Origin of the sequence: Serratia marcescens (genome assembly GCF_001902635.1) — a bacterium.
Lineage (GTDB): Bacteria > Pseudomonadota > Gammaproteobacteria > Enterobacterales > Enterobacteriaceae > Serratia > Serratia marcescens_F.
In genome coordinates this window covers 1-56,195 of the sequence record NZ_MJAO01000025.1, presented here as the reverse complement: position 1 = coordinate 56,195, position 56,195 = coordinate 1, and the positions used below count along the sequence as shown (strand labels likewise).

The 56,195-nt window shown below is 57.3% G+C and carries 56 protein-coding genes (1 of these 56 running past the window's edge); 22 read left to right on the top strand and 34 right to left on the bottom strand.

Annotated elements, in window-relative coordinates:
• From nudF to BHU62_RS20600, 6 genes are all read left to right on the top strand, one after another.
• A protein-coding gene (gene nudF / locus BHU62_RS20620; protein ID WP_073534119.1) for an ADP-ribose diphosphatase crosses the window boundary here: on the top strand, positions 1-398 show its 3' portion. It extends 235 nt beyond the left edge of the window; the window shows 398 of its 633 coding nt (coding positions 236-633); its start codon lies off the left edge, out of view; its stop codon occupies positions 396-398.
• The gene (locus BHU62_RS24740) at positions 398-823 is read left to right on the top strand and encodes a DUF1249 family protein (RefSeq protein WP_088776076.1); all 426 of its coding nucleotides are present in this window, start codon (positions 398-400) and stop codon (positions 821-823) included. The genes nudF and BHU62_RS24740 overlap by 1 nt, the downstream gene beginning before the upstream one ends.
• A gap of 27 nt (positions 824-850) precedes the next feature.
• Positions 851-1,678 (top strand): 3',5'-cyclic-AMP phosphodiesterase, encoded by an 828-nt coding sequence (cpdA, locus tag BHU62_RS24735; RefSeq protein WP_088776075.1) that lies wholly within the window; start codon positions 851-853, stop codon positions 1,676-1,678.
• Positions 1,678-2,262: an esterase YqiA gene (gene yqiA, locus BHU62_RS20610; protein ID WP_073534117.1), complete on the top strand. Its 585-nt coding sequence runs from the start codon at positions 1,678-1,680 to the stop codon at positions 2,260-2,262. The genes cpdA and yqiA overlap by 1 nt, the downstream gene beginning before the upstream one ends.
• 46 nt (positions 2,263-2,308) lie before the next feature.
• Positions 2,309-4,204 (top strand): DNA topoisomerase IV subunit B, encoded by a 1,896-nt coding sequence (gene parE / locus BHU62_RS20605; protein ID WP_073534115.1) that lies wholly within the window; start codon positions 2,309-2,311, stop codon positions 4,202-4,204.
• Between the two features lie 80 nt (positions 4,205-4,284).
• Entirely contained in the window at positions 4,285-5,199 is a 915-nt protein-coding gene (locus tag BHU62_RS20600) for a LysR substrate-binding domain-containing protein (RefSeq protein WP_073534113.1), read from the top strand.
• Positions 5,200-5,204: 5 nt separating this feature from the next.
• Here the strand turns inward: BHU62_RS20600 and BHU62_RS20595 are convergent, their stop codons facing one another.
• Together BHU62_RS20595 and BHU62_RS20590 are read right to left on the bottom strand one after the other, a co-directional pair.
• Positions 5,205-5,513 carry a putative quinol monooxygenase gene (locus BHU62_RS20595; RefSeq protein ID WP_073534137.1) on the bottom strand — a complete coding sequence of 103 codons (309 nt, stop codon included), beginning with the start codon at positions 5,511-5,513 and terminating at the stop codon, positions 5,205-5,207.
• A 33-nt stretch (positions 5,514-5,546) separates the two neighbouring features.
• Entirely contained in the window at positions 5,547-6,128 is a 582-nt protein-coding gene (locus tag BHU62_RS20590; RefSeq protein ID WP_073534111.1) for an NAD(P)H-dependent oxidoreductase, read from the bottom strand.
• 316 nt (positions 6,129-6,444) lie between these two features.
• Between BHU62_RS20590 and parC the strand changes: the two genes are divergently transcribed.
• The 4 genes from parC (at position 6,445) to BHU62_RS20570 (ending at position 12,819) form a co-directional block, all read left to right on the top strand.
• Complete coding sequence (gene parC / locus BHU62_RS20585) at positions 6,445-8,718, top strand: DNA topoisomerase IV subunit A (protein ID WP_073534109.1); 2,274 nt, start codon at positions 6,445-6,447, stop codon at positions 8,716-8,718.
• Positions 8,719-8,964: 246 nt separating this feature from the next.
• A complete protein-coding gene (locus BHU62_RS20580) occupies positions 8,965-9,699 on the top strand; it encodes a 1-acylglycerol-3-phosphate O-acyltransferase (RefSeq protein WP_073534106.1) in 735 nt (244 codons plus the stop codon).
• A gap of 132 nt (positions 9,700-9,831) precedes the next feature.
• The gene (gene ftsP / locus BHU62_RS20575; protein ID WP_073534104.1) at positions 9,832-11,247 is read left to right on the top strand and encodes a cell division protein FtsP; all 1,416 of its coding nucleotides are present in this window, start codon (positions 9,832-9,834) and stop codon (positions 11,245-11,247) included.
• Between the two features lie 213 nt (positions 11,248-11,460).
• A complete protein-coding gene (locus BHU62_RS20570) occupies positions 11,461-12,819 on the top strand; it encodes an SGNH/GDSL hydrolase family protein (protein WP_073534098.1) in 1,359 nt (452 codons plus the stop codon).
• Positions 12,820-13,128: 309 nt separating this feature from the next.
• Here the strand turns inward: BHU62_RS20570 and BHU62_RS20565 are convergent, their stop codons facing one another.
• A complete protein-coding gene (locus tag BHU62_RS20565) occupies positions 13,129-14,004 on the bottom strand; it encodes a LysR family transcriptional regulator (RefSeq protein WP_073534097.1) in 876 nt (291 codons plus the stop codon).
• A gap of 387 nt (positions 14,005-14,391) precedes the next feature.
• Between BHU62_RS20565 and BHU62_RS20560 the strand changes: the two genes are divergently transcribed.
• Positions 14,392-14,700, top strand: a complete 309-nt coding sequence (locus BHU62_RS20560; RefSeq protein WP_073534096.1) for a hypothetical protein — start codon at positions 14,392-14,394, stop codon at positions 14,698-14,700.
• A gap of 48 nt (positions 14,701-14,748) precedes the next feature.
• Here BHU62_RS20560 and BHU62_RS20555 read toward each other — a convergent pair whose 3' ends face one another.
• From BHU62_RS20555 to BHU62_RS25080, 4 genes are read right to left on the bottom strand one after another with little or no spacing between them, the layout of a single operon-like run.
• Positions 14,749-15,552, bottom strand: coding sequence for a hypothetical protein (locus tag BHU62_RS20555; protein ID WP_073534095.1), 804 nt, complete (start codon positions 15,550-15,552; stop codon positions 14,749-14,751).
• 52 nt (positions 15,553-15,604) lie between these two features.
• Positions 15,605-16,681: an HBL/NHE enterotoxin family protein gene (locus tag BHU62_RS20550; protein ID WP_073534094.1), complete on the bottom strand. Its 1,077-nt coding sequence runs from the start codon at positions 16,679-16,681 to the stop codon at positions 15,605-15,607.
• 30 nt (positions 16,682-16,711) lie between these two features.
• Positions 16,712-17,809 carry a hypothetical protein gene (locus BHU62_RS20545; RefSeq protein WP_073534092.1) on the bottom strand — a complete coding sequence of 366 codons (1,098 nt, stop codon included), beginning with the start codon at positions 17,807-17,809 and terminating at the stop codon, positions 16,712-16,714.
• Positions 17,806-18,042 (bottom strand): hypothetical protein, encoded by a 237-nt coding sequence (locus tag BHU62_RS25080; protein ID WP_139282309.1) that lies wholly within the window; start codon positions 18,040-18,042, stop codon positions 17,806-17,808. Before BHU62_RS25080 ends, BHU62_RS20545 begins: the two co-directional genes overlap by 4 nt.
• Positions 18,043-18,168: 126 nt before the next feature.
• Here BHU62_RS25080 and BHU62_RS20540 point away from each other — a divergent pair, with 126 nt between their 5' ends.
• Positions 18,169-18,654 (top strand): lysozyme, encoded by a 486-nt coding sequence (locus tag BHU62_RS20540; RefSeq protein WP_073534090.1) that lies wholly within the window; start codon positions 18,169-18,171, stop codon positions 18,652-18,654.
• Between the two features lie 28 nt (positions 18,655-18,682).
• On the opposite strand, the gene BHU62_RS20535 is transcribed toward BHU62_RS20540, so the two are convergent.
• Positions 18,683-19,603 carry a LysR family transcriptional regulator gene (locus BHU62_RS20535; RefSeq protein ID WP_073534088.1) on the bottom strand — a complete coding sequence of 307 codons (921 nt, stop codon included), beginning with the start codon at positions 19,601-19,603 and terminating at the stop codon, positions 18,683-18,685.
• Between the two features lie 136 nt (positions 19,604-19,739).
• Between BHU62_RS20535 and xapA the strand changes: the two genes are divergently transcribed.
• Positions 19,740-20,561 carry a xanthosine phosphorylase gene (gene xapA, locus BHU62_RS20530; protein ID WP_073534086.1) on the top strand — a complete coding sequence of 274 codons (822 nt, stop codon included), beginning with the start codon at positions 19,740-19,742 and terminating at the stop codon, positions 20,559-20,561.
• An 81-nt stretch (positions 20,562-20,642) separates the two neighbouring features.
• Positions 20,643-21,893 (top strand): nucleoside permease, encoded by a 1,251-nt coding sequence (locus tag BHU62_RS20525; RefSeq protein WP_073534084.1) that lies wholly within the window; start codon positions 20,643-20,645, stop codon positions 21,891-21,893.
• 34 nt (positions 21,894-21,927) lie between these two features.
• Here the strand turns inward: BHU62_RS20525 and BHU62_RS20520 are convergent, their stop codons facing one another.
• The 3 genes from BHU62_RS20520 to BHU62_RS20510 all read right to left on the bottom strand — a co-directional run bounded on the left by BHU62_RS20520 (position 21,928) and on the right by BHU62_RS20510 (position 24,675).
• The gene (locus BHU62_RS20520; RefSeq protein ID WP_073534082.1) at positions 21,928-22,860 is read right to left on the bottom strand and encodes a PfkB family carbohydrate kinase; all 933 of its coding nucleotides are present in this window, start codon (positions 22,858-22,860) and stop codon (positions 21,928-21,930) included.
• Positions 22,857-24,254 (bottom strand): purine-cytosine permease family protein, encoded by a 1,398-nt coding sequence (locus BHU62_RS20515; RefSeq protein WP_073534080.1) that lies wholly within the window; start codon positions 24,252-24,254, stop codon positions 22,857-22,859. The genes BHU62_RS20520 and BHU62_RS20515 overlap by 4 nt, the downstream gene beginning before the upstream one ends.
• A 133-nt stretch (positions 24,255-24,387) precedes the next feature.
• Positions 24,388-24,675 (bottom strand): hypothetical protein, encoded by a 288-nt coding sequence (locus BHU62_RS20510; protein ID WP_073534079.1) that lies wholly within the window; start codon positions 24,673-24,675, stop codon positions 24,388-24,390.
• Positions 24,676-25,098: 423 nt separating this feature from the next.
• Here BHU62_RS20510 and BHU62_RS20505 point away from each other — a divergent pair, with 423 nt between their 5' ends.
• Positions 25,099-25,833: a GntR family transcriptional regulator gene (locus BHU62_RS20505; RefSeq protein ID WP_073534078.1), complete on the top strand. Its 735-nt coding sequence runs from the start codon at positions 25,099-25,101 to the stop codon at positions 25,831-25,833.
• An 80-nt stretch (positions 25,834-25,913) separates the two neighbouring features.
• Positions 25,914-28,082: a YgiQ family radical SAM protein gene (locus BHU62_RS20500; protein ID WP_073534077.1), complete on the top strand. Its 2,169-nt coding sequence runs from the start codon at positions 25,914-25,916 to the stop codon at positions 28,080-28,082.
• Between the two features lie 63 nt (positions 28,083-28,145).
• Here the strand turns inward: BHU62_RS20500 and BHU62_RS20495 are convergent, their stop codons facing one another.
• The 3 genes from BHU62_RS20495 to yqhD form a co-directional block, all read right to left on the bottom strand.
• Positions 28,146-28,751: a transglycosylase SLT domain-containing protein gene (locus BHU62_RS20495; RefSeq protein WP_073534074.1), complete on the bottom strand. Its 606-nt coding sequence runs from the start codon at positions 28,749-28,751 to the stop codon at positions 28,146-28,148.
• Between the two features lie 143 nt (positions 28,752-28,894).
• The gene (gene dkgA, locus BHU62_RS20490; RefSeq protein ID WP_073534071.1) at positions 28,895-29,719 is read right to left on the bottom strand and encodes a 2,5-didehydrogluconate reductase DkgA; all 825 of its coding nucleotides are present in this window, start codon (positions 29,717-29,719) and stop codon (positions 28,895-28,897) included.
• Between the two features lie 267 nt (positions 29,720-29,986).
• Complete coding sequence (gene yqhD, locus BHU62_RS20485) at positions 29,987-31,150, bottom strand: alcohol dehydrogenase (RefSeq protein ID WP_073534068.1); 1,164 nt, start codon at positions 31,148-31,150, stop codon at positions 29,987-29,989.
• A gap of 226 nt (positions 31,151-31,376) precedes the next feature.
• On the opposite strand from yqhD, the gene BHU62_RS20480 reads away from it, so the two are divergent.
• Positions 31,377-32,264 (top strand): AraC family transcriptional regulator, encoded by an 888-nt coding sequence (locus tag BHU62_RS20480; RefSeq protein WP_236720693.1) that lies wholly within the window; start codon positions 31,377-31,379, stop codon positions 32,262-32,264.
• Between the two features lie 19 nt (positions 32,265-32,283).
• On the opposite strand, the gene BHU62_RS20475 is transcribed toward BHU62_RS20480, so the two are convergent.
• On the bottom strand, positions 32,284-33,312 hold the full coding sequence (locus BHU62_RS20475; RefSeq protein ID WP_073534064.1) for a zinc-dependent alcohol dehydrogenase family protein: 1,029 nt from the start codon (positions 33,310-33,312) through the stop codon (positions 32,284-32,286).
• A 107-nt stretch (positions 33,313-33,419) separates the two neighbouring features.
• Between BHU62_RS20475 and BHU62_RS20470 the strand changes: the two genes are divergently transcribed.
• A complete protein-coding gene (locus tag BHU62_RS20470) occupies positions 33,420-34,340 on the top strand; it encodes a LysR family transcriptional regulator (protein ID WP_073534063.1) in 921 nt (306 codons plus the stop codon).
• Between the two features lie 10 nt (positions 34,341-34,350).
• Here BHU62_RS20470 and BHU62_RS20465 read toward each other — a convergent pair whose 3' ends face one another.
• Positions 34,351-35,013 (bottom strand): DedA family protein, encoded by a 663-nt coding sequence (locus BHU62_RS20465; RefSeq protein WP_073534062.1) that lies wholly within the window; start codon positions 35,011-35,013, stop codon positions 34,351-34,353.
• Positions 35,014-35,158: 145 nt separating this feature from the next.
• On the bottom strand, positions 35,159-36,355 hold the full coding sequence (metC, locus tag BHU62_RS20460) for a cystathionine beta-lyase (RefSeq protein ID WP_073534061.1): 1,197 nt from the start codon (positions 36,353-36,355) through the stop codon (positions 35,159-35,161).
• A gap of 430 nt (positions 36,356-36,785) precedes the next feature.
• On the opposite strand from metC, the gene exbB reads away from it, so the two are divergent.
• Both exbB and exbD read left to right on the top strand, forming a co-directional pair.
• The gene (gene exbB / locus BHU62_RS20455; RefSeq protein ID WP_073534060.1) at positions 36,786-37,763 is read left to right on the top strand and encodes a tol-pal system-associated acyl-CoA thioesterase; all 978 of its coding nucleotides are present in this window, start codon (positions 36,786-36,788) and stop codon (positions 37,761-37,763) included.
• A gap of 3 nt (positions 37,764-37,766) precedes the next feature.
• Entirely contained in the window at positions 37,767-38,189 is a 423-nt protein-coding gene (exbD, locus tag BHU62_RS20450) for a TonB system transport protein ExbD (RefSeq protein ID WP_073534059.1), read from the top strand.
• A 75-nt stretch (positions 38,190-38,264) separates the two neighbouring features.
• Here the strand turns inward: exbD and BHU62_RS20445 are convergent, their stop codons facing one another.
• The 10 genes from BHU62_RS20445 to BHU62_RS20400 all read right to left on the bottom strand — a co-directional run bounded on the left by BHU62_RS20445 (position 38,265) and on the right by BHU62_RS20400 (position 51,003).
• Positions 38,265-40,409, bottom strand: a complete 2,145-nt coding sequence (locus BHU62_RS20445) for a phosphocholine-specific phospholipase C (RefSeq protein WP_073534058.1) — start codon at positions 40,407-40,409, stop codon at positions 38,265-38,267.
• Between the two features lie 124 nt (positions 40,410-40,533).
• Positions 40,534-41,373 carry an NADPH-dependent 7-cyano-7-deazaguanine reductase QueF gene (queF, locus tag BHU62_RS20440; RefSeq protein WP_073534057.1) on the bottom strand — a complete coding sequence of 280 codons (840 nt, stop codon included), beginning with the start codon at positions 41,371-41,373 and terminating at the stop codon, positions 40,534-40,536.
• Positions 41,351-42,247 (bottom strand): queuosine precursor transporter, encoded by an 897-nt coding sequence (locus tag BHU62_RS20435; RefSeq protein ID WP_073534054.1) that lies wholly within the window; start codon positions 42,245-42,247, stop codon positions 41,351-41,353. Before BHU62_RS20435 ends, queF begins: the two co-directional genes overlap by 23 nt.
• Entirely contained in the window at positions 42,248-42,862 is a 615-nt protein-coding gene (locus BHU62_RS20430) for a helix-turn-helix domain-containing protein (RefSeq protein WP_073534050.1), read from the bottom strand.
• 539 nt (positions 42,863-43,401) lie between these two features.
• Entirely contained in the window at positions 43,402-44,703 is a 1,302-nt protein-coding gene (locus BHU62_RS20425; protein WP_073534136.1) for a cytosine permease, read from the bottom strand.
• A gap of 20 nt (positions 44,704-44,723) precedes the next feature.
• On the bottom strand, positions 44,724-45,413 hold the full coding sequence (locus tag BHU62_RS20420) for a helix-turn-helix transcriptional regulator (protein WP_073534047.1): 690 nt from the start codon (positions 45,411-45,413) through the stop codon (positions 44,724-44,726).
• Positions 45,414-45,440: 27 nt separating this feature from the next.
• Positions 45,441-45,851 (bottom strand): GNAT family N-acetyltransferase, encoded by a 411-nt coding sequence (locus tag BHU62_RS20415; protein ID WP_073534045.1) that lies wholly within the window; start codon positions 45,849-45,851, stop codon positions 45,441-45,443.
• 1,316 nt (positions 45,852-47,167) lie between these two features.
• The gene (locus BHU62_RS20410; protein ID WP_073534042.1) at positions 47,168-48,046 is read right to left on the bottom strand and encodes an ATP-grasp fold amidoligase family protein; all 879 of its coding nucleotides are present in this window, start codon (positions 48,044-48,046) and stop codon (positions 47,168-47,170) included.
• A 50-nt stretch (positions 48,047-48,096) separates the two neighbouring features.
• Positions 48,097-49,392, bottom strand: coding sequence for a lysine N(6)-hydroxylase/L-ornithine N(5)-oxygenase family protein (locus tag BHU62_RS20405; protein ID WP_073534039.1), 1,296 nt, complete (start codon positions 49,390-49,392; stop codon positions 48,097-48,099).
• A gap of 921 nt (positions 49,393-50,313) precedes the next feature.
• Positions 50,314-51,003, bottom strand: a complete 690-nt coding sequence (locus BHU62_RS20400) for an NmrA family NAD(P)-binding protein (RefSeq protein WP_078062090.1) — start codon at positions 51,001-51,003, stop codon at positions 50,314-50,316.
• 20 nt (positions 51,004-51,023) lie between these two features.
• On the opposite strand from BHU62_RS20400, the gene BHU62_RS20395 reads away from it, so the two are divergent.
• Both BHU62_RS20395 and sugE read left to right on the top strand, forming a co-directional pair.
• Positions 51,024-51,737: a pirin family protein gene (locus tag BHU62_RS20395; protein WP_073534032.1), complete on the top strand. Its 714-nt coding sequence runs from the start codon at positions 51,024-51,026 to the stop codon at positions 51,735-51,737.
• 338 nt (positions 51,738-52,075) lie between these two features.
• Positions 52,076-52,393 (top strand): quaternary ammonium compound efflux SMR transporter SugE, encoded by a 318-nt coding sequence (gene sugE, locus BHU62_RS20390; RefSeq protein WP_073534030.1) that lies wholly within the window; start codon positions 52,076-52,078, stop codon positions 52,391-52,393.
• Positions 52,394-52,441: 48 nt separating this feature from the next.
• Here the strand turns inward: sugE and BHU62_RS25070 are convergent, their stop codons facing one another.
• The 7 genes from BHU62_RS25070 to BHU62_RS20360 all read right to left on the bottom strand — a co-directional run.
• Entirely contained in the window at positions 52,442-53,107 is a 666-nt protein-coding gene (locus BHU62_RS25070) for a hypothetical protein (RefSeq protein WP_139282308.1), read from the bottom strand.
• A gap of 11 nt (positions 53,108-53,118) precedes the next feature.
• On the bottom strand, positions 53,119-53,964 hold the full coding sequence (locus BHU62_RS20385; protein WP_073534028.1) for a DUF4942 domain-containing protein: 846 nt from the start codon (positions 53,962-53,964) through the stop codon (positions 53,119-53,121).
• A gap of 126 nt (positions 53,965-54,090) precedes the next feature.
• On the bottom strand, positions 54,091-54,582 hold the full coding sequence (locus tag BHU62_RS20380) for a DUF5983 family protein (protein WP_073534024.1): 492 nt from the start codon (positions 54,580-54,582) through the stop codon (positions 54,091-54,093).
• Positions 54,579-54,956, bottom strand: a complete 378-nt coding sequence (locus BHU62_RS20375; RefSeq protein ID WP_073534020.1) for a TA system toxin CbtA family protein — start codon at positions 54,954-54,956, stop codon at positions 54,579-54,581. Before BHU62_RS20375 ends, BHU62_RS20380 begins: the two co-directional genes overlap by 4 nt.
• A 51-nt stretch (positions 54,957-55,007) precedes the next feature.
• Positions 55,008-55,364: a type IV toxin-antitoxin system YeeU family antitoxin gene (locus BHU62_RS20370; protein WP_073534017.1), complete on the bottom strand. Its 357-nt coding sequence runs from the start codon at positions 55,362-55,364 to the stop codon at positions 55,008-55,010.
• 51 nt (positions 55,365-55,415) lie between these two features.
• The gene (locus BHU62_RS20365) at positions 55,416-56,060 is read right to left on the bottom strand and encodes an antitoxin of toxin-antitoxin stability system (protein ID WP_073534015.1); all 645 of its coding nucleotides are present in this window, start codon (positions 56,058-56,060) and stop codon (positions 55,416-55,418) included.
• A 14-nt stretch (positions 56,061-56,074) separates the two neighbouring features.
• A partial coding sequence (locus BHU62_RS20360) for a DUF987 family protein (protein WP_139282307.1) occupies positions 56,075-56,195 on the bottom strand: 121 nt, incomplete at its 5' end.

Genomic DNA, 56,195 nt, shown 5'->3' with positions numbered 1-56,195 from the left:
GCATCGCCGCGGTCGATACCAGTGATTCGCCCTGGTTGCTGGAAATGGTGGCGGGTATGATCGAAACCGGCGAGAGCGTCGAAGACGTGTGCCGCCGCGAAGCGCAGGAAGAGGCCGGCGTGGTGGTCGGACGCTGCAAACCGGTGCTGAGCTATCTGGCCAGCCCCGGCGGCACCAGCGAACGTTTGTCGATCATGGTCGGCGAGGTGGATGCCGGCACCGCCGAAGGCATCCACGGCCTGGCGGAAGAACATGAAGATATTCGCGTCCATGTGGTCAGCCGCGAACAGGCTTACCGCTGGGTCGAGGAGGGCGCGATCGATAACGCCGCATCAGTGATTGCATTGCAGTGGCTGGCGTTGCACCATGAATCGTTGAGAAAAGAGTGGGCCAACTAATGAAACAGCGCTATACCCCTGATTTCCCCGAAATGATGAGATTGTGCGAAACCAACTTCGCGCAATTGCGCCGCTTGTTGCCGCGCAACGACGAAGTGGGCGAAACGGTGACTTATCAGGTGAACGGCGCCGGCTATCGTTTGATCATCGTTGAGTCCACGCGTTACACGTCGCTGGTGGAGATCGAACAGATCTCTCCGGCGGTCAGCTACTGGAGCCTGCCCGCGATGACGGTGCGGTTGTACCATGACGCCATGGTTGCGGAAGTGTGTTCCAGTCAGCAGATCTACCGCTTTAAAGCGCGTTATGATTATCCTAATAAAAAGTTGCATCAACGCGACGAAAAGCATCAAATTAACCAGTTTCTTGCTGATTGGCTGCGCTACTGTTTGGCGCATGGAGCGATGGCGGTTCCGGTTTGTTAGACAGACTGAAATAACAAAGGACACCATTTGGAAAGCCTGTTTAAACTGCCCGTGGCGAGTGGGGCCGCGGTCAGGATTCTACAAATAACAGATACCCACCTTTTTGCCGGCGAACAGGAGACGTTGCTCGGCATCAATACCTATCGCAGCTATCACGCGGTGCTGGACGCCATCCAGGCGCAGCGCCGCGATGTCGATCTGATCGTCGCCACGGGAGATTTGGCGCAGGATCATTCGCAGGAGGCGTACCGCCACTTTGCCGCCGGCATCGCGCAATTGCCGGCCCCCTGCGTGTGGCTGCCGGGCAACCACGATTTTCAACCGGCGATGGTCGACGCGTTGGCCGCCGCCGGCATCGCCCCTTCCAAGCAGGTGCTGCTGGGTGAAAACTGGCAGGTACTGATGTTGGACAGCCAGGTGTTTGGCGTGCCGCACGGCGAGCTGAGCGAATACCAGCTCGAGTGGATGGAGCGCTGCCTGCAGGCCCACCCCGAGCGCTATACGCTGTTGCTGCTGCACCATCATCCGTTGCCTTCCGGCTGTACCTGGCTCGATCAGCACAGCCTGCGCAATCCGCATATGCTGGGCGCGATCCTGCTGCGTTATCCGAAGGTGAACACCGTGGTGTGCGGGCATATTCACCAGGATCTGGATCTGGAATGGCAGGGCCGACGCCTGTTGGCGACGCCGTCCACCTGCGTGCAATTCAAGCCGCACTGCACCAACTTCACCATCGACGACGTCTCCCCCGGCTGGCGCTATCTCGATCTGCTGCCGGACGGCCGCGTCGAGACACAGGTGTTCCGCCTGGAGAACGACGATTTCCGCCCCGATATGGACTCGGATGGATACTGATGCCTTCAACACTGCTCTACCTGCACGGTTTCAACAGTTCGCCGCAGTCGGCCAAGGCGGTGGCTTTCAAGGCCTGGCTGGCTGAACACTACCCCGATATCGAGATGCTGGTGCCGCAGCTGCCGGCGTTTCCGGCGGAGGCCGCCGAGATGTTGGAGACTCTGGTACTGGAACGGGCCGGGCAAACGCTCGGGCTGGTGGGCTCTTCGCTGGGCGGCTATTATGCCACCTGGCTGTCGCAATGTTTTTCGCTGCCGGCGGTGGTGGTCAACCCGGCGGTCAAGCCGTTTGAACTGCTGATCGACTATCTCGGCGCCAACGAGAACCCCTACACCGGCCAGCAATATGTGTTAGAGTCACGTCACGTTTACGATCTGAAAGTGATGCAGATCGAGCCTTTGGAGTCGCCGGATTTAATCTGGCTGCTGCAGCAAACGGGCGATGAAATTCTCGATTACGGCCAGGCGGTGGCGTATTACTCCGCATGTCGGCAAACGGTGGAGTCGGGTGGAAACCACGCCTTCGTCGGTTTCGAGCACTACTTCCCCCAGATTGTGGATTTTTTAGGGCTAAACGCGGTCTGACGGACCGTTCCGGCACCTTCCTTTAACCACGAAAAAATAATCAACGATGACTCAATCCAGCTATAACGCTGATGCCATTGAAGTACTCAGCGGTCTAGAACCAGTGCGCCGTCGTCCCGGCATGTATACCGACACGACGCGCCCAAACCACCTCGGCCAAGAGGTGATCGATAACAGCGTCGACGAAGCGTTGGCCGGCCACGCCAAGCGCATCGACGTGATTCTGCACGCCGATCAGTCGCTGGAAGTGATCGACGACGGCCGCGGCATGCCGGTGGACATCCACCCTGAAGAGGGCGTGCCGGCGGTTGAGCTGATCCTGTGCCGGCTGCACGCCGGCGGCAAATTCTCGAATAAAAACTACCAGTTCTCCGGCGGCCTGCACGGCGTGGGGATCTCGGTGGTCAACGCCCTGTCGAAGCGGGTGGAAGTCAACGTGCGCCGCGACGGCAACGTCTACGGCATCGCCTTCGAAAACGGCGACAAGGTGCAGGATCTGACGGTGATCGGCACCTGCGGCAAGCGCAACACCGGCACCAGCGTGCACTTCTGGCCCGACGAACAGTTCTTCGACAGCCCGCGCTTCTCGGTATCGCGCCTGACGCACCTGCTGAAAGCCAAAGCGGTGCTGTGCCCCGGCGTCGAGATCTACTTCATCGACAAGGTGAACAACACCGAACAGCGCTGGTGCTACCAGGACGGCCTGACCGACTACCTGATGGAAGCGGTCAACGGCCTGATCACCCTGCCGGAAGCGCCGTTCGTCGGCAATTTCGCCGGTGACACCGAAGCGGTGGACTGGGCGCTGCTGTGGCTGCCGGAAGGCGGCGAGCTGCTGACCGAAAGCTACGTCAACCTGATCCCGACCATGCAGGGCGGCACCCACGTCAACGGCCTGCGTCAGGGGCTGCTGGACGCGATGCGCGAGTTCTGCGAATTCCGCAATATCTTGCCGCGCGGCGTGAAGCTGTCGGCGGAAGACATCTGGGACCGCTGCGCCTATGTGTTGTCGGTGAAAATGCAGGATCCGCAGTTCGCCGGGCAGACCAAAGAACGTCTTTCCTCGCGTCAGTGCGCGGCCTTCGTTTCCGGCGTGGTGAAAGACGCCTTCAGCCTGTGGCTGAACCAGAACGTTCAGGCAGCGGAACAGCTGGCCGAGCTGGCGATTTCCAGCGCCCAGCGCCGGCTGCGCGCCGCCAAGAAAGTGGTGCGCAAGAAGCTGACCAGCGGGCCGGCGCTGCCGGGCAAGCTGGCGGATTGCACTTCACAGGATCTGGCCATGACCGAACTGTTCCTGGTGGAAGGGGACTCGGCGGGCGGATCGGCCAAGCAGGCGCGCGATCGTGAATATCAGGCGATCATGCCGCTGAAGGGCAAAATCCTGAACACCTGGGAAGTGTCCTCGGACGAAGTGCTGGCCTCGCAGGAAGTGCACGACATTTCCGTGGCGATCGGCATCGATCCGGACAGCGAAGATCTCAGCCAGCTGCGCTACGGCAAAATCTGCATCCTGGCGGATGCGGACTCCGACGGCCTGCACATTGCCACGCTGCTGTGTGCGCTGTTCGTGCGCCACTTCCGCTCTCTGGTGAAAGGCGGCCACGTCTATGTGGCGATGCCGCCGCTGTATCGCATCGATCTCGGTAAAGAAGTGTTCTACGCGCTGGATGAAGAAGAGAAAGCCGGCGTGCTGGAACAGCTGAAGCGCAAGAAGGGCAAGCCGAACGTACAGCGCTTTAAAGGCCTGGGCGAGATGAACCCGCTGCAGCTGCGCGAGACCACCCTCGATCCGAACACCCGCCGTCTGGTGCAACTGACGGTGGCGGAGGATGACGTCGATCAGACGCTGGCAGTGATGGATATGCTGTTGGCTAAAAAGCGTTCGGAAGATCGCCGCAACTGGTTGCAAGACAAGGGCGACATGGCCGAATTGGCGGTCTGAGCCTGTCCCCGGCCCGGTGAAACGCCGGGCCTGCTTTCCCGCAGGGCGTTATGCGGCGCCCATAACCTGGGGCGAACCGTGTGAAGATCACCCTCGAAGAGCTGCTGGCGTTCACTGCGGTGGTCGACAGCGGCTCGGTCACCGCCGCCGCCGATCGACTCGGGCAAACCCCTTCCGGCATCAGCCGCGCACTCAGCCGTCTGGAAAAGAAACTCGATGCCGCGCTATTGCGCCGCACTACGCGTCGCCTGAGCCTGACCGAAGAAGGGCAGAGCTTCCTTGCGCCAGCGCGCGACATACTGCGTTCAGTGGATCAGGCCGAAGAGCTGATGGCGTTGCGGCGGCAACTGCCCGCCGGTCGGCTGCGGGTCAACGCCGCCGCCCCTTTTATGGCGCACGTGCTGGTGCCGATGGTGGCGGAGTTCCGCCGCCGTTATCCGCAGATTGAGCTGGAGCTGGACACCGACGATCGCAATATCGACCTGCTGGAGAAGCGCGCCGATATCGCGTTCCGCATCGGCGCGTTGCGTGATTCTACGCTCCATGCGCGCCTGTTGGGCAACAGCCGGTTGCGTATCCTCGCCAGCCCGGACTACCTGCAACGGCACGGAGAGCCGCACAGCGTGGAAGATCTGCACCGCCATTGCCTGTTGGGATTCACCTACCCGGAATCGTTGAACCAGTGGCCGCTGCGCCATCGGCAGGCGCGGCATTTTGCTATCGAACCGACGATCTCGGCCTCCAGCGGGGAGACGCTGCGTGAGTTGGCGCTGCGCGGTGCGGGCATTGTCCAGCTGGCGGACTTCATGACCCGACGCGATCGGGAGGCAGGCAGACTGGTACCGCTGCTGGTGCGGGAAACGGTGGACGTGCGTCAGCCGATCAACGCGGTGTATTACCACAATGCCCAGCTGGCGGCACGTCTCAGCTGTTTTCTCGACTACGTCAGCGCCCGCCTTGAGGGAGAACCGCCAGAGGCCGCAGAGGGCCTCTGAAGGGATTACAGCGCGTTTTCCAGCATGTAGATCTCGGTGCCCAACACATCGTCCTTGATGGTCTCGCGGTGCTTGAGCATATGGTCGATCTGCAGGTGTTTTTCCAGATGTGCCTGGCTTTGCCATTTTTCTAGCATGAACACCGAATCCGGCGACAGTTTCTGCCAGGGCGCCTGCGTGTGGCTGTCTACCATCGGCGTGTATTCGCCGCAGCCTTCTTCCGCCAGCACCAGCGGCACCAGTTTCTCAATGGCTTGTAACACGGTGGCGCGGTGGCCGGGTTTGACTTTGATTTCTGCGATTACGGTGATCATCATTACCTCGTTGGTTAAGCCGTTCGCTGCCAGTTAAGCAAAAATTTCCGCCAGATGCGCGCGATAGCGTGTGATGTCGCTCGCGATATTCGGTTGTTTTATCACGTCATTACAGATAAAGGTCGGCAAGGCTTCCATCCCCAGGAACTGGTTGGCCTTGTGGAAGTGCAGGTAGACGCCGTCGACGCCGACGCCGTGGAAGAACTGGTTCGGATCGGTGAAGGCCTCGAGCGGGGCGTTCCAGGTCAGGCTCAGCAGGTATTTTTTTCCCTGAATCAGGCCGCCGGAGCCGTACTGCTTGCCGGCGTCGTTGCGGGTGCGGCCATCGTTGGCGTACAGGCTGCCGTGACCGGCAGTGAACACTTCGTCGATGTATTTTTTCAGGATCCACGGCTCGCCCATCCACCAACCCGGCATCTGATAGATGACGGCGTCGGCCCACAGGTATTTCTGCACCTCGGCTTCAATGTCATAGCCGTCGTCGACCACCGTGACCTGCACCTCGTGTTGCCGATCGCGCAGGAAGCTTTCCGCCACGTCGCTCAGGGTTTGGTTGAGTTCGCCGTTGGAATGGCCGAATTGTTTTTTAGCGTTGATAATCAGGATATTGCTCATCTTCTGCGACTCCCGTCAGAGTTAAAATAGAGGCCGCTTTTCGCCGCGGGGCGAGGTAAACAGCTTGCTGACCGCGAGTGTAATCGCTGGCTGGGTAAGTAAAAACGTGATGCAGGGCACAACAGTGTTGATTTGAAATCAACAATCAGGGAGGAATCTTGCCTAAACCGCCCGGCGGTAGCGGCTTCGGCCGGCAATCCTCGCGCCAACTGTGACAGCTACCCCGCAGATGGGTTACTATCGCGGGCAGAATCGACAAGCGATGCCTGATTGTCGTCCAGGGATTGCCAAGCCACGGTCTGAGGATAATTGAGTAATGAGTGATCTGACTCATGACGGTGTAGAGCGTTTACCGCTGCACACATTCACTGAAAACGCCTATCTGAACTATTCCATGTACGTCATCATGGATCGGGCGTTGCCGTACATTGGCGACGGTTTGAAGCCGGTACAACGCCGCATCATCTACGCCATGTCTGAGCTGGGGCTGACCAACAGCGCCAAATTCAAGAAATCCGCCCGTACCGTGGGCGACGTGTTGGGTAAATACCACCCGCACGGCGACAGCGCGTGCTATGAAGCCATGGTGCTGATGGCGCAGCCGTTCTCGTATCGCTATCCGCTGGTGGACGGCCAGGGGAACTGGGGTGCGCCGGACGATCCCAAGTCGTTTGCGGCGATGCGTTATACCGAGTCGCGCCTGTCCAAATACGCCGAAGTGCTGCTGGCCGAACTGGGCCAGGGCACCGTCGACTGGATCCCGAACTTTGACGGCACGCTGCAAGAGCCGAAGATGTTGCCGGCGCGCCTGCCGAACATCCTGCTGAACGGCACCACCGGCATTGCCGTCGGTATGGCGACCGACATTCCGCCGCACAACGTGCGTGAGGTCGCCGCCGCTGCGGTGGCGTTGATCGACAAACCGGGTGCCTCGCTCGACGATCTGCTCGAATTCGTACAAGGGCCGGATTTCCCGACCGAAGCCGAGATCATCACCCCACGCGATGAAATCCGCAAAATTTACCAAAGCGGCCGCGGCTCGGTGCGCATGCGCGCCGTGTGGAAAAAAGAAGACGGCAGCGCGGTGATCACCGCTTTGCCGCATCAGGTGTCCGGTGCCAAGGTGCTGGAGCAGATCGCCAGCCAGATGCGCGCCAAGAAGCTGCCGATGGTCGAAGATCTGCGCGATGAGTCCGACCACGAAAACCCGACGCGCCTGGTGATCGTGCCGCGCTCCAACCGTATCGATCTGGATCAGGTGATGAACCACCTGTTTGCCACCACCGATCTGGAACGCAGCTACCGCATCAACATGAACATGATCGGTCTGGATAACCGCCCGCAGGTGAAAGGGTTGGTGGAGATCCTCACCGAATGGCTGGCCTACCGTCGCGACACGGTGCGCCGCCGCCTGAACTACCGCCTTGAGAAGGTGCTGAAGCGCCTGCATATCCTCGAAGGCTTGCTGGTGGCGTTCCTCAATATCGACGAGGTGATCCACATCATCCGCAGCGAGGATGAGCCTAAGCCGGTGCTGATGCAGCGTTTCGGCATCTCCGACACCCAGGCGGAAGCGATCCTCGAGCTGAAACTGCGCCACCTGGCCAAGCTGGAAGAGGTCAAGATCCGCGGTGAGCAGGACGAATTGGCGAAAGAGCGCGATCAGCTGCAGGCGCTGCTGGCGTCCGAACGCAAGCTGAATACGCTGCTGAAGAAAGAGATCCAGGCCGATGCGCAAGCCTACGGCGACGATCGCCGTTCACCGCTGACCGAGCGTGCGGAAGCCAAAGCGATGAGCGAGCACGACTTCGTGCCGTCCGAGCCGGTGACCATCGTGCTGTCGGAAATGGGCTGGGTGCGCAGCGCCAAAGGCCACGACATCGATCCGGCCGGTTTGAGCTACAAGGCCGGCGACAGCTTCCGCGGTGCGGCGCGCGGCAAGAGCAACCAGCCGGTGGTGTTCATCGACTCCACCGGGCGCAGCTATGCGCTCGATCCGCTGACGTTGCCTTCGGCGCGCGGGCAGGGCGAGCCGCTGACCGGCAAGCTGACGCCGCCGCCGGGTGCCACCATTGAGCAGGTGCTGATGGCGGCGGACGATCAGAAGCTGCTGATGGCTTCCGACGCCGGTTACGGCTTCGTCTGCACCTTCAACGATTTGGTGGCGCGCAACCGCGCCGGCAAGGTGATGATCACGCTGCCGGACAACGCCAGAGCGCTGCCGCCGATGGAAATTCACGGCGCGGACGACATGCTGCTGTCGATCACCGCCGCCGGGCGCATGCTGATGTTCCCGGTCGCCGATCTGCCGCAGCTGTCGAAAGGCAAGGGCAACAAGATTGTCTCCATTCCGGCGGCGCAGGCCGCAGCCGGTGAAGACAAACTGGCCTGGCTGTTCGTGTTGCCGCCGCAGGCGTCCGTCACGCTGCACGTCGGTAAACGCAAGTTGACGCTGCGGCCGGAAGATCTGCAGAAATTCCGCGCGGAGCGCGGCCGCAAAGGCACCCAGCTGCCGCGCGGCCTGCAGCGCATCGATCGCGTTGAAGTGGATGCGCCGGTGCGGGTGACGGGCGGCGACAGCGAAGAGTAAGCGTTGACGTCGGCGTTAACGGGCGGTCGCAGCGTGCTGCGGCCGCCTTATTTATTTTTGCTGGCGTTTATTTTCCAAATAGTTAACATTTCTGCGCATAAAATTATTGTGCGTATTGCCGGCTGGCGGGAAAATAGCGAGAAATGCAGGCGACATTGGCGTGCTTCTCGCCCTGTCGGCAAATAATGAGTAAAGGAATCTGCGCAGCGAAGTAAACTGCGTTGGCAGTGTGCTAATGAGGTTGTTATGTTATTGATTTTGCGTGCCGTTCTCGCCACTCTTTTCTGTATTCTGGTGTGTATTTTCGGTTCTGTTTATTGCTTGTTCAGCCCGCGTAACCCCCGCCATGTGGCGACCTTCGGTCATCTTTTCGGCCGCTTGTCGACGCTGTTCGGTATTAAAGTTGAAACCCGCGTGCCGGCCGATGCGGCCAACAACGGCAACTGCATCTATATCGCCAACCACCAAAATAACTACGACATGGTGACGGCCGCCAATATTGTGCAGCCGCGTACCGTGACCGTCGGTAAAAAAAGTCTGGTGTGGATCCCGTTTTTCGGCCCGCTGTATTGGCTGACCGGCAATCTGCTGATAGATCGTGAGAATCGCGCCAAGGCGCACGGCACCATTGCCCAGGTGGCAGAGCAGTTCAAGAAGAAAGACATTTCGATCTGGATGTTCCCGGAAGGGACCCGCAGCCGCGGTCGCGGGCTGATGCCGTTTAAAACCGGCGCGTTCCACGCGGCCGTCGCCGCCGGCGTGCCGGTTGTGCCGATCTGCGTATCGACCACCAGCGGTAATATAAATCTTAATCGCTGGAATAACGGTCATGTGATCGTCGAGATGTTGGCGCCGGTGGATACCAGCAAATACGGCAGAGAAAACGTGCGTGAACTGGCGGCCCACTGCCGCGAGCTGATGGAGGCGAAGATCGCCCAATTGGACGCTGAAGTCGCCCAGCGCAACGCCGCTGAAAAATAATAGTCTACCGGCTTCAAAGAATACGTTTTTAATTGGCGTTCAGCGCCGTTAACGCCTGAGCGCCTGCTAATCTTGATTGGCGGGCGTTTGGGTCTTGCACACGGTTTAGTTATTGCTTTTCATGGAGAAAATATGTCACTCAGTCGACGTCAGTTTTTACAGGCATCGGGCCTGGCGCTGTGCGCGGGCGCCGTGCCGCTGAGGGCTGAGGCGAGCGGAACGCAGACCCCGTTACCCATTCCCCCGCTGTTGGAATCTCGCCGCGGTCAGCCGCTATTCTTGACCTTGCAGCGCGCCCACTGGGCGTTTATGGATAACCGCAAAGCGGCGGTATGGGGCATCAACGGCATGTATTTGGGGCCGACGGTGCGGGTTTACAGCGGTGACGACGTCAAACTGATCTACAGCAACCGCCTGCAGGAGCCGGTGGCGATGACCGTCAGCGGTCTGCAGGTGCCGGGTACGCTGATGGGCGGTGCGCCGCGCATGATGTCGCCCAACGTCGACTGGTCGCCGGTGTTGCCCATTCGTCAGGCCGCAGCCACCTGCTGGTACCACGCCAACACGCCGAACCGCATGGCGCCGCATGTCTATAACGGGTTGACCGGGTTGTGGCTGGTGGAGGACGCCGTCAGCAAAGCGCTGCCGCTGCCCAATCACTACGGCGTCGACGATTTCCCGCTGATCATTCAAGACAAACGCTTCGACAACTTCGGCACGCCGCAATACGATGCGCCGTCACAGGGCGGTTTCGTCGGCGATACGCTGTTGGTCAACGGCGTGCAAAATCCTTATGTCGAGGTGTCACGCGGTTGGGTGCGTTTGCGTCTGCTCAACGCTTCCAACTCGCGCCGTTATACCATGCAGCTCAGCGATGGGCGGCCGTTTAATGTGATCGCCAGCGATCAGGGCTTCCTGCCGGCGCCGGTGGCGGTGCAGCAGCTGTCGCTGGCGCCGGGCGAACGCCGGGAAGTGCTGATCGACATGTCGAAAGGCGATGAGGTTAGCATCACCGCCGGTGAGGCGGCGGGCATTATGGATCGCCTGCGCGGCCTGTTTGAGCCGTCGAGCATCCTGGTGTCCACCCAGGTGTTGACGCTGCGCCCGACCGGCCTGTTGCCGCTGGTGACCGATAATCTGCCGATGCGCCTGCTGGCGGATCAGCTGTTGGACGGCAGCGCCAGCCGCACCCGCGATTTCCGTTTGGGCGAAGGCGGCGTCGGCATTAACGGCGCGATTTGGGACATGAACCGCATCGACGTGCAGACGCAGCAAGGCACCTGGGAACGCTGGAACATTCATGCGGATACGCCGCAGTCGTTCCATATTCAGGGCGTGCAGTTCCTGATCAAACGCGTTAACGGCGCGCAGCCGATGGCGGAAGATCGCGGCTGGAAAGATACCGTCTGGGTCGACGGCGACGTCGAGCTGCTGGTGTATTTCAACCAACCCACCTCCGAACACTTCCCGTTCCTCTACTACAGCCAGACGTTGGAAATGGCGGATCGCGGCACCGCCGGCCAGTTTATGGTGCAGCCGACACAGTAACTCAAGGCCGTCTGTAACTTAATTGCCCCCGGTGATCGCCATGTACTCACCGGGGGCATTATTTTTTCTTTGCGTATAACGACCGGCGATTGCCTATTGCCAGACGGTTTAAAGGCGTTTTCTTATATTCTCGCTTTTCCTTTTTAATTCCCCCTGTTATTAAAATGACAGCTTGCCAAATAGCCCTGCCTTGCGTCTTAAAAGGAACTTTTTATGACATTTCACGGATGTCATATTTTTATCGCACTATTCGGTGCGGTAAACGAGAAAACCTTTATGAAGAAATTACTATGTGCGATTTTTTTATTATCAACGGCCGCCTTTGCCAAGGGCGATTTGTCCCCATTACCCAATGGCGGGGCCAATAACTCTCTTTCTCCCAAGGGGCCGGAAGTTATAGAAAGAGGGTCGCCTTTCTTATTAGGAAAGGCCAATAATACCTATACTTACCTGCGTTGTTATTATCGTATTAACCCCGCTAGCACGACCCCACAGGCGGATTATCTCTGGGCGAGGGCGATGAACTCAACGGCATATTATCGTCTGGAGGGATATTGGTGGTCATCGCTTGCAGTATCCTGGAAGAACATGTTCTATAGCGATACGCCGCTCACCGCGTTGCAGCAAGTGTGCGACAATACCTTGAACCGGGCGGGCATTCAGCAGCCGTTGGCGATGATTGCAGCGGCTAACAATAAGTTGTCTTTTAACTATACCGTTTGGAATAACGACTTACCGGCCCAAAGCACCGCTATCAATAAAATTATCGCTTTTGGCGATAGCTTAAGTGACACGAATAATGTTTTCAATGCTTCCTTATGGCGTTTCCCCAACCCGAAAAGCTGGTTCTTGGGGCGATTCAGCAATGGGCCTACGTGGGTGGAATACCTGGCGAAACAAAGCAGGTTGCCGGTTTATAATTGGGCCGTGGGCGGAGCGGCGTCAAATCAGCAAAAGCGGGTGATCCCCGGCATACTTGAGCAGGTGGATTCATGGTTGATTTATATGAAGGAAGCCAAAAACTATCGGCCGGAAAACTCATTGTTTACCGTCTGGATCGGGGCCAACGATCTGGTGACCTACAATCAAGGCGTGGACGGGCTTATAGTAAACCAAGGCAAGGCGCTAAATCGATTGGTCGGCGCCGGTGCGAAAAAGATATTGGTGCTTAATCTGCCTGATATCACGCGAGCCCCTGAGTTTGCTTATCGCCAGGATGGCGCAGAAATCAAAAGACAGATAGATGATTATAACAGGCGCATCAAGCAGGTTGTGGACGATATCAACAACCGTTATCCATCACCGCCGGTGATGCTGTTTGACCTGGAGGCACTGTTTACGGACATGTTGGACCATCCAGAACGTTATCAGGTTGGTGATGTGAAAACGTCGTGCCTCGACATTCAGGCGCCTTCGTCACTGAATTATATCAATGCGATCCCGGTGCGCGCAGTTTGTACCGATGCGGATAGCTATGTGTTTTGGGATCTTTTGCACCCGACGACGCATACACACCGGCTGTTAGCCGAACATATCTTCAACTATTTACAACAACAGCAGGTTTGGCCGTAACGTTCTCGGCTGCTGCTAAAAAGGCCCGCAAAGCGTCATTGGAAAGTTAAACGAGAGTTTCCGGCCTGAATTCCGTCTATTGCGGGGTTCAGGCCTTTTCGCGATCTCTGGCTATCTTACGATGTCCGTTATCCGGCATTCTCTGCCGTACCGGGGAGCTAATCGTTTGCTATTCAGCAGGGCAGGTGTGAGGGGGTTAACAACCGATGAGCATCATGACGAAAAGACTGGTGTTGTGCGCAGGCAAAGTACCTGAAAGTAATCTAAAAGCCAAATAAAGTTAAATCAGGGAGATATTAATTTACTTATTTATACGTGCATAGCGGTGGTGTGGCTCCACTGCTGTGAGCCCATTTTTGCCATATGCGCCATTACTTGTTGGCTGTCATTTAATTGCGCCACATTGCTGTAGATGTGGTGGGTTAAATATGCGCTGGGCAGACATAGGCTGTTGCATTCATATTCGTCAAAATTGATGATGGTTCGCATAGACTCAAGAATAAACGCAACGGCTTTACCTTGTCGGATCAGATTAAGCCGCAGTTGAAGATTGTCGATATTCATCACTTCACGGGAAAATCCCTGCTGTTGCAATTGCGCATGATAATGTTTGAATATCGGTGTCTCGGAGACATAGTTGCTTTGTACCCAAGGCAGTGCGCGGTAGTGTTCGGGAGCTTGGCTGACCTGATGGAGCAGCAGCAGCTGTTCTTCGGCGCATAAATGTTGGGTGAAGGGAGACAGAGAAAGGGGCTCTATGCTGAAGAGCAAATCAAGCCGACTGAGTTCGCTACGGCTTATGCCATCCGTCGGCATCAGGCGCACCAGGTTGATGGTCATTGCGGGGTTTTTCATCAACAGATAATCAATCACCGTGTTGACGTGGGTGGGAACGGGGCCGTAAATGCCCACTTGAATATGGTTCTTCTCCTTATGGCTTTCTTTGATGCGGTTGAGCTCTTCATAATGGACGATGACATTGCTATATAAATGTTGCCCTTCTTTCGTCAGGGAAAGCCCTTGATTGGTTCGCTCGAAAAGAGTGATGTTAAGATTCTCCTCCATTTCTTTAATTCTTTTGCTTAATGGCGAGGGCGTAATACACAACCGGTCAGCAGCTTTGGTAATAGATCCCTCTTGCGCTACGGCGATAAAATAATTCACGCGTTTTGACATAAATTCCATATGTGTTCCTTTTAATACGCAGTGTACAATAATGGTCGATTTTTAGAGTGAGATGTTCTGGGTGGTGTTCATTGTCTTCAGGCCAATTTACAATGAATTACACTTCTTGCCACCTTCTTCCTGACGGGGAATATCACTATGCGTGATGACGATCTCCTTTTTTTAACAGTGGGGTTCCTGTGCGGAAGAATATATCGCAATAATTAAATCAAGACGCCGATAATGTCTCTCTTAGCCTATTGTACTAGAACAAGAATTGATGTTCTTAATTGCGGGTTGGATGTTGAACTTCTGTTAAACATCCGACGATGAAATAGGGCGAAGAGTAAATGTCATCCCGGCCTGGCCTTTGCCGGTAGCGTGCTGGCCGTGAGGCGCCCGTTGTGGATGACGGTGCCGAAGGCACCCGAACGCGGTTCTTGTGATGTTGCGCATTTCCTCAGAAATAATGCGGCCGGGTTTCATCGCCTTGTCGAGCAAGATCGCAGAAGCGAAAGAGCAGGCTCCTTTTTCCATGATATTCCTTATCAGTGTGTGTTGGTGAAACTGAACGGGCCGAAGCATTTTGGAATGCTGACTTCAGGGTGTATAGGGTTGAATGGAGCAGCATTCGTGATTAAAAAGGACATCGGCATGCGTGTTCTGCTGATGGGGAGCGACGCAGAAAAGGACATGGCGGTGCGGCTTCGCCGGTAAGCCTGCCGGCAAGCTAGGAAAGCGGAGCTTCACCGCATGTCCATTCGGTTAAGAAACGTCCGTCAACAAGGTGCCGACGCTCATTTTGGCGGCGGTAAGGAACAACTTCGCGAGCTGCTGTGCTTCGGCGCTGGAAAGGTTCTTCTCTGCATTACCGATGTCATTGCTCACAAATTCAATGGCATTGCCTATCTTCAAAATTTGATTGCTCAGTTCGAGCAGATCTTGTGAAAACGTCGCGGTTTGCGTGGCGAAACTCTGCTGTTGTCGAATGTTCGAGCGTTGCTCGGAGATTTGCCGTTCGAAACTGCGGACTTTATCTTGCGCCTGGCTGAGCAACACCGCCATGGCGATGAGGCCCGGTATGCCGAAGATACCCAGCGCAATAAAGTAGAGTTTTTTCTCGTTCAGTTCATCAAGCTGCTGCTGGCTGCCTTGTAAATTCGATTGCAGCCCGGCAATGGTGGCCTGCAGATCGACAATGATGCGCTGCAAAGCGAGATTATTTTCAATGACGGCGGCATCTGTGCTTTGCGTTCGGGTTTTCACCTTGGCGACCTGGTCCATCACGCCGGCGATCTCTTCTTTACTCTGACGAATGAACACACTCAATTCTGTCATCGACAGCGTTTCCAGCATCGCCAGCTTTTCGTCCAATTGGGCCGCCAGTTTCACACCCCAGGCGGTGACATCGCGTTGCATGTGCTTAAGGTCCGGCAATAGCGCATTGACAGCGCCCTGGATATTGCGTTGAAGCGCGACGGCATTCGCTGGCAGCCCAGGGAATTTTTGAATGGCCTCGCCGGTGCGGGATAAATTGTCGATGACTTGCGTCAGCATTCCACTGTTCATAGGGGATCTCCTAAAAGGGGCAAGGATTGACTTGCCCCTGTGATATGAGCCGTTAAGCCGCCAGGCGCTTAACGAAATCGGCAATAGATTGGTTCGCAGGCACTTCCCGTACGACCACGCCGGCCATCTGCTGCTTGATGATTTTCGTTCCGTCCAACACTTTGGTTACCGACGTCTGCGAGGCGGTCAGGAACAGTTGACGCAGGAAGCTGTCATCGATGATCCCCTTGCGCAGGTTCGCGTTGAGGGTTTCCAGCTCAGAGGTGAGAGAGTCCCAGGCGTTGTTCATCTGCGTAGCCGCGGTCACTGCGCTTTGCGCCTGAGTCTGCAGGCCCCGGTAGCCGGAACCGATTTGGCTTGCGACCAACACTTCACTGTTGAGCTGGCTGCGGTCACGGTAAAGTTTCTCTCGTGCACTCAACGATTTATCCAGCACGATCGCGCCGCCGATCACCCCGCCAGCGCCCGCGGTCATCATAGCGATCCCCCCCATGACGACCGGCGTTGAGGTGCCTGCGGTCACCAATCCGGCCACGGCGCCGATGGCGGTTACGATGGCGCCCCCAATAACCAACAGCCCGCCAACGACGATACCGGCAATGGCGCCGTCAATGGCGGCGTTAATGCCGTCGATATCCCGATTGAGCTGTTCCAATACGCCATTGTTACCATTGACCACGTTATTCAGATTCACCACGATCAGCTGATAATTGTTTGAATCGATGATCAGTTTGTCATTCAGTGAACCGATCGTCCGGCGCGTGTTCGCCGAGACTTCCTGATACTCTTTGGCCTTATCGCTGACCATGCCCAGAGCGCTCAGCCATTGCTCTTTGGTCGCGCCGGATGGCATAACGGTGGAAATCAGATTCTGCGTTTCAAAATAATCCTGAATATTGGTAACGTTTCGAATGATTAACGGCTGAATGTCCTTGAGATAATGTTCGGCATGCTGCCTTGCCGCTCCCAGGCCGGTATTGATTTGGCGCTCGCTTTCCCGCAGGTTAGGAAAACGTCCGAAATCAACCGGTATTTGCTGGCGAACGCTGTTGCAATAGGTTTGGATATGCAGTGCCTGCGAAGACTGGGCGTTCATGCCGTCGTTCATGTAGAGCGTTGGGATTGTCATAATGCTTGTCCTTATTAATGTGTAAGAGGATTAAACTTCCGGCAGGATGTTGTTTCCTGCATAGTTAGCTTTGGCGTTATCAATAGACTTTGAAAACAGCTGCCATTTTTCCGCATTGAGCGAAATGATTTGTTTGGCTTGTTTAATTTCCGCTGCGCTGCCGGCTTGGTTAATGATGGGCGCAGCCGTCAGATAGGCTTCCGCCACCTTGCCCCATTCTGTCGGCAGTAACGCCATGCGCTGCTCGGTGAGAACATAGGTGTCGACAAATAATTGGGCCTGGGCTTGCACGGACTTGGCGACGGAGAGCAGCGCATTGGCGGTTGCCAAAGCCCGATAGGCCACGGCCAATTTGGCGTAGTTTGCCTTCAGTTCATTAACGGCCTGTTGTGCACCGGAAGCGCCCGCCGAGATCGCCTGAATGCCGGAGATCATATAGCTGGCCTGGTCGCTAAGCGGCTTCGGAGGCGCGGTTGGCGCTTCTTTCGGTTTTTTATCCGTCGGGCCGAGCGGCACGGCGGCGACGATGGATTGTCCAAGCTGCACAACCCCTTCACCCGCTTTGAAACCCGCATCTGCGATGCTTTGGATATTTTTGGCGATCGCTTCGTTGAGCTCAGCGATGGTTTGCGCCTGTTGTTTCGCCTCGGCGTTCAGCCCTTGTTCGATGGCGTCAATGACGTTAAGGAAATTGCCCATCAAAGGCTCCAGCATTTCGCGTTTCGCCTGCAACTGCGTGTGGACGGCTTGTGCTGCGGCCTGGTAGTGTTGCGCGACATCGGAAAGCGCAGCCACCATTTCTGCGCCTTTCTGCGACACCTGAGGATCCTCGGTGGAATACAGCGCATTGACGGCGTTGACCAGGGCGGCGAAATTTGACGCTTTGGTATATAACCCGATCAATTCTGCGACCGTATTTTGTTTGAATACTTGCGCCTGCTGCCGCAGTTGATTTTGGTACGCCTTGATTTTAACGGTCAGGCCAGGGTCCATACTTTGTGACGTTAATAATTGCTGGCTGAGCAACAAATTACTATAGCTTTGATTAAGCAATGCCTGTGATGAAATGGAAATATGCATTGCCATTAGTGTTTGCGGGCTTAAATCAATACTCGTCAAGTTATTCATAATATCCCTTTTGTTTGTGATTGCTTAAATAATACTGCGGTCGTTAATGTGATACGTCCTCCATGCGGCTTTCCTTTCGGTGAAATAAACTTATCGCAGTTTTTCGATAATTGAATACCGTCAAAATCAACACCGAACTGTTCAAAATGGAAAACGGCTTTTTTGATGGGGGCGAACGATAGTTTATTTATGACGCGTTGTGTTACGGCTAAACAGACCGTTTTGGTTTTCATCCCTGTCCTTTTTGATGATTAATATGATGCGTTGTGGGGATTACATTGTTGAAACGGCGGCAGGGGAATAGCGCCCTGACGATGTCTTGAGGGAAAAGATTAATTGCATGAGCAAGGGGAGGGGATATGCGGCAGATTCTGTCGGCGCGTGGATTGTCATTAATTAAAAGTTATGAGGGCCTGCGGCTTTCGTCCTATCGCGACAGCGGTGGTATTTGGACGATCGGCTATGGGCACACCGGGGAAGTCAGGGCGGGGCAAACCATCAGCGAGCTTACCGCGCTGACATTGTTGCAGGCCGATGTGATGGAGTGTGAAGCGTTGCTGTATAAGATTGTCGAGGTCCCCCTGAATCAGGGGCAATTCGATGCCTTGGTCTCTTTTCTGTTCAATGTTGGCCCCGGTAGGGCCGGGGTGAAAAGCGGGTTGCGCTACCTGAAATCCGGATCGCCTTCAACGCTATTGCGGCTGCTGAACGCCGGGCGGTATCAAGAGGCGGCCGAACAATTTCCTCTATGGGCCTATGCCGGCGGTCAACGTTTACCGGGATTGCTGCGGCGCCGCAGAGAAGAGCAACGCCTGTTCCTGTCGGAAATGCGGCGGGTAGCCTAGCCGCATGGATTAGCCTCTACAGGATCGTTCACCTCCGGTCTTTGGGGGGCAGCATCGCCAGAAAAGCCTGCACCACCGGCGTGACGCTGTCGGTGCGGTAAACCGCATACAGATCCGCCGGCGGCGCCTGCTGCAGCGAACAAAACCGCACGCCGGGCCACGGAATGCGGCCGTAGCTGTCCGGCAGCAGCGTAATGCCGCAGCCTTCCGCCACCAGTGCCAGCAGGGTCTGCGGTTCGTTGACCTGATAGGCGACGTCCGGCAAGAACCCCTGCTGCAGACACAGATTGTGCAGATAGAGCCCCAGGCTGGCTTCATGCGGCGGCAGCACGATGAAGCTGTCGTTCTGCAGCGCCGCCAGCGGAATGCTTTCCTGCTGCGCCAGCGGATGATCGAGCGGCAGCACCACGGCGATGCTCTCGCGCGCCAACAGCTGGCAGGTCAGCCCCGGCAGCGTCTGCTGTTGCGCCTCTCGCCAGACTCCGATGTCGATATGCCGCTTTTGCAGCGCGGTGATTTGTTGGCTGGGCGTCAGCTCGTTCAACGACCAGGTGACGCCGGCGGCCTGCCCGCTGAACCGGCGCAGCGCCGCAATCAAGCCGCCCCAAGCCGAGGTGCCGACCATACCGACCACCATGTGGCCGCCTTCGCCGCGCCCCATTTGTTGCACCTGATGCAGCGCGCTGTCGGCCTGATCCAGCAGCCGCTCGACGTTGCGCAGCAGCGTGCGGCCGGCCGGCGTCAGCGTCATGGCGCGGGTAGTCCGCTTGAACAGCACCACCCCGAGCTGGCTCTCCAGCTCCTTGATGTGCTTGCTGAGCGGCGGCTGTGACATATTCAGCCGCCGCGCCGCCTGAGTGAAGTTCATCTCTTCCGCCACCACGCGGAAATAGTGCAGCAGGCGGAAGTTAATCCGGCCGGGATCGGGCAGGGCATGGGGCTGGTTCATCCGGGATGTCGCCTCCTGTGACGCAGCTCAACTTATAGGTAAATGGAATAAATCGGCCGCCAAGAATGTATTGGTCTCGGCCGCGCTTCGCTCTCTACTATGGGGATTATTTTCCCCCGCTGAAAGAGAGAATACGATGTTTAATCAAGAAGATGCTTTTTTCTGCGCCGATGTTGTCCGCGCACGCCTGCCGGGTTTCCAGCCGAAAGCGGCCTTGATTCTCGGCTCCGGGCTCGGCGCCCTGGCGGAGGTGATGACCGAAACCGTCACCATCGACTACGCGGAGCTGCCGGGCTTTCCGGTGAGCGGCGTCGCCGGCCACGCCGGGCAACTGGTCGCCGGTAAGCTGGAAGGCGTACCGGTATTGTGCATGAAAGGGCGCGGTCATTTCTATGAAGGGCGCGGCATGCAGGTGATGACCACCGCGGTGCGCACCTTCAAACTGCTGGGCTGCGAATTCCTGCTGGCGACCAACGCCGCCGGTTCGCTGCGCCGCTCGGTGGCGCCGGGCAGCCTGGTGGCCATTACCGATCACATCAACTTCATGCCGGAATCGCCGCTGGTTGGAGCCAACGACGATCGCTTCGGGCCGCGCTTCTTCAGCCTGGCGAACGCCTACGATCGCGATCTGCGCGCCCAGCTGGCGGCGGTGGCCGAAAGCGCGGGCATCCCGCTGGCGGAAGGGGTGTTCGCCGCCTACACCGGGCCGAATTTCGAAACGCCGGCGGAGATCCGCATGATGCAGACCCTGGGCTGCGACGTGGTAGGGATGTCGATCGTGCCGGAAGTCCTGACGGCGCGTCACTGCGGCCTCAAGGTGTTGGTGGTGTCCGCGATGACCAACTACGCCGAAGGGCTGTCGGATACGCCACTCTCTCACGAGCAAACGCTCAGCTGCGCGGCGCTGGCGGCGGACGATTTCATGCGCCTGATCCGCGAGCTGTTCAAAACGCTGTAATACCGCAGGCAAACCGGCGGCGGGCTGCAGGGGGCCCGCCGCACCAATCATCGTTGAAAGCATAATAACAAGGTGATGGCGATGGCGATAAAAACACGATTGAAGATAATGATTTTCCTGCAGTTCTTTATCTGGGGCGCCTGGCTGGTCACGCTGGGCTCCTACATGATCAACACGCTGCATTTCAGCGGCATGCAGGTGGGGATGGTTTACAGCGCCAAGGGCATCGCGGCGCTGATCATGCCGGGGCTGGCGGGCATCATCGCCGATCGGTGGATGAAGGCTAACTACCTGTATGCGCTTTGCCACCTGCTCGGGGCGCTGGCGTTGTACTGTGCGGCGCAGGTTGAGCAACCGATGCTGATGTTTTGGGTGATGTTGTTCAACGCCATGGTCTATATGCCGACCATCGCGCTCTCCAACGCCATTTCCTATTTCTGCCTGGAGAAGCATGGCTTTGACACGGTGAAGGACTTTCCGCCGGTGCGGGTGTACGGCACGGTGGGGTTTATTCTGGCGATGTGGCTGGTCGGCTTCAGTAAAATCGAACTCAGCAATCTGCAGCTGTATCTGGCTTCCGCGGCGTCGCTGCTGCTGTCTGCTTATTCGCTGACGCTGCCGCGCTGCCCGACTAACCGCGCGGCCGAGTCGAAGAGCTGGGTGAGCGTGCTGGGGCTGGATGCGCTGGTGCTGTTCCGCCAGCGGCGCATGGCGCTGTTTTTCCTGTTCGCCATGTTGCTCGGCGCGGCGCTGCAGGTGACCAATACCTTCGGCAACCCGTTCCTGCACGATCTGTCACTCAATCCGCTGTATCAGGACAGTCTTAGCGTCAGGTATCCGGCGGTGCTGCTGTCGCTGTCGCAGATCTCCGAAGTGTTCTTTATCCTCACTATTCCCTTCTTCCTGCGCCGTTACGGTATCAAACAGGTGATGCTGATCAGCATGGCGGCCTGGACGCTGCGTTTCCTGTTCCTGGCTTACGGCACGCCGGTCGGCTTTGGCTTCGTTCTGCTGCTGCTGTCGATGATCGTGTACGGCTGCGCGTTCGACTTCTTCAATATCTCCGGCGCCATCTTCGTCGAGAAAGAGGCCGATCACCGCATCCGCGCCAGCGCGCAGGGGCTGTTCATGACCATGGTCAACGGTTTGGGTGCCTATCTGGGGGCGCTCGCCAGCGGCGAGGTGGTGGACTTCTTCAGCCATGACGGCGTGAAAGATTGGCAGAGCATCTGGCTGGTGTTTGCGTTGTATACGCTGGTGCTGGGCATCGTGTTCGCGTTGAGCTTCAACTATCGTCACCAGCCGCAGGAGAGCGCGGCGGCAGCGCAGTAAGGCAGAGGGCGCAGCCTGGCTGCGCCCTGAAACGTCAGGCTTGCGGGAAGCGCTGTTGCAGCTGCTGCCAGTCCGGCGGATTGGCGGCGCCGAGGCTGGCTACCACACAGGCAGCGACCCGGTTGGCCAGATCGACCGCCTGTGGCAGCGGCCAGCCGGCGGACAGCCCCGCCAGCAAACCGGCGCAGTGGGCATCGCCTGCGCCGATGGTATCGACGACGTCTACCGGATAGGCGGGAACGTGCAGCGGCGGCGTGCGGCCGTCGCAGATCCATGCACCGTCGCGATCCAGGCGGCAGATCAGCGTCAGATTGCGGGCGGCGGCATAACGCTGTGCGGCTTCTACGGCGTCACCGGCGCCGCACAGCACGGCCACTTCGTCGCGGTTGAGCGTCAGCAAGGTGTGGCTGTCGCTGAGCATGGCGAAGAAGTCTTCGCTAAGCTGAGCGATACGCGGGCCGGGATCGATCAGGCGCGGTTGGTCGAACGGCATGCGCGTCAGCCACTCGCGCAGCGCCTCGCCGCTTTCGCTTGCCAGTTCGTAGCCGCTGGCATAGATCAGGGTGTGCTCCGTCAGCGGCAGCGTGGCCAGCTGCGCTTTATTCCACTGGCTTTCGCAGCCGGAGACCGTGATAAAGGTGCGTTCGCCGTTCGGTTCCACCAGTGCCAGGCACCAGCCGTTGTCCATCTGGCCGTGGCGCAACAGCACCTCCAGCCCCAGCTCGCCCATGGCGGCTTCGATCGCCGCGCCCCATTCGCCGTTGCCAACCGGCATGCCGTTGATCACCGGCGTTTCCAGGCGCACCAGCGCGCGCGCCACGTTGAACGCGCAACCGCCGATTTGCCGCTCCTGCGGCTGGGCTTCGATGTCTTCGCCGCTGGTCGGCAGGCGCGGCAGCGTCATCACCAGATCGCCGACCGCGCCCCCAATAACCAGGACAGGTGTTACAGCTTCCCACTCATTCATTGATGTTCTCTGCGTTGGGTCAGATACAGACCGTAAGCGATCAGACTAACCGCAAACGACACAAACAGCCCCAGACTGGAATCGGCGAACAAGCCTTTGGCCAGCGGGCCGTCGATAAAACCGGTTTTGGTAACCAACAGGCCGCACAGGGCGCCGAGGAACCAGCAGAACAACGGGGCTTTACGCACGCCGCGGTTCTGGCCATGCAGGCCGTACAAAGCGTTGCCATCATACCCGTGGCGGCGGCGCAGGCACAGGTAATCGAGCAGGAAAATCGCCTCCCAGGCCGCCAGGAACACGCCGCAGAACACCAGGAAGGAGATGAACGGCCCCATAAAGTCGCCGGAGATGAACAGCACATACAGGGCGATACCCAGCACCACTACTGCGTCGATCGACACCGCCAACCACTGTTTGACCTGCACGCCGATGGTCAGCAGGTTAAGGCTGGCGGAGTACAGGCTGAGCACTGCGATGGTGACGATGCCGGCGGTGGCGGCCAGCAGATAAGGGATCGCCATCCAGGCGGGCAGCACTGAGCCGATCAGCGCGATGGGGTTGGCGGCACTGGCCAGATCGGGCAGCTGTACGGAAAGCAGGATGCCGGCCAGCATCAGCAGCACCAGCGGCAAACAGGCGCCGCCCATCACCGCGGCGAAGATGCTTTTGCTCGACGAGCTCGGGCTTTGATAGCGGCTGTAATCGGCGCCGGCGATCGCCCAGCTGATGCCGGTGCCGGCGGCGATCACCGATACCGCAGGCAGGAAGCCGGTCAACCAGCTACCGGAAGGCAGCGCCAGCACCTGGCTCCACTCGGTGTTGAACAGGATATACAGCACCACGATCAGCGTCATGGTACCGAAGATGCGACTGAACCAGCTTTGCATCCAGACCACGGTGCTTTGCCCCAACAGGCTGACAATAATGGTCAGCCCGCCGAACAGCAGCAGGCTGAGGGCGGTCAGCAGGTGGCTGGCCCCCAGGCCGAAGGCCTCGAACAGCGCCGCCAGCGTCAGGGTGCCGGTGATCACGTTGACCGCTTCCCAGCCCATCAGGTTGATCCAGCTGAAGAGGGTCGGTGCCACGTTGCCTTTCAGGCCGAAAATCACCCGCGATAGCGTCAGCGTCGAGGTGCGCCCGCGCTTGCCGGCAAAGCTGGTAAGGCCGACCAGCACGAAACTGGCGACGCCGACCAGCGCGGCGAGTATCGATTGCAGAAATGACAAGCCAAAGCCGACGATGATGGCGCCGTACACCACGCCGAGGATGCCGATATTCGCCGCCGACCAGATCCAAAACAGCTCGATGGGTTTGCCGGTCTGCTCTGCATCCGGCACCCGGTCGATGCCGGTGCTCTCTACCTTCCATGCTTCATTGCGAGTGATATCGGTCATAGCAATTTATCCCTGTTGCGCAGGGCCGTAAGGGCCGCCGCAGTTGGCTGAAAGTCGATCCCGTCGGCGCGCTTGAGGGGAAATCCCTGCGCCGGGGAAGGTGTGATACCGCGAGCACACGCCGCCAAGTTTATCAGGGCGAAAGCCATCGGTATCGATTCTCTGCTGCTTGTTCCCACACCGGCATGCTGACAGCGCTTTGTCGTGCGGAAGGGGCAGCAGCTGTTCCACCAGCGGCGGCAATGCCTGCTTGATGTCGCGCCAGCTCGCGGCGTGCCTGTACGCACCGCCAATCGCGCGGCTTGAGAGGGAGGAACGAGAATGTTTTATTGAAGGCATTGAGCCCTTCCGTCCACCACATTGTGTGCTGGGCGATGGGTTTCGGCTCAATGCGGCCGTCGGCGGCGAGCAGCGCATCCATTAACAATGCTGCTTTTTACGTGTCGTCTGCGTACTCGCCGGCGGCGACGTTTTCCGCTGTCCCTGGCAGGAAGCGGCCAATCCAATCAAAATAGTCACGTACCCGCTGCAACGGCCATCGCTCTGACGGCAGGCTCGTCGCATTGTCCTTCACCTGAAGAGAGTCGCCTCAAGTGCGGACAGTAGCGGGTTTTTTCGTTGTTTTTAAAATGGAGCCCTGGTGTTGGCGCCAGTGATGCAGATGCATCAGTAAGCACAGATTACGCGCGATCTAGATCCAATAAAAGTCCATTGGGTGAAAATTGTGATGCCACGCTAAAAACATTAGCAATATTTTAGTTATTTTGATTATTCCTTATCGCCGTGCGGACAATATGGTAGAAGCGGAGCTTACAAAATTGCGATCGACAAGAGGGCGGGGCAAATGATGGATTTTATGGCCTGGCTGCGTGAGCATCTGGCGCAGAGCGCGGTGGCGCCGCGCTATATTCAGCTGGCGACGGCGATTGAAGCCGCGATCAGGCAGCAGGTGCTGGCGGCGGAGGCGTTCCTGCCGCCGGAACGTCAGATGGCGGAAGGCCTGGCGCTGTCGCGCGTCACAGTCAGCAAGGCGATGAAACTGCTGGAAGATAAAGGGCTGATTGCGCGGCAACAGGGCATTGGCACCCGCGTGGCGATGCGCATCGGCTATTCGCTCAACCAGGACAGCGGTTTCACCGCTCAGGCAATGCGTCACGGCAGCAGCGTCAGCAACCGATGGCTGTTGCGTACCCGGGTCGGTGCGCCGGCGAAGGCCGCGGCGGTGCTGGGGCTGGCTGAGGGGGATGAGGTAGTCAAACTGCGGCGTTTGCGCTTGCTGAACGGCAGCCCGGTCTCGCTGGAGACCACCTATATTCCGCCGCGTTTCCTGCCCGAGCCGGCGGAGTTGGAGCATTCGCTGTACGCGTTATGGCAATCGCGCGGTATCGTGCCGGAAGATAAACACTTTCTGTTGAAGGCGGTGTCCTGCAGCGACGAGGTTGCCGAACTGCTCAATGTACCGTGCGGCGCGCCGCTGCTGCACATCATCCAAACCAGTCGCAACGCCCAGGGCGAGGCGCTGGAGTGCAGTGAGATTTTGTGTCGCAGCGATGTTTATGAATTCGAAGTGAACGGTTAGCGAAATAACCATGCTCTTTTTGCCACTAGTGCGTATAATCGCCGCCCGGCGATTAATTAACCTGTAAAAAGAGCGGCAGAATGAGCACCACCAGCCTGATCCAACCCGATCGTGAACTGTTTTCCTATAAGCCTTATTGGGCGGAATGTTTTGGCACCGCGCCGTTTTTACCGATGTCGCGAACAGAGATGGATCAACTGGGCTGGGACAGCTGCGACGTGATCATCATCAGCGGCGACGCCTATGTCGATCACCCGAGCTTCGGCATGGCGATCATCGGCCGCATGCTGGAAGCGCAGGGCTTCCGCGTCGGCATCATCGCGCAGCCGGACTGGAGCAACAAAGAAGACTTTATGCGCTTGGGCAAACCGAACCTGTTCTTCGGTATCACCGCCGGCAACATGGATTCGATGATCAACCGCTACACCGCCGATCGCAAACTGCGCCACGATGACGCTTACACCGCCGGCAACGTCGGCGGCAAGCGCCCGGATCGCGCCACGCTGGTGTACAGCCAGCGCTGTAAAGAAGCCTACAAAGACGTGCCGATCGTGCTGGGCGGCATCGAAGCCAGCCTGCGCCGCATCGCCCACTACGATTACTGGTCGGATACCGTGCGCCGTTCGGTGCTGGTGGATTCCAAAGCCGACATGCTGATCTACGGCAACGGCGAACGCCCGCTGGTGGAAGTGGCGCATCGCCTGGCCGCCGGTGAGAAGATCGGCGACATCCACGATATTCGCAATACCGCGGTGATGCGCAAAGAAGCGTTGCCGGGCTGGAGCGGCGTGGATTCCACCCGCCTCGACAAACCGGGCCGCATCGAACCTATCCCGAATCCGTACGGTGACGATCTGCCGTGCGCCGACGGCGCCAAGCCGAAAGAGCCGGAAGCCAAGCCGGTCACCGTGCGCGCCGCCAAACCGAAGCCGTGGGAGAAAACCTACGTGCTGCTGCCGTCCTTCGAGAAAGTGAAGGGCGACAAGGTGCTGTACGCGCACACCTCGCGTATTCTGCACCATGAAACCAACCCGGGCTGCGCCCGCGCGTTGATGCAGAAACACGGCGATCGCTACGTGTGGATCAACCCACCGGCGATCCCGCTGACCACGCCGGAGATGGACAGCGTCTTCGCGCTGCCTTATCAGCGCGTGCCGCACCCGTCCTACGGCCAGGATCGCATTCCGGCCTATGACATGATCCGTTTCTCGGTGAACATCATGCGTGGCTGCTACGGCGGCTGCTCGTTCTGTTCGATCACCGAGCATGAAGGGCGCATCATCCAGAGCCGTTCGGAAGATTCGATCGTTCGCGAAATCGAAGAGATCCGCGACAAGGTGCCGGGCTTCACCGGCGTGATCTCCGATCTGGGCGGCCCGACCGCCAACATGTATATGCTGCGCTGCACCAACCCGCGCGCCGAGCAGACCTGCCGCCGCGCCTCGTGCGTGTATCCGGAGATCTGCACCTACATGGACACCAACCACGAGCCAACCATCAAACTGTACCGCCGCGCGCGTTCGCTGGAGGGTATCAAGAAGATCCTGATCGCCTCCGGGGTACGTTACGATCTGGCGGTGGAAGATCCGCGTTACATCAAGGAGCTGGCGACCCACCACGTCGGCGGCTACCTGAAGATTGCGCCGGAGCACACCGAAGAAGGCCCGTTGTCGAAAATGATGAAACCGGGCATGGGCAGCTACGATCGCTTCAAGCAGCTGTTTGATCACTATTCGAAGCAGGCGGGCAAAGAGCAGTATCTGATCCCGTACTTCATCTCGTCGCACCCGGGCACCCGCGATGAAGACATGGTGAACCTGGCGCTGTGGCTGAAGAAGAACCGTTTCCGCCTCGATCAGGTGCAGAACTTCTACCCTTCGCCGATGGCCAACTCCACCACCATGTACTACAGCGGCAAAAACCCGTTGAGCAAGGTGGGGTACAAGAGCGAAGACGTGGTGGTGCCGCGCGGCGATCGCCAGCGCCGCCTGCATAAGGCGCTGCTGCGTTACCACGATCCGGCTAACTGGGCGCTGATCCGCACCGCGTTGGAAGAGATGGGGCTGAAGCACTTGATCGGCAGCCGCCGCGAATGCCTGGTGCCGGCGCCGAGCATCGACGAGCAGCGCGAAGCGAAACGGCTGCAGCGCCATACCCGGCCGGCGTTGACCAAACATACCGATATCAATCGGCAGCGCACGCCGTCCAACCGGCCGCCGCGCAAACCGATTCGCAAAGCCAAGCCGTAACGGCCACGCAGCGTACGCAAACAAAAAGGAGAACCCCTGGGTTCTCCTTTTCACGTTTGCTCATCACAACTGCTCGTAGGCGGCTTCCACTTTCATCAAATGACGCGGCGCCTGCGGGGCTGGGTGGTATTTGCGCACGTGCCAGTTAAAGGCTTCCGGCGACAGGTTGTTAATCATCGCGATGGCCTGCTGACGATTGCTGGAGAAGGTGCGCAGCAGCGCGCCGGTGCCGTTGACGTAGGCGATGATGGTGGCGTAGCGCAACGTAACAGGATCCGCGATCCCTTTAAGCTGCTGTTTTTGCAATACGGCCAGATAGGCGGCGCCGAGATCGATATTGGTGTCGGGATCCAGCAGGTCGTCATCGTCCGGGCAGCCGCGTTTACCTTTGTAGCGATAGGCGTCACAGCCGGCGGTATCGGCTTTCAGCTGCATCAGGCCGATAGCGTTGGATTTGCTCACCGCGGAAGGGTTGAAGCCGGACTCCACCTGGATCATCGAAGTGATCAGCTTGGCGTCCACGCCGTATTCGCTGGCGGCGTCTTTAATGGCGCTGTCGTAGGCGTGGCGATCGTAGCTGACGCGCTGTTTCTTGCCGGCGCAACCCGCCAGCACCAGCATGACGCAAAGTATGCCCAGCCGTGACCAGTGTGAGAAAGAGGGGTTCATGGTGCTCCGTGCTTGTCTGTTTTTTTAACGGTGTTAACCGGTGGCCGGGGCCTCCGGCGTCGTCATCATAACGTCAGGCGGCGCAAAGGAGCAATGTGCGGAAAGGAAAAGCCCCCGCCGGCGGGAGAGGGCTTGGGGAGGGATTACAGGGTATCCGGGTCCGGCCCCAGGCGGTTGCCGACGTCCAGCTTGGCAATTTCGCCCAGTTCGTCCTTATCGAGTTTGAAATCAAACACCTCAAAGTTTTCGCGAATGCGCGACGGCGTGACCGATTTCGGGATCACGATCAGGCCGCTGTCCAGGTGCCAGCGCACCACGATCTGCGCCGGGGTTTTCTCGTATTTTTCGGCCAGCGCCTTGATCAGCGGCTGGTCGAACACCCCTTCACCGCCCTGCGCCAGCGGGCTCCAGGATTCGGTGGCGATATGGTGGGTGGCGTTCCAGGCGCGCAGCTGACGTTGTTGCAGCAGCGGGTGCAGCTCGATCTGATTAACTACCGGCGCCACGTTGGTTTCATCCAGCAGGCGCTGCAGGTGCGGCGTATGGAAATTGCACACGCCGATACTTTTGACCAGGCCCCGATCGCGCAGTTTGATCAGCTCGCGCCAGGCGGAGACGTATTGATCCTGCTGAGGACGCGGCCAGTGGATCAGATACAGGTCCACATAGTCCAGCTGGAGCTTTTCCAGGCTGGTTTCCAGTGCTGCCAGCGGATCGCCCTGATCGTCGTTCCACAGCTTGGTGGTGATGAACAGTTCGCTGCGTGGCAGCGAGCTGGATTGAAGCGCGGCGCCGACGCCTTCCTCGTTCTTGTAGATCGCGGCGGTGTCGATGGAGCGGTAACCGATCTCCAGCGCTTTGCTCACCGCGTGGGTGGTCTCTTCAATACTCGCCTGCCAAACGCCGAGACCCAACTGCGGCATCAGATTACCATCGTGGAGTTTGATGATGGGTTGTTGCGTTGTCATGCGCATCTCCTTGTGTACGGATTGCGGCGCCTGTGGCACCGAAACGGCTATAGATAAATTCTAGTTGGCAAAATGGGCGGTTGCCGGGTTTGCCAGCCTAATTTCAGCGGTTGCGGGAGGGCGACTTTCTCCCCGCTCTCCCTGCGAATGAGCGGTAAGACGGGTGGTGCGAAACGAGCGGCTGCGCCCGACGATCGGCCGGGCGCAGGATGTGGCGAAAAATGGCTGATGGAGACAAAAGCCTAGCAAAAAATCGCCGTTTTGCGATTAACGCGCCGCTTCATAAATGCGGCGGCTGACGTCCAGGGTGATGTCCTGGTGCTCGCCCAGGGCGGTCATGCCGTGCTGATGCAGTTTGTCGAGCAGCGCCGGAATGCTGCTGCCGTCGAGCTGATAATCCGCCATGCGGGTCGGCACGCCCATTTGCTCGAAGAAGGCGCGGGTGGCGGCGATCGCGCCGTCAATGCGGCTCTCTTCGCTCCCTTCACGCAGGCCCCAAACGCGGTCAGCATACTGCAGCAGTTTTTCGCGCTTCTGCGCTTTCTTCTCGTGCAGCAGCGCCGGCAGAACGATGGCCAGCGTTTGCGCGTGGTCGAGATCGTGCATGGCGGTCAGCTCATGACCCAGCATGTGGGTTGCCCAGTCCTGCGGCACTCCGGCGCCGATCAGGCCGTTCAGCGCCATGGTGGCACTCCACATCACGTTGGCGCGCACCGCATAGTTCTCCGGTTCGGCCAGCGCGCGCGGGCCGTCTTCCCGCAGGGTCAGCAGTAGGCCTTCGGCGAAGCGATCCTGTACCTTGGCGTCGACCGGGTAGGTCAGATACTGCTCCAGGGTGTGTACGAAGGCATCGACTACGCCGTTGGCGATCTGGCGCGGCGGCAGCGAGTAGGTCACCACCGGATCCAGCACGGCGAAGCGCGGCTGCACCCGCGGCGAGAAGAAGTGCTGCTTGTCGCCGCTGTTTTTACGGGTGATCACCGCGCCGCTGTTGGATTCGGAACCGGTGGCCGGCAGCGTCAGCACGCAGCCCATCGGTACCGCGTCGGTGATATGGCTGCCGACGGTTTGCAGGATATGCCAGGCATCGCCGTCGGCGGTATAACGGGCGGCGGCGGCGATGAACTTGGTGCCGTCAACCACTGAACCGCCGCCGACTGCCAGCAGGAAATCGATGTTTTCCGCTTTCACCACCTCGACCGCTTTCATCAGCGTTTCGTAAGTCGGGTTAGGTTCGATGCCGGAGAACTCCCGCACGTTGCGGCCGGCCAGCGCGCTGTACACCTGATCCAGCACGCCGTTTTTCTTCACGCTGCCGCCACCGTAGGTGATCAGAATGCGTGCGTCCGCCGGGATCTGGCCGGCCACTTCGGCAATTTGGTTCTTGCCGAACAGGATTTTGGTTGGGGTATGCAGAATGAAGTTTTGCATGGATGATTTCTCTCTTTCTGTCAGGCGAGCGCCAAAGTGGCGCAAAGGTTTCTGGCCCGTATTGTCAGGAACCTGGCGGCGACGCACAATGCACATTCCTGTTTGGTTCTTGCCTATTCCTACAAGTGGCTGTAGAAATGGCGAGTTTTAAATTATTATTTATGCCGAATCGTTCTGACTGTAAGAGGGTGTTTCCGTGATTGAAATCGACGTGCAGCGCAGCCGCATGGCACGCCAGGCGATGGCTATCGCTACCGGCAACGGCTACACGGCGTCACCGGTGCCGCGGGTGAAGATCCTGTATGTCGATCGCCACAGCCCGCGCCAACCGGTGATGTACGAGCCGGGGATCGTGATCGTCTTTCAGGGGCACAAGGTGGGCTATTGCGGCAATAAGATGTTCCAGTACGATCCGCGCAACTACCTGCTGATGACGGTGCCGCTGCCGTTCGAGTGCGAAACCTTCGCCAGCCCGGAACTGCCGCTGGTTGGGTTGGCGATCAATATCGATACCCAACTGCTGCAGGATTTGCTGATCGACATCGGCGACGACGACTACCTGATGCAACCGCGGGCGGAGAGTAACGGGGTGAACCTGGCCGAGCTGACGGAAGAGCTGCTGTGCGCCACCGAACGCCTGCTGGACGTGATGGCCAAGCCGCTTGATGCCCGGGTGCTGGGGCCGCAGATCGTGCGCGAGATCCTCTACTACGTGCTGCGCGGCACCTGCGGTGCGTCGCTGCAGGAGCTGGTCAACCGCCATACCCACTTCAGCCAGATCGCCAAAGCGCTGCGGCGCATCGAACATCAGTATGCCGACAACCTCAACGTCGAGCAGTTGGCCAGCGAGGTCAACATGAGCGTGTCGGCGTTTCATCACAACTTCAAGGCGGTGACCAACACTTCGCCGTTGCAATACGTGAAGTCATACCGGCTGCATAAGGCGCGTTTGCTGATGGTGCATGATGGGCTGAAGGCCAGCACGGCGGCGATCCGCGTCGGCTATGAAAGCGCATCGCAGTTCAGCCGCGAATTCAAACGGTTGTTCGGCATGACGCCGAGCGATGAAATCGCCCGGCTGCGCGACGCCAACCCTCCGTTGCTGGAGGGCTGAGCCGCCGCCGGGCGGCGGGTTACGGGGTCAAGACGATCTTGCCGAACGGCCCGCGATCGAGGTGATCCAACGCTTGCGGCAGCTGATCAAAGCGGTATACCTGGTCGATCACCGGCTGAAGCTTGACGGCGTCTACGGCGCGTACCAGATCTTCCAGCGCGCGGCGGTGGCCGACGCCGATACCCTGGATCACCGCCGACTTCAGCAGCAACAGGCCGGCAGGGGCGGAGATTTCAGCGCCGGCCAAAATGCCGATCACCGAGATACGGCCTCCCACCGCCACGGCGCGCACCGAGTTGCCCAGATTCGGGCCGCCGGCGGTGTCGATCACATGATCGATGCCGCGATCTTGCGTCAGTTCATAAATCGTCTCCACCCAGTCGCCGCTAAGCCGGTTGACGCCATGATCGGCGCCCAGCGCTCGGGCGCGCGCCAGCTTTTCATCACTGCCGGAGGTCACGTACACCTCTGCGCCGTGCGCTTTGGCTATTTGCAGCGCGAACAGCGCCACGCCGCCGGTGCCTTGCACCAGCACCGTATCGCCGGCGCGCAATTTTCCTTGCTCCACCAGTGCGAACCAGGCGGTCAGCCCGGCGCACGGCAGGGTGCTGGCCTGCACATCGTCCAGCGACGCCGGCGCCGCCGCCAGCCAGTCTTCATGCAAAATCACGTATTCCGCCAGCACCCCCTGATAGAAGCCGCCGAGGGTGTGGTAGGGCGCACTGCGCGCATCACCGTACGGTTTCTGCAAACCGTCTAGCCAGCCGGGGCTGAAGGTGGAAATGACCCGGGCGCCGGGCAGGAAACGGCTGACGCCAGGGCCGACGGCGTCGACCTCACCGGCCATGTCCGACCCGGGAATGAAGGGGTGCGGCAATGTCAGCCCCATGCCGCTGTCTATCATCAGCTTGTCGCGGTAGTTGAGCGCGACCGCCTTCACTTTCACTCTGATCTCATGCGGCCCCGGCTGCGGGATAGCGCCGACGGTCAGTTGTAGGTGTTCACGCCCCAGGGCGTCCATGGTCCAGCGTTGCATAGTGTCGGTCATGATGCTCTCCATAGTCAGCGGTTAACGACCGGTCGATAATATCGTTGATACAGCTTCGCCAGTGGCGATAAGATTTCCGCAGATTGTTTCTTTTAGGGCGACAAATCATGAGCGATAGACTGAGCGGCATTTCGGTATTCGTCACCGCCGTGGAGGCGGGCAGTTTTGCGTTGGCGGCCAGCCGGCTGCACCTGTCGCGTTCAGCGGTGGGGAAAACCATTGCCAGGCTGGAGCAGCGGCTGGGCGTGCGGCTGTTTCATCGCACCACCCGCAGCCAGAGCTTGACCGACGACGGCGCGCTGTTCTATGAACGTTGCCTGCGGGCGCTGGAAGAGATCCGCAGCGCGGAAACGCTGCTGGAGTCGGGCAAGCGACAGGTCAGCGGCCGGCTACGGGTGTCGATGCCGGTGCTGTTTGGCCGTTTGTGTATTGCGCCGCTGCTGACCGAGCTGACGCGGGAACACCCTGGCCTGGAGCTGGAGCTGTCGTTCAGCGATCGGGTGGTGGATCTGATTGAGGACGGCTTCGATATGGCGATCCGCAACGGCACGCTGGCCAACAGCAGCGGGCTGGTGGCGCGGCGCATCGGCGATCACCGCATGGCGTTATGTGCTTCGCCGGCCTACCTGCGGCGGCGCGGCGAACCGCACAATATTGAGCAATTGGTGCAGCATGAGGCGGTGACCTATATGCGCGCCGGCGCACAGTGCAGCTGGCTGGTGTTGGATAGCGACGGCAAGCCGCGGGAAGTGATGCCGAATAACCGGTTGCAGATGGACGATCTGCAGGCGATCGCCGATGCGGCGATGGCGGGGTTCGGCATCGCCTGGTTGCCGTGTTGGCTGGTGCGCGAGCAGTTGCTGAGCGGGGCGCTGGTGTGTTTGCTGCGTGACCGGCCGGGCGTCGCCTTTGAAGCGCATGCGGTGTGGCCGCATACGCCGCATCTACCGCTGAAGGTACGGCTGGCGGTGGATATGCTGGTGAGCAAACTGCCCCCCAGCCTGGCGTTGGTCGAGAAGGCGCTGTAGCGCGCCAGGCTCAGGAAGACGCGGCGCGCTTTTTACGCCAGATCACCAGCATGGCACCCAGCAAGCCGACAAACAGCAGCAGCAGCGGCAGCAGCATCAGGCCGGTCATTACCTGGCTTTCGTAACGTTTCACCAGCGGAATTTGGCTGAAGGCGTAGCCGAGGCCGACCAGCGCGCAGACCCAGATCGCCGCGCTCAGCCAGTTGAACACCTGAAAACGCGAGCTGTTGAGCCCGGAGATGCCGGCCATGGTCGGCAGCAGCGTTCGCACGAAACCGAGGAAGCGGCCGATCAGCAGCGCCGTCAACCCGTGGCGGTTGAACAGATTGTGAGCGCGCTGGTGGTACTGCGCCGGCAGCTGCATCAGCCAGCCTTTCACCAGGCTGGTGTGGCCCAGCCAGCGGCCCTGTACATAGCTCAGCCAGCAACCGAGGCCGGCGGCGGCGGTCAGAATGAGCAGGGTGGGGGCAAAGCCCATCACGCCTTTGGCGATCAGCGCGCCCGACAGCAGCAGCAGGCTGTCGCCGGGCAGGAAGGAGGCGGGTAGCAGTCCGTTTTCCAAAAACAGGGTGGTGAAAAGTACGGCGTAAACCACCCAAATCACGCTTGGATCGGCAAGGGCGATAAAGTCCTGCTGCCAAAGCGCATGAATAATCTCTCGTAGTACATCCATTTTATGTCCTGTTGCATGCCGGTTGCGCCCGGGATCACGTTCTCCAGGATGCGGCGGTTACCGTATCTGACAATTACCCGGCTAGTGTACCGCTAATAGCTTAAGCCGACATTAAACGAGACAAAGAAAATTGCCAGAACCCGTTTCAGCGCACGCCGTTGAGGCGATCGAAGCCGGCCGCCAGATCGGCGATCAGGTCTTCGACGTTCTCCAGGCCGATGTGCAAACGCACCAGGGTACCGGAAAAATCGACGCCGCCCGCCGGGCGGATCGCTTCCAGCTCTTCCGGCTGGTTGGCCAGGATCAGCGACTCGAACCCGCCCCAGGAGTAAGCCATGCTGAAGTGGTTGAAGTGGTCCAGGTAGGTGGCCAGCTGCACGTCGTCCAGCCGCTCTTTCAGCACGAAAGAGAACAGGCCGTTGCAGCCGCTGAAATCGCGGCGGTAGAACTCGTGCCCCTTGCAGCTCGGCAGGGCCGGGTGATTGACCGTCGCCACCTCCGGCCGTGCCGCCAGCCAGTTGGCGACTTCAATACTGCTGCGTTCGTGCTGTTTCAGGCGCACGCTCAGGGTGCGCAGGCCGCGGCTCGCCATATAGGCGGTATCGGCATCCACCATTTGCCCCATCAGATAGGAATACTCGCGCAGCCGATCCCAACAGCGCGCGTTGGCGACGGCGGTGCCGAGCATGTAATCGGAATGGCCGATCAGGTATTTGGTGCCGGCCTGGATCGAAATGTCGATATCGAAATCCAGCGCCTTGAACAACACGCCCGCCGCCCAGGTATTATCGATCATGATCACCACCTCCGGCGCCACGGCGCGAATGGCCTGCACCATCGCCGGAATATCTTGCACTTCCAGGGTGATGGAACCGGGGGACTCAAGGAACACCACGCGGGTATTGGGTTGGATCAGCGTGGCGATGTCGGCGCCGATCAGCGGATCGAAATAGGTGGTGCTGACGTTCATGCGGCCGAGGATGTGGGTGCAGAAATCCTGGGTCGGTTCGTACGCCGAACCCGTGACCAGCAGGTGATCGCCGGCGCCGACGAACGACAGGATCGCGTTGGCTACCGCCGCCGCGCCGCACGGGTAGAGCACGCAGCCGGCGCCGCCTTCCAGCTCCACCATCGCATCCTGCAGGGCGAAGTGGGTCAGAGTGCCGCGTCGGCCGTAAAACAGTTCGCCGTGGGCGCGTTGCGCGGTGGCGTGTTTTTTGGCCGCGACGGAGTCGAAGACCAGAGAAGAGGCGCGTTGCATAACGGGATTGACGGAGCCCTGGGTGTAGCGCTTGCCGCGGCCGGCGCCGATCAGCGTGGTTTCGATGTGTTTTGACGTCATGGTACCTGGCTCACCTCTGGTTGCTCTGCACTGCCCGTTTACGATAGCCCTTACGTTAGCATGAGTTAATATAGCCATCCAGACGTTTTAACTTCCAGATACAGAAACGGCTATAATTTGCTGTTGGGCGTGAATTTTTCGCGTCATCCTTCTGCCGAGGAGCGAGAGAGAAGCCCATTCATCGGTCGAAACGCCGTTCGGCAGCGTGGCGCTGTTGCGCCGCTGTGGAAGAAAAGTAACGAAATAACCCCATAAAAGGGGCTTCTAGCGCTGAACGGGCGCAGATTGGCGCTTTACGGCGGTGTTGGCTAAAATTTTCTCGTTTATTTGGCAAATAATAATGAGAACTACTATCAATCCCCGATTGGTTTGATATGATCGCACGCTGAATTATTCCTTAATTTTGATCGGTAATGGGTGGAGGCACAGCGTGAAAACGGCTGGCAAGAATGTAAATCAAGGATCGTTCGGCCAGGGCCGGGCGCAGTGGGGCAAGGCGTTTGGCCGTAGCCTGATGGCTTCAATGGTGCTGGTGGTTGGGCTGGCCGGCAGCGCGCAGGCTGCGCCGGCGGCCATCCCGGCCGTTACCGAAAGCGTCGCACCGGCTGCCGCGCCTGCACCAGCAGTAGCCGCGCCAGAGAACATCACGCCGGTGAACCCGGCGCCAACGATCCAACCACCGGAAACCCGCGGTATGGACCTGTCCGTTTGGGGCATGTATCAGCACGCCGACGCGGTGGTGAAAGCGGTGATGATTGGTTTGGTGCTGGCCTCGATCGTGACCTGGACCATTTTGTTCTCCAAAGGCAGCGAACTGTTCCGCGCCAAGCGCCGTCTGCGCCGCGAGCAGTTGGTGCTGGCCGGCGCGCGCTCGCTGGATGAAGCCTCCGAGCTGGCGCAGAATTTCGCCCCGGAGAGTGTCAGCGCGGTTTTGCTGAACGACGCGCAAAACGAACTGGAGCTGTCCGCAGAGTCCAATGACAACAACGGCATCAAAGAGCGTACCGGTTTCCGCCTCGAGCGCCGCGTGGCGGCCTACAGCCGCAACATGGGCCGCGGCAACGGTTTCCTGGCCACCATCGGCGCCATCTCGCCGTTCGTCGGCCTGTTCGGCACCGTATGGGGCATCATGAACAGCTTCATCGGCATTGCCCATTCGCAGACCACCAACCTGGCGGTCGTGGCACCGGGCATCGCGGAAGCACTGCTGGCGACCGCGCTGGGCCTGGTGGCGGCGATCCCTGCCGTCGTTATCTACAACATCTTCGCCCGCGTCATCAGCGGCCATCGCGCCCAGGTGGGTGACGTGGCGGCGCAGGTCTTGCTGCTGCAGGGCCGCGATCTGGATCTGGCCGCGACGGCGGAAGCCAAGCGCTCACAACACGCACATCAACTGCGGGCGGGGTGAGTCATGGCGATGCGCTTAAATGAAGATCTGGACGACAGCGGCGAACTGCATGAAATCAACGTGACGCCGTTTATCGACGTCATGTTGGTGCTGTTGATCATCTTTATGGTGGCCGCGCCGCTGGCAACGGTAGATATCCGCGTCGATCTGCCGGCTTCTTCCGCCAAACCGCAGCCGCGGCCGGAGAAACCGGTATTCTTGTCGGTGAAGGCTGACAAGCAGCTCTACGTCGGCGATCAGCCGGTCACTGCCGATCAGCTGACCTCGGTGTTGGATCAACATACCCAGGCGAACAAAGAAACCACCATCTTCTTCCAGGCGGACAAGAGTGTGGATTATGAAACGCTGATGAGCGTGATGGACACCCTGCGTAAAGCCGGCTACCTGAAAGTAGGGCTGGTGGGCATGGAAGGCGCCGCCAAATAGCGGCGCTAAAACGACAAAGGGCGCTCAGGCGCCCTTTTTACTGTCCGAGAGAATTTTCCCCCCACTTCTTATGCCTCACGCCTGGCCCATCAGCGGATCGCTGACGCTGTGTTCGCCGTTCTCCAGCCGGCCTGCCAAGCGGCGCTGCCAGCCGGGGCTGTGCAGCGTAAGATCGTACCAGCCGCCGCTGGCGCGGGCGTCAAACGTTTGCTGGTGGCTGCCGCCCGCCGGCAGCGTGATAGGCCACGGGCCTTGCTGCGTGTAAGGGCAGCGTTCGAGGGTCACCGTTATCGCTTCGGCGCCTGGGTTGTTCAGCAGCAGTTGCAGGCTGCGGCCCGTTGGGCGCAAACGCACCTCCGGCTGTGGCCGGCTCAGGAGCCCGCGCAATTCACGATGAAAACCGTTGGGGCCAAGCAGCCACAGATGGTACTCATCCTCCGTCAGCCAGTCGTCGCTGACCGCCTTACCGGCCTCGACGGTATAGCGGCGTGGGATCTGCGTCAGGTCCTGCCGGTCGTAGACGTGAAACACCGCGCCTTGCTCGCCGGTATTGAACAGGTTCAGCGTCACGCGGCGCTGCTCGGCCGCGACGGCGGCTTCGACATGCAGTTGGTAGGGCAGCGCGCGGGAAGGGCGCGCCAGGCGGTGTTGGTGCGGCAAACGCTGGTGGGCGGGTGATGGCAACGGCACTTGCGGCAGCTGTTCCTGACGTTGACGCAGGCCGTCGGCGGCGTGGCGGCTGGTGGCGGGCAACCTCGGCAATGCTTCGCCGTTAGGGTCGACAAAGTTGAACGCTGAGGTGAGATCGCCACACACCGTGCGGCGCCAGGGGCTGATGTTGGGTTCATGCACCTGAAAGCGTTTTTCCAAAAATTGCAGCACCGAGGTGTGATCGAACACCTGTGAATTGACCCAGCCGCCGCGACTCCAGGGCGACAGCACCAGCATCGGCACCCGCGGGCCGGGGCCGTAGATGCGGCCGTCCGGCGGCGGCTGATCCTGCGAGCCGGGGGGCGCCACGTGCTGGAAGATCTCGGTATCGAACGGCACCGTCGATTTACCGGCGAAGCTGCCGTCTTCACGCAGCGACGGTGCGGAAGGCGAAGGCATATGGTCAAAAAAGCCGTCGTTTTCGTCGTAGTTGACCAGTAGGACGGTTTTACTCCACACCGCCGGATTGTCGGTCAATGCATTGAGGATCTCTTGGGTGAACCAGCCACCCTGCACCGGGCTAGAGGGATCGGGGTGTTCCGAATAGGCCGCCGGCGCGATGATCCAGCTGACCTGCGGCAGTTTGCCCTGCTGCACGTCGGAGCGGAATCCGGCCAGCATGGCGTCGAGATCGTTGCCATCGGCGGCCGGCAGGGTGTTACCGTTACCTTTGTACAGTGGCGCGGCCTTGTTGAGCTCGTCGCGATAGGGCACGAAAGCGTTGAAGTCTTTCGGCGGCCGCGCCGGATTGCCCACCTGAATGCTGGCGGCGCGATATTGGCGGAAACCCGCCAGGGGGTTGTCGGTAAAGTTATCCGGCAGGAACTGATACACCTTCCAGCTGACGCCGCTCTCCTCCAGCCGTTCCGGATAGGTTTTCCACTGATAGCCGATGTCCGCCGGACCGGGGCTGTACCATTCGTTGACCACGACCGCCACGTCGGCGGCGGACGGGCCGTTAGTGCCTGTCCAGTGGAACAGCCGGTTGGTGTTGGTACCGGCGTGAATAGAGCAGTGATAGGCATCGCACAGGGTAAAGGCGTTGGCCAGCGCGAACTGGAACGGCAGCTCGTGCTGACGGTAGTAGCCCATTGAAGCCGGCGTTTTGTAGGTGGGCCAGGCGCTCATGCGGCCGTGATCCCAGGCGGCCTGCTCATCGACCCATGAGTGCGGCGTGCCGGTGACGCGCTGGGCGTTGCCGCGCTTGCTGTCCAGATGGTAGGGCAGCACCAACCGCTCGGCCCCCTGTTGTTGCCAGACGCGTCGGCCACCGGGCAGCGGAATGGTAAAACGATCGCTGAAGCCGCGCACGCCGGGCAGGGTGCCGAAGTAGTGGTCGAAAGAGCGGTTCTCCTGCATCAGGATCACCACGTGTTCGACATCGCGCAGAGTGCCGGTGCGGTTGTTGGCGGGAATGGCCAGCGCTTTGCGAATTGAGGCGGGCAACAGCGAGAAAGCCGATCCGATGGCGGCAGCCCGCAGTACGTCTCTGCGTGAAAGGTCAGGCATGCGTCGTTATTCTCCGTCAGTGTGCTTTGAAGATAGCCGCTGACGACGATAATGGCGAAAAATAACAGGGAGATGAACGTGGGGGAAACAATGCTCCCTGGCGGGAGCATTGTGGAGATAACGCTTACTGTCTGATCAGGCGGCCGAGCGCCGGCGCCGTTTCGAAATCGCTGCGGAAGGGGTTGATGTCCAGGCCGCCACGGCGGGTGTAGCGCGCGAATACGCTGAGTTTCTCCGGGCGGCAGTGTTGCTTGATGTCGTTGAAAATGCGTTCGACGCACTGCTCGTGGAATTCGTTGTGCTGGCGGAAGGAGATTAGGTAGCGCAGCAGGCTTTCACGATCGATTTTGCGGCCTTCATAGCGGATCACGACGCTGCCCCAGTCCGGCTGGTTGGTGACCAGGCAGTTGGATTTCAGCAGGTTGGAAGAGAGCGTCTCCGCCACCAGATCCCCCCGATCGGCCGCGCCGCTCAGGTATTCCGGTTTGAAGGCGAAGTCGTCGACCGCGATATCCTGATCGTCGATATTGACGCCCGGCAGGCGATCGATCTGCACCGGGTAGCCTTCCAGCCCCGGATAGAGCGTGACGGTGACCGTGCCGTTGGCCGCCTGCGACAGATCTTTTTGCATGGCGGCGCTCACCTGTTCCACGCTGTCGAAGCGCGTTTGGTTGAAGCTGTTGAGATACAGCTTGAACGACTTGGATTCGATCAGGTTTGAAGAAGAGTGCGGGAAGGTAAATTCACCGATGCCCACCACCGGTTTGCCCTTGGCGTTGAGCCAGGAGAGCTCGAAGGCGGTCCACAGATCAAAGCCGCTGAACGGCAGCTGCCGCTCGTCCACGCCGATCAGATCGCGGCCGCGCGCGCGCGGTAAGGCTTCGAGCAATGCGGGAGCATATTGATCCGGATAATCGGAGTTCGCGCCAAGATGGGTGATCTTATCTTGCTTTTGGATATGCATATTCATTGCCTTTTGCTTGTTCGGTATTGATGTAGCGGTTAAACAGACTGCGGGTGGCGTAGATCGGCCCGACGCCCAGCAGGGCGTAGACCACCTTGATCAGGAACTGCGACAGGATCATGGTCTTGATGATGTCCCAGCTCAGCACGTTGTAGAATGCCAGCGTACAGAACACCACGCTGTCGATGGCCGAGGCCACCACGGTGCTGGTGATCACGCGCACGAAAAGGTAGCGGGAGTTGGTCAACTCTTTGATTTTGCAAAGCAGGTAGGAGTTGACGTTTTCGGAGATCAGATAGGCCGCGGAAGACGCCACCAACACCGCCATGATGCTGTGCACGATGCCGTTGTAGGTCTCGCTGTACTCCCACTGCGGAATGCTCGGCACCAGCGTCGTCACCCAAACGCCCAGCACGAAGGTCAGGTTGGCGATAAACGAGATGATGATGGTGCGCCTGGCCAGCCGCAATCCATAGAACTCGTTCAGAATGTCCACCAGAATGAAGGTGAGCGGGTAGATGAAGATCGCCGGTGGCGTGATGAGATTCAGCACCGGGATTTGGATCGGTTTGACGCCGCACAGGGTCGAGAAGATATAAATCACGCTGAGCGCTACGGTGATGATCAGATAGGCGTACCAGGAGCGTTCATGACGGTCGCTAAGCTCGTAGGCGGTTTTTTGCTGCTTGTCGCCATAGAGTTTGCGGTACAGCGCCTGCAGCTCATGCCGGCTCAGATCTTCTGATATTTCACTGTCGGCCAGTTCATTCAGCCCCATGGTAATGGTTTTTCCGGTGGCCAATACCATGACATTGGCCGCTATAGTGCCATGCCGGGTAAAGCCCAACAGCTTGAACTTCTGATTCGGTTCCATTTATAGCCTTTCTCCAACGATATAACCCAGGAATTGCACGGTGTCCTGAGGGAGTTTATCCATGCCTTCGCTTTCTTTGCCGTTAACCACAAAGAAGCCGCTTTTTCCCGAGTGATACAATAAAGGCGAATCGCAAATCAGTACCGGCGGACGTTTGATGATAATGACTTCGCCGGGAATAAATGACCCTTTAATTTCGGTCTCTATTTTCATTGCCAACATGTTTGACTCATCGCCGAAGAAATAAGTCAAAGGAAACTCTGTGACCAGCTGCCCGATCTTGCGTTGCGAGACGGCCAGATAGCGCGACTGTGGGATCACCGGAACGGCGGAAGGGTTCTTGTTGCCTTCGGTGGACAACGTTTCGTTGAGCCGCTCCAATTTTTCCAGATCGTAGTCTTCGATCTCTTCGCAGGAGACGCCGAAGAAATCGGAAATCCGGTTGACGGTGGATTGCTGGACGTTGTTCACCCGCCCGTCGAGGATTTTGTAGAGGGTGGTGCGCGTCAGGCCGCTGCGGTTGGAAAAGGAAGCCTTGGTTTCACCGCGGGTGCGCATCAGATATTCAATATTTTTAATGATGTTGATTTTGCGCTGTGCGTTGGTGGTTTTCATCGGCCGTCCTTACAATCATTACGCAGGCTTCACTATATCTTACGCATCGGCGTTGTCCAGATAAAAAGGGTGATAACGTTAGCTAACTGGCTGATTAATGATGGTAATTGCTGTCATTATCTTCGTGAATAAGCGGCGTGATGCCGGCGGTGTAGCATGTTTTATCTACGAGAATGATAAAGCGGTGCAAATCAATTGATTGGCTTTTGCTTATGGAAAAGTGAACACAAAAGTCGATTTTATGTTTACTTTTATGTTGACCAAAGCGGATTTTATGGGCTACTGTTCATGCAAGCTGAAGTTTTTTCTTTACGATCAAGACACTGAAGCCGCAGGTTATTTATAATAAAAAGCTCAGAAGGGCGGGCGTTCCCACACTCTGAGCATAATGGATAGCTTCTTGCTACCGACACCAGGGACCCTCTCACCACGGCCGTTTGTCAGCGCGATCGGCCCGTTTTCTGCATTGAATTCTGCCTATGTCCAAGTGAGCAACACTCCCCCGTCACCGGAGGAGTGGATTAGCGCCTGTGCGAAAATCAGAGCGATTTCTGCGAAGCCAACGGCTTTTGCGCGCGGCTGAAGGCCAGTTTGAGCACCCAGTAAAGCAGGCTGGCGGCGGCCAGAGAGTTGATGGTCGGTACGCCCCATTCGGTTGCCAGACCGACGGCTCCGCCGGCGATGCTGGCGACGATCGCCGCCCAGCCGATAGTCGGCGTTTCGTCCGGCAATCGGCCGGCGCGCCGGCTCTCATCCAGGATTTTGCGGTGGCTGCGCAGCAGGTAATAGTCCACCAGCATGATGCCGATAATCGGCGGGAATACCACGCCAAGCACCGTCAGGAAGTCGACGAAGCGGTCAAGAATACCCAGCACCGACAGTGTGGTGCCCAGAATGCCGATCACCAGCGTGGTGTAAGTGTACTTCAGCTTTTTACCGGTGATGCCCTCCACCGCGTTGACGATGCCCAGCGAAGAGGAGTACAGGTTGAGATCGTTGACGCGCAGGGTGGAAAACACCACCACCAGCAGGCCGGCACCGCCGGCTGCTTGCGACATGATAGTGACCACGTCCGCGGTGCCCAGCGTTTTGGCGATCAGGATCGCCAGGCCGTTCACCACGAATTCGCCGGCGACAATGGTGAAGATAGTCACGCCGAGCACGTGTTTGCCGTTTTTGGAGTAGCGGGTCAGATCGGGGGTCATCAGGCTGGCCACGATGGCGCCGCCGACGACGATGGTGATGCCGGCGCTGATGGTCAGCGGCTCACCCGGCGGTGCCAGCTGGATGATCTCCTGCAGGTTATGGCCGGAAAGCGCGGTCACCGAAATATAGGCCACCAGCATGATGAACATCGGCACCGCGATGCGGGCGGCGATGCGCAGTGCCTTGAAGCCGAACGCCACCAGGATGGTCAGCAGCGTGCCCGAGAGCCCGGCGGCCAGGCCAAAGCCCAGCTTATTGCCGAGTGCGAAGTCGAGCGATTTGGCGAAAATGGCGTTCTGAATGCCGAACCAGCCCAGCAGGCTGACGGCCACCACTACGCCGATCAGCACTGAACCCAGGCGGCCGAAGCCGCACCAGCGCGCCAGCAGGCTGCCGGAGATCCCTTCGCGCATGCCCGCCAACCCGAGGCCGTAGGTCACCACGCCGAAGATCAGGCTGCCGACGAAAATAGCGCTGAAGGCGTCAATCAGCGTCATGGAGTTGCCGAGTACGGCGCCGAGCATAAACTGGTCCAGCGCGGTCAACATGCCCATATGCACGATGGCCACGCTTAAAAACGACACTCTTTTATCCTGTGGCACCCGGGTGAGCGGATAATCTTCGATCTTTATCACGGTGAGGTCTTCCTTGCGGTTCAAATAAACTGAATGCCCTTGGTTATCAGGCGGTCGGGAATATAGTTATCCAGGTTGGCGCATTTGCAGTACTCCTCAAACTGCTGCTGGGTATGTACGTTGGCCTTCTGGTAAATGTTATAAATACGGTTTTCGATGGTCTTATTGCTGACGCTATAGATTTTAGCGATTTCCTTCACCGTAAATCTTTGCAGCATAAGGAAAATGACATCTAATTCAGCGCGGGTGAACAGCTCATTACTGACTTCGGTGGTCAAGATGCTGGGCTTTTGCTGGTTGATGTATTTCATCGGCGACAGACTATTCATCGGCTTGGCGTTCCAAATCACGCCAATCACCTGTTTGTCATCGTTGTAAACCGGCAGTTTTTCGCTGATAAACGGCGCCAGGCTGTCTTTGCCGTACCAATAGTGCGTTTCGATGACCGTGACCCGATCGCGCGCCGCTTCGGTCATTTTGTCATGCTCGATAAAGTCGGCGGCAGAGTCGGCCCAGTCGGCGGGGAACTCGTGGTCATATTTGCCGGCGACGTCGAAGTTCAGCGGCGTATTGGTATAAAGATAAGCGGCGCGGTTCATATAGAGGTGGCGGGACAGCTGGTCTTTGATGCCCCAGGGCTCGCTCAGGTGCTCCATCATGGTGATGAGGCCCTTAAAATAAGATTCATTATTTTTATGCGAGGAACCCATACCCACCTCTGATCCGCTCAGGCTGCGTTACAGGCTTTTAGCCAGGTAATGACGGGTGTGGCGATGCGCATAGTCGCCCAGCTCGCCGTAGACCCGGTAGCCCAGTTTCTCGTAGAAGCCTCTGGCCTGGAAATCGAAGGTGTCGACATAGGCCATGTGGCAACCGCGTTTGCGGGCTTCTTCTTCGGCCTGTTGCATCAGCTGGCGGCCGTAGCCGCTGTTGCGACATTGATCGCCGACCCACAGATACTGCACTTCCAGGCCGCCCCACCAGGTGCGTGCCACCAGGCCGCCGACGATCTGCTGGTTGTCGTCGGTGACGGTCAGGAACAGCGGGTGGATGTCTACTGGCTGGGTTTTATGGTTGTGCGCCCAAAGGTTGTCGATAACGAACTCTTCATCCTGCGGATTGGGTTTGTCGGTGATATTAATATTCATTTTTAATATAATTCCCTGATTTAATTATTCAAAACTGAATTAGGCACTTTTGCCTTAACAGGTTCTAATATCACTTTCGTTAATGTATTTCAAGGGTGGTTTTCACCCTTTTCCACCCGGTGAGAAGACGCTTATAGTGAGTGCAGCAGGGTTGAAGAAGAGTGAAACAGGCGGTATTCAAACGCTGAAATACCCTGCTTACACCATCTTTTCCTATTTGCGCCTCACCAGGGCCCCACCGGGAAAACTGCAGTAATGTATGGCTCCACCGGACAGAGCAAGCTGACTTGCCGACGGGGGAGCCGCTTTGTTTCTGCGTTGAACTGCCACAAGCTCGGTTACCGGGCATCTCTCAGGGCGAACCGGCCCTCGTCCGTCTCAGATATTAAACGGTATTCTCATCGGAAGATATGAACCGCAGGTGAAAATGCGGTCGATATTCTCTCTCGCTTACTCATCTCGCTGATGTTGTATCAGCCAATGCCGGCGTGGCGGCGGCATTGATGCGCAGAATTGGCATTTAACGCCATCTATACCGCATTGCGGCTGAGGACATATGCCGCGGATAGCCGTCAGAGCGGGCATTATGGCGGTGAAACGTGGCCGCAGTCAGGAAAATGAACCGCCAGTCGCTTTACACTGCAAATAGTAACTCTTTGTTATAATTGGTGTGTTATGAATGGGGTGTATTTAAATTAATTAGAAATGGTTATGATTTTATGGCGAGGTGGAACAGGGGAAATGTATGTAATTGCGCTGTTATCAAGGGGGTTTAGGGAAAAAAGCCCTATAAAATAGGGCAAAGACACACAACAACACCAGGGAAACTTTCCAACATCTTATATTATAGCTTCCTATACATATAGAACATTTTATTATAAATATGTAAGTGTTTCTTATTGATAAGCTAATAACATTTATTTTCAAAGGGTTATGCTGTTCGTGTAGAGGGTGTGTTTACGGGTGACATTGCTCAGATCGGCAAGAGGCGGGGTTACTGTCATCAGACCGGCATTTTTCCCTGGGCTTGGCGCACATCGTCGCTTTAGCCGTTGCTTGGCTTGCCTGTTCGCCCAGCCGTGAGCCCAGAGGGGGAGGGGTGGATGGACGCGAAAAGTCGGCCCTGCGGCAGATGCAAGTAAGGAAAATACCGACAGACAGTCTGCAAAACGGCAGCAGTGCCGGTAGCCGGTATTTCCCCTGTGGGGTGTGTTAGTACTGACAATGCGCCGCTTTATCTTTTCCAACGCTTGCACGGGTTCTACTGATGTTCAGCGTATTATCCACGGTCCTGGCGGGCTCCCGGCAAGCCCGCATTACTGCAGCGTCAACATCTTGCCAAGCAAGATATCTGTCGGCGGCAGGATATCCGTATCAAGCCCGGCCGATGGGGTAAAGGTCAGCTCGCCAAAAATGATTTGGCCTTGAGAGATGTAAAAATCAACGCGAACAAACTCAAAGGGCGCCGACAAGCGCGTGGCGTACTCGAACAGCTCATCGTATCCTTCTGGCTTCACGAAGGCGTCGATTTCCTCCTGGTTCAATGCCAGGCAGTCCTCGCTATAGCAAAGGAACTTGAAATCTTTGTCAAAGAAGTAATATTTCGGCGCCCCGGTATCTCTGCCGACGCACAGTAACGTGCAGTAAGGTACGCCACGGAAACAATAAATCTTATAGTCTTCAGGCCCGTGACCATTGGCCGACTCGATATACTTCTCCCCAATGATCTTTTTTTGTATTCCTTTGTAGTTGAGCTCTACATAGGTTTTCCAATAATCATCTTTCATCCAACCATCTATCAATTTGCTGGCGCTCTTGATATTCAGTAACTTTTTATTCTGACAAATCAGGTTATATCCGGAGCCGTGGTTTCCTTTGATCACAAACTTATCCGGCAATGTGTCCCACGGAATATCGTCTACAGAATCACAGGAAAAATACAATTCATTAAGGATCTCTTCGCATCCTTGATCTTTGATGTATTTTCTTACCGCATATTTATCTGCGCACTGCTTCACCAACGCATTGTGACTATAGCCATTCAACTTCAGGTGATTGATCTTTTCATTCCAGGTGGATGGCGCCTGTAAGTTTAACGGTTTGCCAAATGCCCTTTTGTAGATCAATCTGGCCTTGAATTCGGGGGCCAATACGGCCAGTTGATTCATAATAAACTTATTGATTTTTCTCTTCATATAAGTAATTCCATCATAGCGTAATGACAGTGATTCAGACCTTCTTGCATTTAAAATGTGGGGGACACGCTTTCACTGCGCCATTGAATTGCTGTCGGCGTTGTTCCCAGATCAAACGGTTTGTGGTCTAACGCCCGATTAAGAATGCGGGCAGATCGCCACGCCATCAGGCTCAACTGAGGATCGGCAATGCCGTGATTATGCATGCTGGCGTTCATTGCAAATAAGCAGTTCTCCGCGGGGCCTTCCCACTCAAATGTAAAGTCTGGGGCTATGCGGTATTCGCCGTCCGCAGTGGTCAGCAAACGGTGGGTTAAAGGTTCAAGGAACTCAGGTATCGCCGGCTGATAACCGGTGGCGAAGATCACCACGTCCGCTTTGAAGGCTTCCTGGCCGTGATCGAGATGATGACGCGTTTCGAGTTGGTAGGCGTTATCCAGCGTGTGTTTCACGGCCGTCAGCGAGCGGCTGGGCAGCAGGCGCACCCATAATTTCTCACGCAGTACGTCGAAACGATGATACATGGCGCGATAAATCGCCAGCAGCGACTCACTGGTGATGCCGTCTGAGGTCATCTTCTGTTCGGCCAGCATATGCCGTTTGGCTGCGCTATCCAACGAGTAAAAGCTCTCGACGTAATCGGGCGTGAAATATTCGTTGGCAAAGGCCGCTTCATCAAGCGCGTTGTAGTTGTTGCGGCGCGATATCCAGTCGAGCTGTGCCGGTTGCCCCCATTCCCCTTTAAAAATATTGAGGAACAGGTCTGCGCCGCTCTGGCCGCCGCCGACGATCGCCACGCGTTTGCCTGTCAGATCGGGGTTGCGCAGCATCATCTCACTGGCATGGAAACAGCGATCGCTTTGCGCCGTCACGCAATCCGGCAACTTTATTTTCTTACCAATACCGATGCTGACGTGCCTGGCGTGGAATACCGTATTCGAGGTGGTCACCACAAACTGGCGTTGCCGATCGTCAAATTCGACCCGCTGAACGTCTTGATTGAACGCCAACGAGCCCATCCCACTGGCGGCCCAAGTGAGGTAATCGGCAAACTCTTCACGCGATGCGGTACGCTGTTCCGTCGTCAGAAAACGGTAGAATTTTCTGTTTTTTACCAGATAGTTGAGAAAGCTGTAGCGATTGGTTGGGGCAACTGCGCTCACCAGATCTTTTAAAAAGTTGGTCTGCATGCTGCAATCCGCCAGGATCATGCCCGGGTGCCAGGAGAAATGAGGCTTGCGTTCGAGGAATTGCCCCGTAAATCCCTCTATTTCACTCCCTAAGGCCGCCAGGCTAAGATTAGACGGGCCAAGGCCAATACCGATGATATCCAAACGCTGATTCATTAATAAGCTCCAGTATAATGAGAATAATACCCAGAAATACGGCTGCATAGGGGTGGCTTATAGCAACCAGGCTGCCTTTTTCTTATAAGTAAGTTTTAATCACTACGTGTAATTAAAAGATGTGCGGGCTAAAAATACATCACTTTAAAATGCCCGTTTGGCGTTCGGTAGCACATAAGGTAAGGGCTACGGGTGTATTTCTTTCCATGAAAGTCCCTATGAAAGCTTGCGTGTGTTTTTAATTAATATTCCTAAGTAAAAATCCGATATGCCTGATTCATCACGACATGAAACGGTAACCCAGCAAGGGTACCAACCGTCTGGGTTTTGAACTGCTTTTCTGGTGTATGCGCCAGCCTGCGTTCGCTTTGCATTTCTGGGATCAGGTATTCGTTGCTTAGAATAGCCTTAAAATAGGCACTGGGAAGGTGAAATAACGTGATATTAGAAGTAAGACGGTTTTTGAAAATATGAAATCAGAAGTGAAATTATGAAATTTCTTTATTGATTATTATTTTTATTTAATTGGTTCAATGGGTTAGCTTTATCTTGTGACAGGTTTTGGTACCCGTTAACCAGGGGGGGGGCATGGCGTTATGAGCCTCATCTTTCCTTATTATTACCCTCAACAGTAAGATTTTACCTCCTTAGTTGCATAAACTTGTGGGTGTGGATTGTTCGCGTTAACTCCCGGGTTTACTGTTTGTTTAACTAATGCTGATAGAAGGCTGCCAGGGAAATTTGTGCCCACAACACGGCATATCTGCGGCATCGTGCGAGTGTGTCCAGGAGATTGTGCCTGTTTGATGATCGATTAACAGCAGGGCGCAATTCTCTGGTGTATATACATTAGTGTGCATGATACGTCCTCTTTATTTTGGGGCCGCCACGCTTTGCGGCCCGATGAATGATTGAAGAAGGCTACGCAGAGTTCTGTGCGCGAAGCCAGTCATCAAGAGTGAGCAATTCGGGTTGCCGGCTCCGCAGTCCGGCAATATCCGCGGTGTAACCCGATTCGCCGAACCATTCGAACATCCTGCGGGCATCGTAGGGGAGCAGTCGTAACAGGAGTCTGGGCATAGGGAATGGCAGGCCTGCTGACCAACCGTATTGGCGTAAGGTCGCCGCGATCTGTGGGCGGGTCAGTTCATCACCGGCTATTTCCTCCGCCTTGCCGATAAACTCATCGGGTTGTGAGAAAGCATTTTCAACCCACTTACCGATGTCAGCGGTCGCGATCATTTGTAATGTTTTCTCTTTGGGCAAATAGCTCCGCATTAACGCCATTAATACTGTGCGCATATTAGACTGGGCGAAGTTATCCATGAAAAATACGGGCCGTACAATGCTCGCCGGTAAGCCGATGCGGCGGATATGTTCTTCAACCTGCCATTTACTGTCGAAATGGGGCACGCGCGAACGGCGATCTGCTCCGCCCACGGAGGAGTAAATAAAGTGTTCGACTCCGGCAGCCCGTGCTGCGTCTGCCACCGCCTTGCCCTGACGTATTTCTATCTCTGCCCCTTGCTCGGAACCTTGCACGGAAAAAACGCCGTATGCTCCACTAAAAGCGGCATGCAGCGTTTCTCTTTGTTCGATGTCCGCCTTAATGACCTCTGGCTCTTGCCGATATGCCTTTGCACCCCCATTCCGGTGTGGCGACCGTTACCGTTCCTATCGAAGGGGGGTTGCGTTACAACGATCCGGATAACGGTACGGGAACCTTGGGCTACGGCGGGGTTGAATGGATGCGGGCCGGGGGCGGTGTCTGGCACGGCAAGGAGTTATCGCCTGCCGATGTTCCACGCATTACGGGTTTCCAGCTTTGGCTTGCGCTGCCTGCAGAGCTGGAAAACAGCCCCCCTGTCAGCCGTTATATTGAGACGGAGCATATTCCGCAGGTTGGCCCGGCTCGCGTCATTCTGGGCACTTATGAAGGGGTGAGCGCACCGGTGCCTGCACCGGCGGGAGTCAACTATTTGCTGGTGACGCTGGGGCCGGGTGAACGGTGGCGCTATCAGCCGCCTGCCGGGCACCGCGTTGGCTGGTTGGCGCTGGCTAAAGGCTCACTGGATGCCGATACCTCGATTGAAGAGGGTGAAATCGTCGTCTTCGAACCCGGCGAAGCGCCCATTAATGTCGTTAACTCTGGGGCTAAAGAGGCAACCTTCGTGTTGGGTTCAGCCATACCACATCCGTATCCGCTCCATTTGGGCAGTTACTCGGTACATACGTCAGCGGCGGCGCTTAAGGCGGGGGAGAGCCATATTGTTGAATTGTGGAAAAAATTAAAGCAAGAAGGGGATCGCCAAACTTCGTCGGGGACCATTCCTGTCTATCGCTAGTCTGGCCTTTCACCGCAGCTTGTTGTGGGTAATCAGTGCTGCCGAAAGCCCCCATCGTTGACCCAGCTCGTCCCGGTATATTGTGTTCTCTGCGAAGAGCACAATATTGCTCGTGAGAGGAACGGCAAGAGAGGAATGAAATCTATTGCGACTGACACGTCGAGATCTATCCGGCTGACAGGAGAAAAGAGATCCCCCATTCCCCTCGTTAGGACATAACACGTCAAAAATGGCTGGCTTGAATTTCCAGAGGCGTTTGCTACTATTACGCTCGCGCGGGACGACCTGTCGTGGCCTTATTATTACCCGGGACGACCCATAGCGTAAGGAATTTGAATATGGCATGGTTGTATCTGGTATTGGCAGGCGTATTTGAAGTCGTCTGGGCCACCGCAATGAAAGAATCCCACGGATTTACACGTCTGGTGCCTAGCGCCATCACGCTTTTCTTCATGTTACTCAGTTTTGGCTTATTGGCCTACGCCATGAAAACCTTACCGTTAGGTACGGCGTATACCATTTGGGTTGGCATCGGGGCCGTTGGCGCGTTCATTATCGGTATCACCATGTTTGGTGAGGCGTTGAACCTGGCCCGCGTAGTCGCTGCCGGCCTCATCCTCGCCGGCGTCGTGCTGTTGAAGATGGCAACGAAGTAATCACTTTTCCTGCACTAAGCGAGGGCGTGTCTTCGCCCTCGTCCATGATTAAAACATTCTTATAGTCACAACGCTTTTTTCAAAAATTTTGCATTTATCGCTAAGGGATAAATTTGCGTTTGAGTCGCTATTCAGAAGCAACATGGGTTTATCCCATATTCCCGCTGGCGATGAAGATAAACTTAAGTTTATGTCATTCTTTATTGATTGCCTCACGCATGAAAACCTGTCGACAATGCAGTGATAACGTTCAGATTGATAAAAGCAGAGGGGAGTCCGTACCCCAGAAAGCGAAAAACCCGCCATAGGCGGGTTCTTCTGAATATGGTGCCCGGACTCGGACAACCGGCGCTGGCGCCGTGTTGAACAGCGTTTTAGCGCTGGCCCGCAGGGTGAGGCCTTTGGCCGAATAATCGAACGCAGTTCGATGGAGAGTCCTGTCCCCAGAAAGCGAAAAACCCGCCATAGGCGGGTTCTTCTGAAAATGGTGCCCGGACTCGGAATGGATTTTGTTTTGTAATTGCATTGATTAGTATGGTTTTTATCTTGTTCCATAAATGTTGAGGCCCCCATTAAGGCCCCCTTCTGCAAAGCGTCAAAATTTGATGGTTGAACAGGAACTTTTACATCCATCTGAATGCTATTTGATGGCAAGGTGTAGTGATCTACTACGGAATCGCAGTGAGCACCATCCGTGTTTGAAGATGATACCATAATTTGGTTCCTTACTGTTTAGCGGGCAACGCCCCCGGATAGTGCCGGGCGATGATGTCATTCAGCTTATCGACCAGTTCTGGTCGTTTAAAGGTGATATGCGCCGTTCCCTTCTGAAAATACTTAATCACAAACATCTCATCCTCGTAACGATTGCTGTGCCTGTTCTCATGGATATGGTCTCCCAGGCGACGGGTAACGTCAGCACGGTTGTCGGGAACAGGTTTTCCATCAAGAAGCATCAGCATGCGCTCAAGGTCAGCCAGGCGATCACGCTGCCAGCCCCAGTTCAGACCAAACCCCCACCGGTCATATTTGACCAGCCCTGTCACGATGATTTTCCCGCCAAACCTACAGGGGCTGTTTGTCTTAAAATTCCAGCTCAGACCCTTAAACACGTTAACCACGCCACGTTCGAAGACTTCACCTTTATTCAGATGTAATTGTTTAAAAGTGCTAAGGATATTTTCTTCACTGATAGCAGGAATATCGTCTTTCTCCAGGCTGTTGTACCACTCGTCGCGGGCCTGTGCGTCCATGAGCGCCAGCATTCCAGACTTATTCATCAGGTCTTTCCAGATGCTGCGATCGATGTTGCGGGTAATGGCCTTCATCGCTGTTTCAGGTTTCTCCATCAGCCAGCAGTCGTAACGGTATTGCCGTACTCCCCATTCATTTGCTTTACCACCGCCGATGTTGCTGGTCAGCGTCGAGATATCGTCGAGTTGCTGTATCAGCGTTTCAATTTGCGCCAGCGCCGCGTTGCGTCCGGTGACGATACGTTCAATGCTGGTCGAGCAAATTACATCGGTATGGTCGATTAACACTTCGGATTCGGTGAGAGTCAGTTCTGACATGTTTATTTCCTTATATAAAGCAAAACGCCAGTTGGTGAGGGCTGGCGCTTATGCGTAGGGTGAATATCGGGCTGTGATTATTCTGACCGGATGTGTTGCAGAGGCTGAATATGTCGGAATGAGAGCCTACCAGTCGAAAGTGGCAAAACCGGGTAACAGGTCGCCTGCTGCATCCAGATGCAGAATATCGATCCCGTAACGTCGTATCAGCGTGGTCACTAACCGACGGCAGTCTTTTGAAAGCCCCATTCGCTTCAGTTCCAGCACCGGGTATAAGCGAGCGCTAAGTCTGAGCAGGCAACCGTAACCGGTGTACAGTATCCAGTCGCCGTTGCCGCCGTCGTGGCGTTGAAGAGCGGCCAGGTCGAGGATAGCGTTATCTTCACAGGTAATATGCGCGGTACTGCACTGGATCCCGCTCAGGCGGGTGACAGGTGGTAGCGGATCTTCAACAATCAGCTTCCCGGGGGTATCAGCAATACGAAGTGAATAGCCGTTGTCACAGACCACATTGATCAGGTCGGCCAGCTCAATGCCGTCAATATCTATGGCGATCCGGCCCATATTGAGGGCCAGTACGTTGATGGTGTCGGCTTCCACCGTCAGGGACAGCTTCATTGTTGTTCCTTTCTGTATTTGCCGGTAATGAGATCTGTCACAGGTCTGTAGCCATAACGGGTCAACAGCCCGGTCGCCTTCCGGGCACGGAGGATATCAATACTGCCGATAAGCGGTGACTGTGTTTCTGCGCTGAAGCCGCGTCTGTCAGTACGGACAAGGTCGTACTTTTCCACGATAAAGTTCACCGCGTCGCACAGTGATACTCCGGCGTCGATATGCTCCTGAATCACGCTATCGTTGCCAAACGGCGTATCGTTCAGCGTCAGACCGTAGTGCTGGTCCAGCAGGTGACTCAGGAGCTGCTGCCAGATCTCCACGGGAGACGGGCGTGGTGAGGCCTCCCGGGTTGAGGATAGTGGTTGGGTTTGCATAGCTGGATCTCTTTGTTGATGGGTAAAAACAAGGATAAGGAGTAAGAAACTTTACGCGGTTGTTGCGGGTGTCGGATAAATAGCCAGGTACACGTACCCATGCGACCCCAGTGTATCTGATTCACAGGTCAGCCCTTTTGCATACAGCGTGACGCAGTGCTGATGGCGGGGATTGAGTTCACCGGAAACCAGCATCAATTCAAGCTGTTTCAAAAGCAGCGGAAACGCCTGATCAAGATAGCGTAAATCCGTGTCGCTGAACGTGCCGGCGACGCTGGCGCGGTCGGCGAGATAGTGCAGCCGGTTGCCTTCCTGCACCAATCGTGCACCAAAACACGGTGTGATATCGCGATGCAGGCCCCAGCGCGGTACGTCCATATTGTCATCTGTGGTGGGAATATCTGGCATGATTAGCCTCGTTAAAAGTGAATTAAGAAACGTTGTTTAATGGACATCAGGTCAGCCGAAGCGCTGACCTGATCCGGTGAAGGTGTATTCATTGTCGATGATGTCTTCATCAATGAGGGTGGGGGAGGTCTGCCAGCTGTGTTCGCTTTCCAACCAGTCGTATAGCCAGCGGGCCAGATCCCGGAGGGCTTCGCTTATAGCCACCTCACTGTCTGAGGTCATGTCCTGCCCGGAGGGGCTGTGGCGTTCGACCGCGATTGCCATGCAGGATTCATGGATATGCTGACCGTTATGACGGATTTTGGCGCGAAGTTCGCCGCTGTTGTGTAGCTGGACGGCCTGCAGTGAATCGGTAATCCGGTGAAGGTCAGCGTCTTCAGGAAAGTGTTCCCTGATCTGATATACCGCCTGCGGCTGGTAAGCATAGCCCCCCTCGAAAACAGCGCCGCTTCCCTGATGGCAAAAACCGCTGAACCAGATGCAGTGGTGCTGTCGGCTGCCGCCTGACAGGAGAGGAACCCGGTACAGCTTAATATCTACGCCCAGGATGCTGCAGATGCCGGTAAACTCGTCAAACACATTCTGATACCAGTCATCGTTCAGCGCATGCTCACGATACCAGCTACGGGCATTCTCCCTGGCGGATTCAGATAGTTCATCCAGCGTATAAACGGTGGTGGAGATAATTTGGCTCATCTGTTATTCCTTACTCAGTTCAGCGTGACGCTGCGCAGGACGACATACGGGCCGTTGCGGTCCTGACGGCGCTCCGCGAAGACGGCCAGCACACCGCTGACATCCTGTACCTCCCGCCCTGCGTAGTGGCAGATA

What these genes read in the sequence shown, in the direction of transcription:
- parE (WP_073534115.1), top strand. Translation starts at nt 2,309, where the DNA reads ATGACTCAATCCAGCTATAACGCTGATGCCATTGAAGTACTCAGCGGT.
- BHU62_RS20545 (WP_073534092.1), bottom strand. Translation starts at nt 17,809, where the DNA reads ATGAATAACTTGACGAGTATTGATTTAAGCCCGCAAACACTAATGGCA.
- BHU62_RS20560 (WP_073534096.1), top strand. Translation starts at nt 14,392, where the DNA reads ATGACGGTGCCGAAGGCACCCGAACGCGGTTCTTGTGATGTTGCGCAT.
- BHU62_RS20595 (WP_073534137.1), bottom strand. Translation starts at nt 5,513, where the DNA reads ATGATCACCGTAATCGCAGAAATCAAAGTCAAACCCGGCCACCGCGCC.
- BHU62_RS20370 (WP_073534017.1), bottom strand. Translation starts at nt 55,364, where the DNA reads ATGCCAGATATTCCCACCACAGATGACAATATGGACGTACCGCGCTGG.
- BHU62_RS20465 (WP_073534062.1), bottom strand. Translation starts at nt 35,013, where the DNA reads ATGGATGTACTACGAGAGATTATTCATGCGCTTTGGCAGCAGGACTTT.
- BHU62_RS20500 (WP_073534077.1), top strand. Translation starts at nt 25,914, where the DNA reads ATGAGCACCACCAGCCTGATCCAACCCGATCGTGAACTGTTTTCCTAT.
- BHU62_RS25080 (WP_139282309.1), bottom strand. Translation starts at nt 18,042, where the DNA reads ATGAAAACCAAAACGGTCTGTTTAGCCGTAACACAACGCGTCATAAAT.
- yqhD (WP_073534068.1), bottom strand. Translation starts at nt 31,150, where the DNA reads ATGCAAAACTTCATTCTGCATACCCCAACCAAAATCCTGTTCGGCAAG.
- BHU62_RS20520 (WP_073534082.1), bottom strand. Translation starts at nt 22,860, where the DNA reads ATGAATGAGTGGGAAGCTGTAACACCTGTCCTGGTTATTGGGGGCGCG.
- parC (WP_073534109.1), top strand. Translation starts at nt 6,445, where the DNA reads ATGAGTGATCTGACTCATGACGGTGTAGAGCGTTTACCGCTGCACACA.
- BHU62_RS20550 (WP_073534094.1), bottom strand. Translation starts at nt 16,681, where the DNA reads ATGACAATCCCAACGCTCTACATGAACGACGGCATGAACGCCCAGTCT.
- queF (WP_073534057.1), bottom strand. Translation starts at nt 41,373, where the DNA reads ATGCATATCCAAAAGCAAGATAAGATCACCCATCTTGGCGCGAACTCC.
- BHU62_RS20525 (WP_073534084.1), top strand. Translation starts at nt 20,643, where the DNA reads ATGGCGATAAAAACACGATTGAAGATAATGATTTTCCTGCAGTTCTTT.
- BHU62_RS20410 (WP_073534042.1), bottom strand. Translation starts at nt 48,046, where the DNA reads ATGAAGAGAAAAATCAATAAGTTTATTATGAATCAACTGGCCGTATTG.
- sugE (WP_073534030.1), top strand. Translation starts at nt 52,076, where the DNA reads ATGGCATGGTTGTATCTGGTATTGGCAGGCGTATTTGAAGTCGTCTGG.
- BHU62_RS20385 (WP_073534028.1), bottom strand. Translation starts at nt 53,964, where the DNA reads ATGTCAGAACTGACTCTCACCGAATCCGAAGTGTTAATCGACCATACC.
- yqiA (WP_073534117.1), top strand. Translation starts at nt 1,678, where the DNA reads ATGCCTTCAACACTGCTCTACCTGCACGGTTTCAACAGTTCGCCGCAG.
- BHU62_RS20540 (WP_073534090.1), top strand. Translation starts at nt 18,169, where the DNA reads ATGCGGCAGATTCTGTCGGCGCGTGGATTGTCATTAATTAAAAGTTAT.
- BHU62_RS20365 (WP_073534015.1), bottom strand. Translation starts at nt 56,060, where the DNA reads ATGAGCCAAATTATCTCCACCACCGTTTATACGCTGGATGAACTATCT.
- BHU62_RS20395 (WP_073534032.1), top strand. Translation starts at nt 51,024, where the DNA reads ATGCCTTTGCACCCCCATTCCGGTGTGGCGACCGTTACCGTTCCTATC.
- BHU62_RS20405 (WP_073534039.1), bottom strand. Translation starts at nt 49,392, where the DNA reads ATGAATCAGCGTTTGGATATCATCGGTATTGGCCTTGGCCCGTCTAAT.
- BHU62_RS20555 (WP_073534095.1), bottom strand. Translation starts at nt 15,552, where the DNA reads ATGAACAGTGGAATGCTGACGCAAGTCATCGACAATTTATCCCGCACC.
- BHU62_RS20470 (WP_073534063.1), top strand. Translation starts at nt 33,420, where the DNA reads ATGAGCGATAGACTGAGCGGCATTTCGGTATTCGTCACCGCCGTGGAG.
- BHU62_RS20565 (WP_073534097.1), bottom strand. Translation starts at nt 14,004, where the DNA reads ATGGAATTTATGTCAAAACGCGTGAATTATTTTATCGCCGTAGCGCAA.
- BHU62_RS20420 (WP_073534047.1), bottom strand. Translation starts at nt 45,413, where the DNA reads ATGGGTTCCTCGCATAAAAATAATGAATCTTATTTTAAGGGCCTCATC.
- BHU62_RS20590 (WP_073534111.1), bottom strand. Translation starts at nt 6,128, where the DNA reads ATGAGCAATATCCTGATTATCAACGCTAAAAAACAATTCGGCCATTCC.
- dkgA (WP_073534071.1), bottom strand. Translation starts at nt 29,719, where the DNA reads ATGACAACGCAACAACCCATCATCAAACTCCACGATGGTAATCTGATG.
- BHU62_RS20570 (WP_073534098.1), top strand. Translation starts at nt 11,461, where the DNA reads ATGACATTTCACGGATGTCATATTTTTATCGCACTATTCGGTGCGGTA.
- BHU62_RS24740 (WP_088776076.1), top strand. Translation starts at nt 398, where the DNA reads ATGAAACAGCGCTATACCCCTGATTTCCCCGAAATGATGAGATTGTGC.
- BHU62_RS20515 (WP_073534080.1), bottom strand. Translation starts at nt 24,254, where the DNA reads ATGACCGATATCACTCGCAATGAAGCATGGAAGGTAGAGAGCACCGGC.
- BHU62_RS20505 (WP_073534078.1), top strand. Translation starts at nt 25,099, where the DNA reads ATGATGGATTTTATGGCCTGGCTGCGTGAGCATCTGGCGCAGAGCGCG.
- BHU62_RS20475 (WP_073534064.1), bottom strand. Translation starts at nt 33,312, where the DNA reads ATGACCGACACTATGCAACGCTGGACCATGGACGCCCTGGGGCGTGAA.
- BHU62_RS20535 (WP_073534088.1), bottom strand. Translation starts at nt 19,603, where the DNA reads ATGAACCAGCCCCATGCCCTGCCCGATCCCGGCCGGATTAACTTCCGC.
- BHU62_RS20580 (WP_073534106.1), top strand. Translation starts at nt 8,965, where the DNA reads ATGTTATTGATTTTGCGTGCCGTTCTCGCCACTCTTTTCTGTATTCTG.
- xapA (WP_073534086.1), top strand. Translation starts at nt 19,740, where the DNA reads ATGTTTAATCAAGAAGATGCTTTTTTCTGCGCCGATGTTGTCCGCGCA.
- BHU62_RS20510 (WP_073534079.1), bottom strand. Translation starts at nt 24,675, where the DNA reads ATGGATGCGCTGCTCGCCGCCGACGGCCGCATTGAGCCGAAACCCATC.
- BHU62_RS20375 (WP_073534020.1), bottom strand. Translation starts at nt 54,956, where the DNA reads ATGCAAACCCAACCACTATCCTCAACCCGGGAGGCCTCACCACGCCCG.
- metC (WP_073534061.1), bottom strand. Translation starts at nt 36,355, where the DNA reads ATGACGTCAAAACACATCGAAACCACGCTGATCGGCGCCGGCCGCGGC.
- ftsP (WP_073534104.1), top strand. Translation starts at nt 9,832, where the DNA reads ATGTCACTCAGTCGACGTCAGTTTTTACAGGCATCGGGCCTGGCGCTG.
- BHU62_RS20495 (WP_073534074.1), bottom strand. Translation starts at nt 28,751, where the DNA reads ATGAACCCCTCTTTCTCACACTGGTCACGGCTGGGCATACTTTGCGTC.
- BHU62_RS25070 (WP_139282308.1), bottom strand. Translation starts at nt 53,107, where the DNA reads ATGGTATCATCTTCAAACACGGATGGTGCTCACTGCGATTCCGTAGTA.
- BHU62_RS20380 (WP_073534024.1), bottom strand. Translation starts at nt 54,582, where the DNA reads ATGAAGCTGTCCCTGACGGTGGAAGCCGACACCATCAACGTACTGGCC.
- BHU62_RS20445 (WP_073534058.1), bottom strand. Translation starts at nt 40,409, where the DNA reads ATGCCTGACCTTTCACGCAGAGACGTACTGCGGGCTGCCGCCATCGGA.
- BHU62_RS20415 (WP_073534045.1), bottom strand. Translation starts at nt 45,851, where the DNA reads ATGAATATTAATATCACCGACAAACCCAATCCGCAGGATGAAGAGTTC.
- exbD (WP_073534059.1), top strand. Translation starts at nt 37,767, where the DNA reads ATGGCGATGCGCTTAAATGAAGATCTGGACGACAGCGGCGAACTGCAT.
- BHU62_RS20435 (WP_073534054.1), bottom strand. Translation starts at nt 42,247, where the DNA reads ATGGAACCGAATCAGAAGTTCAAGCTGTTGGGCTTTACCCGGCATGGC.
- BHU62_RS20480 (WP_236720693.1), top strand. Translation starts at nt 31,377, where the DNA reads ATGGCACGCCAGGCGATGGCTATCGCTACCGGCAACGGCTACACGGCG.
- BHU62_RS20430 (WP_073534050.1), bottom strand. Translation starts at nt 42,862, where the DNA reads ATGAAAACCACCAACGCACAGCGCAAAATCAACATCATTAAAAATATT.